This window comes from Micromonospora sp. NPDC048830 (assembly GCF_043198215.1).
Classification (GTDB): Bacteria; Actinomycetota; Actinomycetes; order Mycobacteriales; family Micromonosporaceae; genus Micromonospora.
Genome location: NZ_JBICUP010000005.1, coordinates 95,668 through 148,754, shown reverse-complemented (window position 1 = coordinate 148,754; position 53,087 = coordinate 95,668). Strand labels below are relative to the sequence as shown.

Here is a 53,087-nt window from a genome sequence, read left to right as displayed (position 1 = left end):
GGTGCCGCGCGCCCGGCGGTGCCGCGCGCCCGGCGGTGCCGCGCGCCCGGCGGTGCCGCGCGCCCGGCGCGGCCTGTCACGGGTGCGGCCAGCGGGGCGGGTGAGAGGGGAATCCTTCTCTTCCGAAAACGTCAAGAAGGCGCGCTTCCTCCCCCGGGGTTGCCGCGGCGGGGGGCGGCAGCGGTAGCGTGTTCACCCGTGACCCTCGCCTCGTCGATCCCCCAGGCGGCCCTGCCCAGCCCCACCACCGCCGTCTGGCAGCTCGGACCGCTGCCGGTCCGGGCGTACGCGCTCTGCATCATCGTCGGCATCGTGGTGGCCTGCGTGGTCACCGAACGCCGGCTGCGCCGGCGTGGGGTCGCCCCCGGCGCGGTGCTCGACATCGCGGTCTGGGCCGTGCCGGCCGGCATCGTCGGCGCCCGGCTCTACCACGTGATCACCTCCCCGGAGAAATACTTCGGCGCTGGTGGCGAGCCGCTCAAGGCGTTCGCCGTCTGGGAGGGCGGTCTCGGCATCTGGGGCGCGGTGGCCGGGGGCGCGCTCGGCGCGTGGTTCGCCGCCCGGCAGCTCGGCATCCCGTTCGCCGTGCTGGCCGACGCGGCCGCCCCCGGGCTGCCGCTGGCGCAGGCCGTCGGCCGGCTCGGCAACTGGTTCAACAACGAGCTGTACGGCGGCCGGACGAGCCTGCCGTGGGGGCTGGAGGTCCACGACATGGACCCGCGCAACCCCGGCCACGCCAAGGTCGTCGACGGGGAGCCGGTGCTGCTGACCGGGCTCTACCACCCGACGTTCCTGTACGAGGCGCTGTGGAACGTCGGCGTCGCCGTCCTCGTTCTCCTCCTCGACCGGCGGGTGCGCCTCGGCCGGGGCCGGGCGTTCGCCCTCTACGTGATGGGCTACACCGCCGGCCGGTTCTGGATCGAGCTGATGCGCGTCGACGAGGCCAACCACATTCTCGGCCTGCGGCTGAACGTCTGGACCGCCGCCCTGGTCTTCGCCGCCGCGCTGGTCTACTTCCTGCGGGTCCGCGGCCCCCGGGAGTACCTGGTTCCGATCGGCGGGGCCACCGCCGCCCCGGCCACCACCGGCGGCGGCGACGTCTCCCAGCTCGACCTCTCGCAGCGCGAGTCGGGGGCGAAGCAGGCCGCGCCCGAGGGCTACCGGGTGGTCGACGAGGAGCGGTTCCGCGCGTACCAGGAGACCGGCGCCCTGCCGGAGGAGTCGGCGGCCGACGACGGCGAGCCCGGTGCCGACGACGCGCCGGCCGGCGCCGAGCCGCCGGCCGACGAGCAGGCCGGCGCCGCCGGCACCCGCGCCGGCGACCGCGAGAGCTGAGCGGGGAGCCTTCGGCATGCGTACGGCGGTGGTGGTCGGCGCCGGGGTCGGCGGCCTCGCGGTCGCCGGTGCGCTGGCCCGGTCCGGCTGGCAGGTGACCCTCCTGGAGCGCGCCGACCGGGTCCGGCCGGACCCGACGGCGGTCGTGCTCTGGCCCAACGGGGTACGCGCGCTGCACGCCCTCGGCCTCGGCGCCGGGCTCGCCGCGATCGCCACCCCGCTGCCTGACGGCGGGGTGCGCCGCCCCGACGGGCACTGGCTGGTCCAGCCCCGCCCGACCCCCGCCGACCGGATGCCCGTGGTGGTGCACCGGGAGGATCTGCACGACGCGCTGATCGCCGGCCTCGGCGACCGGGTGGAGTTGCGCACGGGCGTGACGGTGCGCACGGCGAGCGCCGAGCCGGGGGAGCGGCCCTCGGTCTCCGACGGCCGGCAGCGCTTCGCGGCCGACCTGGTGGTCGCCGCCGACGGCACCGACAGCGAGATCCGGCGGCGGTTGGCCCCCGAGTCCCGGGTGGTCAGCTCCGGCTGCGCCGCCTGGCGGGCCGTGATCCCCTGGTACCGGGCGCCCCGACTCCCGGCCGACCGGTCCGTCGGTGGGGAGGTCCTGGGCGCCGGGTACCGGTTCGTGGCCGCCTCGCTGGGCGAGCGGGGCTCGTCCGGCGGGTCGAGCCGGGGCGGCATCTACTGGGTGGCCACCGCCGCCGGGGCGCCCCGGCCGGAGCCGCCGGAGACCCAGCTCGCCCTGCTGCGCCGCTGGTACGCCGACTGGCCCGCGCCGATCGGCGATCTGCTCGACGCCACCGACCCGGGCGACCTGGTCCAGCAGGAGATCCGCGAGCTGCGCCCGCTGCCCCGGTCGTACGGCTTCCCGGCCGGGCCGGGCGGGGTGGTGCTGCTCGGCGACGCCGCCCACGCCATGCCGCCGCACCTCGGCCAGGGCACCTGCCTCGCCTTCGAGGACGCGGCCACGCTGGCCTCGCTGCTGCGCGAGTCCCGGCTCCCGGACGCCGTCGTCGCGTACGACCGCCTGCGCCGGCCCCGGGCGGCCACCGTGGTCCGGCAGACCCGCCGGATGTCGGCGGTGCTCCAGGCCCGTGGCCGGCTCGCCCTGCGGGCCCGCGACGCGGCCCTCGGCACGATCAGCCCCCGCCTGCTGTCCACCGCCGCCGCCTCCGCCGCGGCCTGGCGCCCCCCGTCCTGACCGGCCTCGGCGCCCGGTGCTGCCCGGCCTCGGCGCCCGGTGCTGCCCGGCCTCGGCGCCCGGTGCTGCCCGGCCTCGGCGCCCGGTGCTGCCCGGCCTCGGCGCCCGGTGCTGCCCGGCCCCGGCGCCCGGTGCTGCCCGGCCCCGGCGCCCGGTGCTGCCCGGCCCAGCCAGCCCCTCCGGACTGGCCGGCTCTTCCGCGCGAGCGTTGGCAGTTCAGGTACTCGACACGCCGGAAGATGTGCCCGCCAGCCGTCAAGGATCGTGGCCGTGAGCGCGCCCGATCGGGTGGCGCGGCCCGATCGCGTGGTGGTGTCCGATCGGGTGGCGGTGTCCGATTGGGTGGCGGTGTCCTGTAGCCGTCCGTCCTCGGCGGCGGTCAGTTGACGAGGGCGGCCGGCTCGGCGATGCAGGCCGTGCCGACGCGGCGGAAGCCGACCCGCAGGTAGACGCGGGCGATCTCCTCGCTGCCGGCGGAGAGGAAGACCAGGTCGGTGCCGGCGGCCCGCAGCTCGTGCGCCAGTGTGGCGGTGACGGCCGCGCCCAGGCCGCGGCGGCGGGCGGACGGCAGGGTGGCCACCCCGGCGATCTCCGCGACGTCCCCGACCCGCATCGCCATCCCGCTGGCCAGCGCCCCCTCGGCGGCTGTCTCGGCCAGCACCGACAGCCGCCGGCCGTCGGCGATCCGGTCGCGCTCCTCGGCCAGCGCCGCCACGTCCAGTCCGGTGATCGCCGCGTCCCGCTGCGCCGGGCCGGCCTCGCCCCGCGCGGTCCCGGCGGCGGAGAAGCCGACCGCGGCGACGGCCCGCCGGACGGCCACGTCCGTGGCGAAGCCGGGCGCGGCCGCGTCCAGCAGCCGCACCGGCACGTCGGTGAAGTCCGCCGGATCGGCCAGCGCGTCCGGGTCGAGCACCATCAGCGGCGCCTCCAGCACGGCCAGCCCCGCCGCGCGGGCCACCGTGAGCAGTTCCGGGTTGCGCTCGTGCACCCACTCGAACGCCTCCGGCAGGCCCAGCTCCCGCTGCCGGGCCCGGACGGCGGCCACGTCCGCGACGGACGCCGTCCGGCCGTCGCCCGGCCGGGGCCGTGCGTAGAACGGCCAGCCGGCTCCCTCCCGGACGAACAGGACCAGGGGGCCGTGTTCCTCCGCGCGGGCACAGTCCCGGGGCAACCCGTCGTAGAAACGCTCCAACCGGTCGAACGTCTCACTCGTCTCAACGCGTACGTGATCCACGGCGCGAGACTATCGTTCCCAGGATCTGGAAGTGTGATCAATCTGAACTGGCCTTGCGGAGCAACCCCTAACGTAGACTCAATCAAACCCCCAAGGGCCGACGTCGTCCCGACCATGATCCAACCTGAGTGACGACAGGAGGCCCGGTGGCCTTTCCGTACCCTCACACCCAGCAGTCGGCCCCGCCCGCGACCGGCCTCTACGACCCGGCGAACGAGCACGACGCGTGCGGGGTGGCGTTCGTGGCGGACCTGTACGGCCGGCGCTCCCACGCCGTGGTCGCCAACGGGCTCGGCGCCCTGCTCCGGCTGGACCATCGGGGTGCCCGGGGCGCGGAGCACAACACCGGCGACGGCGCGGGGATCATGATCCAGGTGCCGGACGCGTACCTGCGCGCGGTGGTCGACTTCCCGCTGCCGCCCGCCGGCGCGTACGCCACCGGCCTGGTCTTCCTGCCCGACGACGACGCGGACGAGGCGCGGGCCCGGCGGGTGCTGGAGAAGTACGCCCTGGTCGAGGGCGCCGACATCCTCGGTTGGCGGGACGTGCCCACCGACCCGAGCGACCTCGGCGAGACCGCGCTCGCCGCGCTGCCCCGCATCCGGCAGCTCTTCCTCGCCGCGCACCGGCTCACCGACTCCCCGGCCGGCCCGGCCGGCTCGCCGCTGACCGGGATCGACCTGGACCGGGTGGCGTTCTGCGTGCGCAAGCAGGCCGAGCGGGAGAGCGCCGAGCGGGGCGTGCCGGCGTACTTCCCGTCGCTGTCGAGCCGGACCATGGTCTACAAGGGGATGCTCACCCCCGACCAGCTGCCGGCGTTCTTCCCGGACCTCACCGACGAGCGGGTGGTCAGCGCGATCGCGCTGGTGCACTCGCGGTTCTCCACGAACACGTTCCCGTCCTGGCCGCTGGCCCACCCGTACCGGTTCATCGCCCACAACGGCGAGATCAACACGATCCGCGGCAACCGGAACTGGATGCAGGCCCGCGAGGCGCTGCTGCGCTCCCCGGAGCTACCCGGCAACATCCGCCGGGTCTTCCCGGTCTGCACCCCGGCCGCCTCCGACTCGGCGAACTTCGACGAGGTCCTGGAGCTGCTGCACCTGGCCGGCCGGAGCCTGCCGCACGCGGTGCTGATGATGATCCCCGAGGCGTGGGAGAACGACCCGGACATGCGCGCCGACAAGCGCGCCTTCTACCGGTTCCACGCCAGCCTGATGGAGCCGTGGGACGGGCCGGCGTCCGTGGCCTTCACCGACGGCGAGGTCGTCGGCGCGGTGCTCGACCGCAACGGGCTGCGCCCGGGCCGCTGGTGGCGCACCGCCGACGGGCTCGTGGTGCTCGGCAGCGAGGCGGGCGTGCTCGACCTCGACCCGGCGACCGTGGTCGCCAAGGGCCGGCTCCAGCCGGGCCGGATGTTCCTCGTCGACACCGTCGCCGGCCGGATCGTCTCCGACGACGAGATCAAGACCGAGCTGGCCGCCGCCGAGCCGTACGAGGAGTGGCTGCACGCCGGGCTGATCGAGCTGACCGACCTGCCGGCCCGCGAGCACATCGTCTACACCCACGACTCGGTACGCCGCCGGCAGCAGACCTTCGGCTACACGGAGGAGGAGCTGAAGATCCTCCTCGCCCCCATGGCCCGCACCGGCGCCGAGCCGATCGGCTCGATGGGCACCGACACCCCGATCTCCCCGCTGTCCACCCGGCCGCGGCTGCTCTACGACTACTTCCACCAGCTGTTCGCCCAGGTCACCAACCCGCCGCTGGACGCCATCCGCGAGGAGCTGGTGACCAGCCTGGCGTCCACGATCGGCCCGGAGGGCAACCTGCTGGACCCGGGCCCGGCGAGCTGCCGGCAGATCGTGCTGCCGTACCCGGTGATCGACAACGACGAGCTGGCCAAGATCCTCTCCATCGACGAGGACGGCGACCTGCCCGACTTCAAGGCCGTGCGGGTGTCCGGGCTCTACCGCATCCGCGAGGGCGCCGCCGGCATCAAGGCCCGGCTCACCGAGATCTGCCGGCACGTCTCCGAGGCGATCGAGGACGGCGTGCGCATCCTGGTGCTGTCCGACCGGGACTCCAACGCCGACCTCGCCCCGATCCCGTCGCTGCTGCTCACCGCCGCCGTGCACCAGCACCTCGTGCGGGAGCAGACCCGCACCCAGGTGGCGCTGGTCGTGGAGTCGGGGGACTGCCGTGAGGTGCACCACGCGGCGGTGCTCATCGGGTACGGCGCCGCGGCCGTCAACCCCTACCTCGCGTTCGAGTCGGTCGAGGACATGATCGCCACGGGCGCGCTGGTCGGGGTGGAGCGGGACAAGGCGGTGCGCAACTACGTCAAGGGCCTCGGCAAGGGCGTCCTGAAGATCATGTCCAAGATGGGCATCTCCACCGTGTCGTCGTACTGCGGGGCGCAGGTGTTCGAGGCCGTCGGCCTGGACGCCCGCCTCGTCGAGCGGTACTTCCGGGGCACCCCCAGCACCATCGGCGGCATCGGGCTCGACGGCGTCCACGCCGAGGTGGCCGCCCGCCACGCCCTGGCCTGGCCGGCGCCGGGCGCGCAGGCGTCCGACCGGCTGGAGGTCGGCGGCGAGTACCAGTGGCGCCGCGAGGGCGAGCTGCACCTGTTCAACCCGGAGACGGTCTTCCTGCTCCAGCACGCCACCCGCAGCCGGCAGTACGAGGTGTTCCGGCAGTACACCGCGAAGGTGGACGAGCTGGCCGCGCAGGCGGGCTCGCTGCGCGGGCTGTTCACCCTGCGCACCGGGGTCCGCCCGCCCGTCCCGCTGGACGAGGTCGAGCCGGCCGCCGAGATCGTCAAGCGGTTCGCCACCGGCGCCATGTCGTACGGGTCGATCTCCGCCGAGGCGCACGAGACCCTCGCCGTGGCGATGAACCGCCTCGGCGGCAAGTCGAACACCGGCGAGGGCGGCGAGGACGTCGAGCGGCTGCACGACCCCGAGCGCCGTTCCGCGGTGAAGCAGATCGCCAGCGGCCGGTTCGGCGTCACCAGCGAGTACCTGGTCAACGCCGACGACCTGCAGATCAAGATGGCCCAGGGCGCCAAGCCCGGCGAGGGCGGCCAGCTGCCCGGCAACAAGGTGTGGCCGTGGATCGCCCGTACCCGGCACGCCACCCCGGGCGTCGGCCTGATCTCGCCGCCGCCGCACCACGACATCTACTCGATCGAGGACCTCGCCCAGCTCGTGCACGACCTGAAGTGCGTCAACCCGTCCGCGCGGGTGCACGTCAAGCTCGTCAGCGAGGTCGGCGTCGGCACCGTGGCGGCCGGCGTGGCGAAGCTCAAGGCCGACGTCATCCTGATCTCCGGCCACGACGGCGGCACCGGGGCGTCCCCGCTGAACTCGCTCAAGCACGCCGGCACCCCGTGGGAGCTCGGCCTGGCCGAGGCCCAGCAGACGCTGCTGCTCAACAAGCTGCGCGACCGGGTCACGGTGCAGGTCGACGGCCAGCTCAAGACCGGCCGGGACGTGCTGATCGCGGCGCTGCTCGGCGGGGAGGAGTTCGGCTTCGCCACCGCCCCGCTGATCGTCTCGGGTTGCGTGATGATGCGGGTCTGCCACCTGGACACCTGCCCGGTCGGCATCGCCACCCAGAACCCGGTGCTGCGGGAACGCTTCACCGGCAGGCCGGAGTTCGTGGAGAACTTCTTCCTGTTCCTCGCCGAGGAGGTCCGCGGCTACCTGGCCGAGCTGGGCTTCCGCAGCCTCGACGAGGCGATCGGGCACACCGAGCTGCTCGACGTCGTACCGGCGGTCGAGCACTGGAAGGCCAACGGCCTCGACCTGGGGCGCGTGCTGCACCTGCCGGAGCTGCCGGCCGACGCCGCCCGGCGCGGCGTACGGGCCCAGGACCACGGCCTGGAGCTGGCCCTGGACAACGAGCTGATCGCCCTGGCCCGGCCGGCGCTCACCGACGGCGCGCCCGTGCGGGTCGAGCTGGCGGTGCGCAACGAGCACCGCAGCGTCGGCGCGATGCTCGGCGGCGAGGTGACCCGCCGCTTCGGCGGCGCCGGCCTGCCCGCCGACACGATCGAGATCCTGCTGCGCGGCACCGCCGGCCAGTCCTTCGGCGCGTTCCTGCCGCCGGGGGTCACCCTGCGGCTGCACGGCGACGCCAACGACTACGTCGGCAAGGGGCTGTCCGGGGGGCGGATCGTCGTGCGTCCGGACGCCGCCGCGCCGTTCGTCGCCGCCGGGGCCACCGGGGGGCAGCGGGCCGAGGACCAGATCATCGCCGGCAACACCATCCTGTACGGGGCCACCGCCGGCGAGGTCTTCCTGCGCGGCCGGGTCGGCGAGCGCTTCGCCGTCCGCAACTCCGGCGCGGTGGCCGTGGTCGAGGGCGTGGGCGACCACGGCTGCGAGTACATGACCGGCGGCACCGTGGTGGTGCTCGGCGAGACCGGGCGCAACTTCGCCGCCGGCATGTCCGGCGGCACGGCGTTCGTGTGGAAGCTGGACCGGCGGCGGGTCAATCCCGAGCTGGTCGACCTGTCCCCGCTGCGGGAGGAGGAGCGGGACCGGCTGCACGACCTCGTCCGGCGGCACGCCGCCGAGACCGGCTCGCCGGTCGCCGAGCAGTTGCTCGCGCGTTGGCCGGAGGCGGTGCGGGAGTTCACCGCCGTGGTGCCCCGGGACTACCGCCGGGTGCTGGAGATCATGCGGGCCGCCGAAGCCGCCGGCCGCGACGTCGACGACGCGGTGATGAGCGCCCTGGCGGTACCAACCGCCTCAGCGCCGCAGCCGGCGCCTTCCGACTCGTCCATGTCGGTGCTGCCCGCCCCGCGGGCGATGGCCCAGGAGGTGGCCCGTGCCTGACCCGAACGGTTTTCTGCGCTACGACCGGCGGCTGCCCGCGCGCCGCCCGGTGCCCGTGCGGATCATGGACTGGCGGGAGGTGTACCCGCCGGCCGGCGAGGAGCTGATCCGCGAGCAGGCCACCCGGTGCATGGACTGCGGCATCCCGTTCTGCCACGACGGCTGCCCGCTCGGTAACCGCATCCCCGACTGGAACGACCTGGTCCGTACCGGCGGCTGGGACGCGGCGGTGGATTCCCTGCACGCCACCAACAACTTCCCGGAGTTCACCGGCCGGCTCTGCCCGGCGCCGTGCGAGGCGGCCTGCGTCCTCGGCCTCGGCGGCCAGCAGCCGGTGACGATCAAGCAGGTCGAGGTGGAGATCGCCGACGCGGCGGTGGCGCGCGGCGGGCTGGCGCCCCGCCCCGCGTCGGCGCCCACCGGCCGGTCCGTCGCCGTGGTCGGCTCCGGGCCCGCCGGCCTGGCCGCCGCGCAGCAGCTCGCCCGCGCCGGGCACGCCGTGACCGTGTACGAGCGCGACGACGCGATCGGCGGCCTGCTCCGGTACGGCATCCCCGACTTCAAGCTGGAGAAGCGGCACATCGACCGGCGGCTGGCCCAGCTCTCCGCCGAGGGCGTGCGGTTCCGCACGGGGGTGAACGTCGGCGTCGACGTCACCGCCGAGCAGTTGCGCGCCGAGCACGACGCCGTGCTGCTCGCCTGCGGCGCGCTGGAGGGCCGGGACACCCCGGACACGCCGGGGCGCGGGCTGCGCGGCGTGCACCAGGCGATGACGCACCTGGTCGCGGCCAACCGCGCGGTCGCCGGCCAGCCCGACGGCGCGGCGGAGGGGCTGGGCCGCCCGGCCCCGGCCGTGCTGCCCGACGGCACCCCGATCGACGCCGCCGGCCGGCACGTCGTGATCATCGGTGGCGGGGACACCGCCGCGGACTGCCTCGGAGTGGCGCACCGCCAGGGCGCCGCCGGGGTGTACCAGCTCGACCTGTACCCCGAGCCGCCGCGCTCCCGCGACGACGCGCGCGACCCGTGGCCGACCTGGCCGTGGATCCTGCGCGACTACGCGGCGCACGAGGAGGGCGGCGAGCGGGTCTTCGCCGTCGCCGTGCAGGAGTTCGTCGACGACGGCACCGGCCAGGTCCGGGCTGTCCGGATCGCCGAGGTGACCGTCGAGAAGCGCGACGGCCGACGGATCGTCACCCCGCTGCCCGGCTCGGAGCGGGAACTGCCGGCGGACCTGGTGCTGCTGGCGATCGGCTTCGAGGGCACCGAGCGGCAGCCGCTGCTGGAGCAGTTCGGGCTCGCCCGCAACGCCCGGGGCGCCGTCGACGCCCGTCCGAACTGGCAGACCGCCACCGACGGAGTGTTCGTCGCCGGGGACATGCACCGCGGCGCCTCGCTGATCGTCTGGGCGATCGCCGAGGGGCGGGCCGCCGCGGCGGCCATCCACGCGTACCTCGGTGGGGCGGGCGGGCTACCGGCTCCGGTGGACCCGGCCCGGCAGCCGCTGGCGGCGCGCTGATCCGTCCCGGTCGGGCCAGTGTCGGCGACATGGGGGTGTCCGAGCGCTTCGGATGCCGCCATGTCGCCGACATCGAGTCGATCAAGACGCGGGCGCGACCCTGCTGCTCGGCGTCTGGGGTGGGGCGCTGGCCGACCGGCTGCCCGCCAAGCCGCTGCCGATCGTCGCCGGGCTGGCCCCCGGCACGCTGAGCTTCGCCGCGGTGATCCTGCCCGTGGCGACGGCGGCCGTCGTCATCGACACCTCGGTCGGCGCCCGTGTCCAGCTCGACACCGACTTCGCCATGCGGGGCCGGGTGCTGGCCGCCCTGGGCGTCACCGGCTCGCTCTCCGCGGCCGTCGGCGCGCCCCTGCTCGGCTGGCTCGCGGAGCACACCGGGCCCCGGCAGGCCCTGTTGTGCTGGCCGGCGCGCTCACCACCGTCGCCACCCTCGCGGCCGGCGTGGCCCTCGACCGGCTCCGGCAGCGGCGGCTGCGGCACCGGCTGGCCCTGGTGCTCGCCGCGCCCGCCGTGCGCCGCCCGGTACGCCGGGTCGCCGCCGTTGCCCGCGTCGTCCACCCGGCCCGCGTCGCGGCCGGCGTCACCCGCCCGGCGTCGACGCCCGGTCGGCGCGGCAGCCGGCACCTCGTCCGGCCGCGCACGCCGGCGCCGCAGGATCGCGCTCGATCCGGGAGTTGGTGGCCTCCCGTGCCCGGGGAGGCCACCAACTCCACGCCCGACCGCGATCTTCGCCACGACGACCGCCGCGGCGGAGGCCGACCGGCGTCAGGCCACGTCGGCGTTGCTCGGCCGCCCCCAGGGGCCCGTGATCGCGAGGACGTAGCCCGGGGACTGGATGCCGACGAACAGCACCTTGCCGTCCAGGCTGAACGCCGGGCCGGCGAACTCGCTCTCGTTGAGCTCGTTGCGGGCCAGCGGGTACGCCTTGCCCTGCTCGGTCACCCCGAACAGGTGCGACAGCCCGTCGCCGTCCTCGGCCAGGATCACCCCGCCGTACGGGGAGACGGTGATGGTGTCCGGCCCGTCGAAGTTGCCCTCGACCGACGCGTCCGGGTTGACCCCGAAGATGGTCTTCAGCGTGACCGTCTCCGTCTTCGGGTCGTAGAACCAGACCTGGCCGTCGTGCTCGTTGACGCTGCCGTCGGCGTGCCGGGCGAAGCTCGCCACGAAGTACGCCCCGCCGTCGGCCCACCAGGCGCCCTCCAGCTTGCGGCTGCGGGTCACCTCGCCGGCGGCGAACTGCTTGCGCACCGACACGGTCCGGGCGTCCCGGTCCGGCACGTCCACCCACTCCACCTTGTACCGGGTGCCCGGGAGGGTGGCCTCGGCCAGGTCGGCGACGTACTGGCTGCCGAGCAGGCAGCGCATCGCCTGGAGCGTGCCGGCCGTGTCGCCGTCCGGCCGCTGCGCCAGCGCGCGCAGCGCGCCCTTGCCGCCCCGGAAGCCCTCCGGCGGGGTCCACCGGAAGTACAGCCCGTTCGGGTTGCCGGCGTCCTCGGTCAGGTAGATCGCGTGGGTGTACGGGTCGACCGCGACGGCCTCGTGGGCGTACCGGCCCAGGAACTTCAGCGGCACCGGGTCGAGGTTCTGCTGCCGGTCGTGCGGGTCCACCTCGAAGACGTACCCGTGGTCCTTCAGGTACTTCCCACCGGCCCGCTGCTCGGTCTCCTCGCAGGTGAGCCAGGTGCCCCACGGGGTGATACCGCCGGCGCAGTTGTTGTGCGTGCCCGCGAGGCTGACGTACTCGCCGAGGCGCCGGCCCTCGCCGTCCACCTCGATGGTGGTGGTGCCGCCGCGGGCGCCCGGGTCGTAGACGAGGCCGGGCAGCGCCGGCACCGGGTACGGCTCGCTGCCGCCGATCTCGTGGTTGTTGACGAGCACCGAGCCGGTGGTCGACCGGAAGCAGCCGGTGCCGTCGGTGTCGCTCGGGGTGGGCTGGCCCGACTCCAGCAGGCTGACGCCCGCCTGCGCCACGATCGTGTACGAGAAGCCGGGCGGCAGGGACAGCAGGCCGGCGGGGTCCGGCACCAGCTCGCCGTAGCCGACCGCAGGACGGAAGGCGGCCTGGGCGGCGGCGGGGCCGGCGATCGCCTCGATACTGCCGGCGAGCGCGATGCCGAGGCCACCGGCCGCACCGGCGCGCAGCACGTCCCGGCGGGAGAGGGGGGAGGAGTTCACCGGAGCACCGCCAGGATGCCGTCCTTCAGAGCGGGGAGGAATGGCGGGGGCGTTGTCAGTCATGATTGTCCTTTCTGGTTTGATGTGTCCTGTGCGGACGGCGTACAGGTGTCGGGCGTATCCGACGCCGGAGCAGGCGGTGGTGTTGAACCGCACTTTCGGCTGCATCCGGGTGGTGTGGAACCGCACTCTTGCCGCCCGTCACGCCCGCTGGCACACCGAACGGAGGCCCACCTCCTACGCGGAGTCGGATCGGGCGCTGACGGAGATGAAGAAGCAGCCCGATCTGGCGTTCCTGGGTGAGGTGTCGTCGGTGCCGTTGCAGCAGACCCTGCGGCACCAGCACACCGCCATGACGGCGTTCTTCGCCAAGCGGGCCCGGTATCCGCGCTACAAGTCCCGGCACGGCCGGCAGTCCGCTTCCTACACCCGGTCGGCGTTCCGGATGCGCGGCGGAAACCTGTCGTTGGGAAAGACGCCGGGTGTGTTGCGGTTCGTGTGGTCGTGGCCAGCCGTGGACGTGACGGCACTGGATCCGACGATGGTGACGGTGTCGCGGGACCCGGACGGCCGCTGGTTCGTGACCTTCGCCGTCGACATCGACGCACCCGCCGCACCCGAACCGGCGGGCGGGGTGGTGGGCGTGGACCTCGGCCTGAGCGACTTCGCGGTGCTGTCCACCGGCGAACGCATCCCCCATCCCAGGCACATGGAGCGCCGGGAGCGCCGACTCAAGCGGTATCAGCGGATGATGGCCCGCCGACAGAAGGGCTCCGCCAACCGCGCCAAGGCCAAGCGGAGAGTGGCGCGGGCGCATTCGCGGGTCCGCGACGCGCGCCGGGACTTCCTGCACCAGCAGTCCACCACCCTGGTACGCCGGTTCGCCGCCATCGCGGTGGAGGGTCTGGTGGTGGCGAACATGGTCCGCAACCGGTCCCTGGCCAAGGCGATCTCCCGCACCGGCTGGGGCGAGTTCCGCACCCTGCTCACCTACAAGGCGCACCGCGACGGCCGCACCCTCGCCGTGGTGGACCGCTGGTACCCGTCGTCGAAGACCTGCTCCGCGTGCGGGCACCTGCTCGCCACGCTTTCTCTCGGCACACGCCACTGGACGTGTCCGAGTTGCGGCACCCGGCATGACCGGGACGTCAACGCCGCCAAGAACATCGCCGTCGCGGCCGGGCTGGTCGAGACGCAAAACGCCTGCGGAGCGGACGTCAGACACGAAGGATCTCCTTCCGTGCGGTCTGCGGTGAACCAGGAACCCCAACCCGTGAGGGTGGGAATCCCCCGCCTCTAGGCGGGGGAGGATGTCAAGTCGTTGCCTTTCCTGTCGCAGGTGTCACCTGGTGAAGGCAAGCCGGGCCGGTCGAACGGCGACACCGGCACCGGTGACGGCCGGGCGAACACTGGGCCAACCGTGCGCGCCGTGCTGGCGCTGACCTGCGCGAGTGTCCGCCGCTGCCCGGTTCCGTTAGGGTTCGCTGGACCGCACGCGGCGTAGGGAGGGCAGAGCGTGGGCAGGCTCGCGGCGGCGTACGGCCAGGCGGTCACGGCCCACCGGCACGCCCGCGAGCGGCTGGACCTGGCCCGGCGGCTCCTCACCGCCCTCGGGCCGACCGCCCCGAGCGCCGCCGACCTGGTCGCCCGGCTGGCCCGGCTCGCCGGACGGCTGGCCGCCCCCGCCCCCGGCACGACCCCGGCGACCGACGCGCCCGTCGCCGTCCGGATCGGCGAGGCGACCACCCTGGACGGTGGCTTCCCGGTGCTCGTCCCGCTGGGCGGCGGCTGCCACCTCACCGTCGACGCGGACGCCCGCGACCCGCGGGTCGGCGAGCTGCTGCGCGCGGTGGTGCTGCGGCTGCTCGCCGCCGCCCCGGCCGGCACGGTCCGGGTCGCCGGGATCGACACGGTGGCCTTCGGGGCCACGTTCCTGCCGCTGCGCCCCCTGCTCGACGCGCGTGTGCTGCGCCCGACCGCCACGACCGCCGCCGAGGTCTCCGCCCTGCTCGACGAGGCCGAGCGCCACGCCCGCGCCGCGCAGCAGGCCGCCCCCGCCGACCGGGAACTGCTCGTGCTGGTCGCCGCCTCCGCGCCCCCGCCCCGGGAGGCCGCCCGGCTGGCCGCGCTCACCCACGCCGGCGCGTCCGCCGCCGTCTGCGTCCTGCTCGCCGGCCACCCGCCCGCCGGCCACCCGCCCGCCGGCCACCCGCCCGCCGGCCACCCGCCCGCCGGCCACCCGCCCGCCGGCCACCCGCCCAGCGGCCCGGGCGACGCGCCGCCGTTGGGCGCGGCCACCGCCGTACGGCTGCTGCAGCGCTACGCCCGCGTCGGCGACCCGCCCGGGTACCCGTTCAGCGCGGACGGCACCGGGCTGGCCGCGCCCGTCGTCCTCGACGGCGACCTGCCGCCGGACACCGCCGCCGCGCTCGCCGCGCGGCTCGGGTCGGCCACCCGCCACGACGAGCCGCCGGCCTTCGCCGACCTGCTGCCCGCCGCGCGCTGGACGGAGTCGAGCGCGGCCGGGCTGTCCACCGTGGTCGGTCGGGCCGACCGGAGGGCGGTCACCGTCGCCTTCGACGACGCCACCCCGCACTGGCTCGTCGCCGGGCGCACCGGCGCCGGGAAGACGGTGTTCCTGCTGGACGTCCTCTACGGGCTCGCCGCCCGCTACGCCCCGGCCGAGCTGGAGCTGTGGCTGCTGGACTTCAAGGAGGGGGTCAGCTTCACCGAGTTCGTCCCCACCGAGCGGGACCCGTCGTGGCTGCCGCACGCCCGCGCCGTCGGCATCGAGTCCGACCGGGAGTACGGCCTCGCCGTGCTGCGGGAGCTGCGCGGCGAGCTGGACCGGCGGGCGGGCGTCCTCAAGCGGCACGGCGTCACCAAGCTCGCCGACCTGCCCGCCGACGCCCGGATGCCCCGCACCGTGGCCGTCGTCGACGAGTTCCAGGTGCTGCTCGCCGGCGCGGACGCCCTCGCCCGGAAGGCGGTCGACCTGCTGGAGGAGTTGGCCCGCAAGGGCCGCTCGTACGGCATGCACCTCGTGCTGGCCAGCCAGGCCACCACCGGCATCGAGTCCCTGTACGGCCGGGCCGAGGCGATCTTCGGGCAGTTCCCGTTACGGGTGGCGCTGCCCGGCGGCGGGGGAGTGCTCGACCCGCGCGACGACACGGCGTCGGCCCTGCCGATCGGCGCGGCCGTGCTCAACACCGCCGCCGGGGCGCTCGGCGCCGGCACCGTCGTCCGCTTCCCCGACGCGTACGCCGCCGGGGACGAGCTGACCGGGCTGCGCCACGAGCTGTGGCGTGCCCGCCCGGCCGACAACCGTCCGCCCGCCGTGTTCCGCGGGTACGCCGCCGCGCACCTGGAGGACGACCCCGCCTTCGCCGCGCTGCGCCCCGGCGGCGGGCACCCGGTGGCCCTGGTGGGCCGGACGGTCGACGTGGCGGGCAGCGCGGCGTCGTTCACCCTGGACGCCACCCCGGGCCGGCACCTGGCCGTCGTCGGCGCGTCCCCGGCCGGCGCCGACGTGTTGCGCGCCGCCGCGCTGAGCCTCGCCCGGCAGCACGTCCCCGGCGACGCCCGGTTCCTGCTCGCCCCGCTGGCCGACGCGGGCGCCGGGGCGGCGGAGTCCACCGGCGCGGCCCTGGCCGCCGCCGGCCATCCCGTCGAGCGGGTCGACGCCGCCGCCCTGCGGGAGCGCATCGCCGACCTGGCCGCCGCCGGGCCGCCCGGCAAGCGCGCGTACCTGCTGCTCTTCGGGGCCGACGCCGCCTCCGCGGTCCTCGCCCGCCCCGACCCGGCCACGTTCCGCTCCGGCCACGACGACCTGCGTGCCCTGCTCCGTGACGGCCCCGGTCGGGGCGTGCACCTGCTCGGCTGGTGGCGGGGACTGCCCCGGCTCGCCGAGGACCTCGGCGGGGCGCACCACCGCGACGACGTCGCCTGCCTCGTCGCGTTGAACGTTCCCGGAGCGGAGCTCGGGCTGCACCTGGGCGCGCACGACCTGGCGTACCAGCCGCGCGCCGACCGCGCGCTGCTCGTCGACCGGCACGACCAGCGGACCCGGCTGATCGTCCCGTTCGCCGGGGACGAGGAGGGCTGAGGCGTGTCCACCTTCGACGAGTACGCCGCGCTGGCCCGCCGGCTCGCCGCCCACCGCCGCGAGAACGACCGGGACACCGCGAGCGAGGCCGCCCGCCGCCGCACCCTGCACGCCACGCTCGACCAACTGGGCCACCGGCTCGCCGCGCAGGGGCACCGGCTCGACCAGCTCGGCCGCGCCATCGGCGTCCCCCCGCCCGCCGCGTCGTCCGCTGCGACCGCGCCCGGCTCACCGGCTGCCGGCGTATCCGGCTCGCCGGCTGCGGCCGCGCCCGGCCCCTCCGCTGCCACCGTATCCGGTCTGCCCGCTGCCGGCGGTCCGTCCGCTGGCACCGCATCGGGTCCGCCCGCTGCCGGCGTGTCCGGCTCGGTGGCCGCCGTCGGCGCGGCCGTGCCCGGCCCGCCGGCCGGTCCTTCCGGCCCGGGCCCGACCGGTGGGCCGGCGTCCGGCGGCGACCCGGCCGTGGCGCTGGCCGAGACGCAGCGGCTCGCCGAGGAGGCCGACCGGTTCCTGGCGCACACCGAGGCCGTCGCGCACCGGCCGCCGCTGCTGCCGACCTGGTCCCCGCCGGCGCGGGCACTGGTCGTGTACGTCGGCTGCGCGCTGGCCGGGGTCGTCCTGATGCTGGCCATGGTGGTCGCCTCCGATTTGGCGGTCGTCGGCCTCGGCGCCCTGTACGCCGCGACGTGCGCCGGGTTGCCCGTGCTGTCCTTCCTCGCCGGGTACCTGGTGCTCGGCCGGTGGGGGCGCCCGGCGCTGGGCAGCGAGGCGCCGCCCCGGTTCGCCCCGCTCGGTTTCGTGGTCTGCGCGCTGCTGGTTCCCCTCGCCTACTGCGCGTACCTGCTGGCGTTCCGCCTGCTGCCCTGACACCGCCGCCCCAACCCGCCGAGGCCCTGTCTCCCCGGAATCCGCCCGTGCCCTGTTTCTCCGAAGTAGTGGCCATTCCCGCGCGAATGGCCACCAATTTGGGGATTCTGCACGCCCGTGGGTGGGCGGTGCCCGCGCGGCCCGGCTCAGCCGCCCAGGGCGAGGTCGGCCACCTCGGCCGCGCAGCCCCAGGAGAGGGTGACCCCCGCGCCGCCGTGGCCGTACGCGTGCACCAGCCGGCTTCCGGGCGGGCCCGCCGGGTCCGGGTCCACCTCGACCCGGGGGCCGCCGTGCCGTGCCGGCCGCAGCCCGATCCGCTCGCCGAGCACGGGGGCGTCGGCCAACTCCGGCACCAGCGCCACGCACCGGCGCCGGATCGCCGCCGCCGTCGCCGGGTCGGGCCCGGTGTGCGCCACCCCCGGCTGGAAGGTGCCGCCGAGCACCACGTCGTGCCGGCGCGGATGCACGTACGTGATCCCCGCCGGGTCGTCCTCGTCGCGCACCGAGGTGGTCAGGCCCGGGTTCGCCACCAGCACCAGGTGTCCCCGTACGGGATGCACGGCCGGGTCGGCGGCGAGCCGCCCGGCGGCCAGCCCGGTCGCGTTGACCACCGTCGGCGCGGTGTCGAGCGCGTCGGCGAGGCGCTCCACCCGGCGGCGCAGCACCCGCCCGCCGCCGTCCTCCAGCCGCTGCCGCAGCCAGGCCAGGTACGGCGTCATCTCCACTGTCGGCGCGGTGAACCGCAGCACCGTCGTGTACGGCGGCGGCGCCGGCTCGGCCACCAGGTCGCCGCACGCCTCGGCCCACCACGGCGGGCCCGCGTAGCGGTGGCGCAGCAGCATCCGGGTCGGCCGGGCGACCACCCCCGGCACGCCGTCGACCGCCTGGCGGCTCAGCTCCGCGTGCGTCCAACGCGCCCAGCGCAGCACCCGCGGGTCCTGGTCGGTGTGGCTCGGGTACCAGACCGCGGCGGCCACCGTGGACACCGTGTCCGCCGGGTCGTCGGCGGCCAGCACGGTCACCCGCGCGCCGCGCTCCTGAAGGGCGACCGCCGCCGTCATCCCGACGATCCCCCCGCCGACCACCGTCACGTCCCTCGTCCGCGCCATCGTCCCCTCCCGTCGCTCGCGCCGTCGGCCCGGCATGGGGCCGGCGGCCTCCTCGTGCCGTCGCCGCCTGGCATGCGGTCGGCGGCTTCCTCGTCTCGTCGGCCCGCCATGTGGCCGCCGGTTCCGTCCGCCGTCAGCCCGCCGTGTGGCCGCCGGCTCGGTTGTGCCGTTGGCCTCGGATCGTCGCCCCCGGCGCGGGGCGCCGTCCAAGACGGATCGGGCAGCCGGCGATAAGTGCCGCTTATGATCGGTCCCATGCCCGACTCGCCGACCCGGGACGCCTGGTGGGACCTGCGGCGGCTGCGCTACTTCGCGGTGCTCGCCGAGGAGCTGCACTTCACCCGTGCCGCCGCCCGGCTGCGCATCGCCCAGCCCGCGCTCAGCCAACAGATCCGGGCGCTGGAACGCCAGCTCGGGGTGCCGCTGGTGCACCGGACCAGCCGCGGCTGCACGCTGACCGAGGTGGGCGCGCGGGTGGCCGACGAGGCCGGCCGGCTGCTCGCCGAGGTGGACGCGGGGACGGCCCGCATCCGCGACCTGGTGCGTGGTCGGGGCGGCCGGCTGCGGCTGGCGTACACCCGCTCGGCGCGCGGCGGGCGGGTCGATGCGCTGGTCGCCCGGTTCCGGGCCGCCCACCCGGACGTCGAGGTGGTCTCGGAGACCGCCTGGACGGCGCCGAACGTCGCCGGCCTGCTCGCCGGCCGGCTCGACGCCGCCTTCGTCCGCCCGCCGGTCGACGAGGCGGCGCTGGTCTGCCGGACCGTCGACACCGAGGAGCTGCTGCTGGCGCTGCCGGCGGGTCACCCCCTGGCCACCGGCCGCCGCCGGATCAGCCGGGCCGAGGTGGTCGACCTGCCGGCGGTGATGTGGCCGCGCGAGAACGGGCCCGGCATGTTCGACCGGACGATCGCCCAGGTCTGGCCGGGCGGCGGCTTCCGCCTCGTCCGGCAGGAACCGGACGACGAGCAGCTGCTGCGGGCGGTGGCCCAGGGCGACGTGGTGGCGGCCGTCCCGGCCGGCCGGGCCCGCGCGCTGCGGCTCCCCGGGGTACGGCTGCGCCGGTTCACCGCCCCCACCCCCACCGTCGACATCGGCCTCGCCTGGCCGCGGGACAGCACGAATCCGGCCCTGCGCAGGCTCCTCGCGCTGCTCGACCTCGATTGAGGCCGGGCTGGGACGTCGGGCCGAGGCCGGGCTGGGACGTCGGGCCGAGGCCGGGCTGGGACGTCGGGCCGAGGCCGGGCCGCGATGTCGGCGACATGGCGGTGTCGGGGGCGCGCGGATACCGCCACGCCGCCGAGCGTCCTGGACGGCTCGTCTGATGTGGACGATGGTGGTCGGACTGGGGCGAGCGACGGGAGGGTGTCGGTGAGCGACGAGTTGGACGGGTTCGTGGTCGGGTACGTGCCGGCGGGAATCGGCACCGAGGTGTCGGACTTCGCCAGCGAGTGGGACGACGTGCGGTTCCACACCCGGGTGTGGGAACGGCAGGTCGAGGAGGGCTACCGGGTCGACCTGCGGGTGCACGTCCTGCGCGCCGCGCGGTTGACCACGCTCGACGAGCTGCGCGACTTCCTCGCCGGATACCACGAGCGGGACGCCGAGACCTGGGCGCCGGCCGACCTCGACGTCGGCGGCGCGCGGGGCCTGATCGGCGAGGGCGAGGCGTTCTGGTTGGTCGAGCCCGGCGTCGCGATCGACGTGCTGGCCGACCCGGAGCAGGTGCCCGAGGCGGAGCTGCGCGCGGTGGCGGCGGCGGTCCAGCCCGCCTGAGCCAAGCCCGGCGAGGCCGCCATGTCGGCGACGTGGCGGCAATCCCGGCCGCCGGACACCGCCATGTCGGCGATGTGGCGGCAATCCCGGCCGCCGGACACCGCCATGTCGCCGACATGCGGTGTCCGGGGGCTCGGTCCCAGGGAGAGGGCGCCGGCCGGGGCGTGAGGCGGTGGCCCGATGCGCCGGAATGTGCGTCCTGCGCGACAACGTGTTACTCGTCCGTAACTTGTTATTGACGTTTCTGGATCGCGAAGGTCATTCTCTCTGCACGATCGATCGGACCGCCCACTCGCCTCCTCCCGGCCACCCCGGGACACCCCACCAGGAGGTGCAGCCCATGCTGCTCCGAAAGATCCTCGCCGCCCTCACGGTGTCGGCCGCCGCCGCGCTGGCCGTTCCGTCCCCGGCCGCCGCCGCGGCGCCCGCGCCGCTCACCACGACCGCCGCCGCGCACCCGGTCGTCGTCGTCGGCGGGCTCAGCGGCGTCGCCCTCGCGTACGAGCCCCTGGCTGCCCGGCTACGGGCCGACGGCTACCGGGTGTCCATCTACGAGCTGCCCGGCCTCGGCTTCGGCGACATCACCGCCTCGGCCCGCGCGTTCGCCGGGTACGTCGACCAGGTGCGCGCCGCCACCGGCGCGGCCCGGGTCGACGTGGTCGGCCACTCCGAGGGTGGGCTGGTCTCCCGCTACTACATCAAGTACCTCGGCGGCGCGACCAAAATCGGCCGCTACATCAGCCTCGGCTCCCCGCAGTACGGCACGTACGTCGCCAACATCGCCGCGTTTCTCGGTGTCGGCAACTGCCTCGGCATCGTCGCCTGCCAGCAGATGACCATCGGGTCGAGCTTCCTCGCCACGCTCAACTCCGGCGACGACACCCCGGGCGACGTGCGCTGGACGGCCGTGCGCACCCTCCAGGACGAGCTGGTCCAGCCGGTCGGTAACGCCAGCCTCGCCGACGGGGCGACCAACGTGCTGATCCAGGACTGGTGCCTGCTGCGGGTCGTCGGGCACGTCGGCCTCGTCCTCGACGGCACCACGTACACGGTGATCCGGGGCGCGCTCACCGACTCGCCGGTGCGGCCCGACTGCTTCGCGCTGTGAGGCCTGGCCGGGCGGACGGGAGGTCCCGTCCGCCCGGCGCCGGCTCATGCCGGGCGCGGCGCCGGACCCCGGGGAAGCGTCAGGCGCGTTCCACCACGACCACCGGGATCTCCCGGTCGGTGTTGCGCTGGTAGCGGGCGTACCGGGGAAAGACCCTCGTCATGAACTCCCACAGCCGGGGCCGCTCCCGCGTGGAGGCCGTCCGGGCCCGGCCCCGGAAGCGCTCCGCGCCGATCTGGATCTCCACCTCCGGTTCGGCGCTGAGGTTGAGGTACCAGTTCGGGTGCCTGGCCGCACCGCCGTTGGACGCCACCAGCACGATCCGGTCGTCGTCGCGGCCGTAGATCAGCGCCGTGCGTCGCAGCTTGCCCGACCGGCGGCCCCGTGTAGTGATCAACAAAGCGTCGTAGCCGTGGAAGCTCCCCTCGGCGCCGTCGGTCTCCACGTACCGGCGGACGTGGCTGGCGACCCAGTCGACCGGGCTCTCTTCGATCTTCTCGTCGTGCTCCGGCACGGCCATTCCGTCCCCTCCCGTCGGCGTCGGCCCCGCATCGGGGCGCAGCACCCGTTCTACCCCTCGCTCCGGCCGGGCGTCGCCCCCGACCGCTCGCCGGGCCTCCCGCCGGGACCGGGCGATGACCGGAAGCCGACAGCGGCGATGTCCCGGTCGTCCGGGATCCTCCCGAAGTGGGGCGCCGGACGTGGGGGAGCGGCACCCGCGGTGCATGACGACGAGCGGTACGATTCCGGGCGCGCGGTCGCCGATGCCCGCCGACACGACGATCCCGGACGGCGATTCCCGTGCGGTTCCGCCCGCCGCCTGCGGGGGCGTGGCGCGTCGTTGGACAATTGTTCCGCAGTCCGCAAAGGGGTCGGCCCGCAGTCCGACCCGAAGGAGAGACTAGCCTGATGGGCGTGACACGCCGCGCGAAGATCGTCTGCACTATGGGCCCCGCCACCTCGTCCCCGGAGCGGATCCGGGGCCTCGTCGAGGCGGGCATGAACGTGGCGAGGCTCAACTTCAGCCACGGCAGCCACGCCGACCACGAGGCCGTCTACCGCCTCGTCCGGGAGGCCGCCGACGCGACCGGCCGTCCGGTGGCCGTCCTCGCCGACCTGCAGGGCCCGAAGATCCGGCTCGGCCGGTTCGCCGACGGCCCGCACGAGTGGCGCACCGGCGACTCGGTGGTGATCACCAGCGACGACGTCATCGGCACCCGGGACCGGGTCTCCTGCACCTACAGGAAGCTGCCGCGCGAGGTCAAGGCCGGCGACCGGCTGCTGATCGACGACGGCCGGGTGGCCGTCGAGGTCAGCGAGGTGGTCGGCAACGACATCCGCTGCCTGGTCACCGAGGGTGGCCCGGTCTCCAACAACAAGGGCGTCTCGCTGCCCAACGTGGCGGTCAGCGTCCCGGCCCTGTCCGACAAGGACGCCGAGGACCTGCGCTTCGCCCTCGGCCTCGGCGTCGACCTGATCGCGCTGTCGTTCGTCCGCTCGGCGGAGGACATCAAGCTGGTGCACGCGATCATGTCGGAGGTCGGGGTGCACCGGCCGGTCCTGGCGAAGGTGGAGAAGCCGGAGGCGGTCGACCACCTGGAGGCGATCGTCCTGGCGTTCGACGGCGTCATGGTCGCCCGCGGCGACCTCGGCGTCGAGCTCCCGCTGGACCAGGTTCCCCTGGTGCAGAAGCGCGCCGTGCAGCTGTGCCGGGAGAACGCCAAGCCGGTCATCGTCGCCACCCAGATGCTCGACTCGATGATCGAGAACTCGCGGCCCACCCGCGCCGAGACCTCCGACGTGGCCAACGCGGTGCTCGACGGCGCGGACGCGGTGATGCTCTCCGGCGAGACCAGCGTCGGCAAGTACCCGGTGCTCACCGTCAGCACCATGGCCAAGATCGTCCACACCACCGAGTCCGGCTCGTTCGCCGTGCCCCGGCTCCAGCACGACCCGCGTACGCACGGCGGCGCGCTCACCGTCGCCGCCTCGTCGATCGCCCGGGCCATCGGCGCCAAGGCCATGGTGGCGTTCTCGCAGACCGGCGACACCGTCCGGCGGCTCAGCCGCCTGCACTGCGACCTGCCGCTGCTGGCGTTCACCCCGGTGCCCGAGGTGCGCAACCAGCTCGCCCTCTGCTGGGGCGTGGAGACGTTCCTGATGCCGTTCGTCGAGCACACCGACGACATGTTCCGCCAGGTCGACCAGGCGCTGCTCGGCCTCAACCGGGCCAACCCCGGCGACTACGTGGTGATCGTCGCCGGCAGCCCGCCCGGCACCCCCGGTTCCACCAACACCCTGCGGGTGCACCAGCTCGGCTCGCTGGTCGACGCGGCGTCCGCCCGGGCGCTGCAGTGACCGACGGCCCCACAGCCGGCCAGGCCGCCGTCGACCAGTTGCTGGAGGTCCTCGACCTCGAGCACACCGGTGAGATGGTCTTCCGGGGGGTGAGCCCCCCGGTCGGCCCGCAGCGGGTGTACGGCGGCCAGGTCGCCGGCCAGGCCCTCGTCGCAGCCGGGCGCACCGTCGACCCGGACCGCTTCGTGCACTCCCTGCACGGCTACTTCGTCCGGCCCGGCGACCCGTCCGAGCCGATCGAGTACCAGGTGGAGAACGTCCGGGACGGCCACTCGTTCTCGGTGCGCCGCTCCGTGGCGCTGCAGCACGACCGGCCGATCTTCTTCATGTCGGCGTCGTTCCACCGCCGGGAGGAGGGGTTGGACCACCACGCCCCGACCCCGCCGGACGTGCCCGCCCCGGACGAGGTCCCCACCATGACCGACCGCCTCTCCCGCTACCCGGAGCGGCTCGGCAGCTGGGCGCAGATCCCGCGCCCCATCGACGTGCGCTACGTCGGCGAACCCGGCTGGGTACGCCCCGGCGACCGTCCCGCCGACCCGCACCAGCGGGTCTGGATGCGCATCGACGGCAAGCTGCCGGACGACCCGCTGCTGCACGCCTGCGCCCTCACGTACGCCTCCGACCTGACCCTGCTCGACTCGGTGCTGTCGGTGCACGGCGAGGTGTGGGGGCCCGGCGGCGTGATCGGCGCGAGCCTCGACCACGCGCTGTGGTTCCACCGGCCCTTCCGGGCCGACGAGTGGTTCCTCTACGACTGCTGGAGCCCGTCGGCCTCCGGGGGCCGGGGCCTGGCCACCGGCCGGATGTTCACCACCGACGGCCGGCACATCGCCACCGCCGTACAGGAGGGCCTGCTCCGCCGCGTCGGCGGCTGACAGCCCGCCAACGGCGGCCGGGGTGGCGCCGGCTGGCGGCTGCGATCCGCGGTCCCGGCGGCGCCCGTGCCGGTCGCTCGACCGTTCGGCCGAGGGGCGGCGGACCTGCTGGCTGACCAGGCGACTAGTCTGGCCGGCATGCGTCTCTCCGCCCGGGTCGACTACGCCCTGCGTGCAGCCGCCGAACTCGCGGCGGTCGCCGAGCGTGGGAGCGCCGGGCGCTCTCGCCCGGTGACCGCCGAGCAGATCGCCAGGGCACAGGAGATTCCGCCGAAGTTCCTGGAGAGCATCCTGCTGCAACTGCGCCGGGGCGGCATCGTGCACGCCCAGCGCGGCCCCGAGGGCGGCTACTGGCTGGCCCGGCCGGCCGCGGAGATCTCCCTCGCGGAGGTGATCCGGGTGATCGACGGGCCGCTGGCGCACGTGCGGGGGCAGCGCCCGGAACAGCTCGGGTACCACGGCGCGGCCCGCGCCCTGCAGGACGTGTGGATCGCGCTGCGGGCCAGCGAGCGGGAGATCCTCGAACTGGTCACCGTCGCGGACGTGGCCAGGGGCAGCCTTCCCGGCCGGGTCAACGAGTTGGCCGCCGACCCGCGCGCCTGGAACTGACGAGCCTCCGGCGGCCTGCGCCGGATCTCCCCGTCCCGGCGACGGCGTGCACCTCGGCGCGTCCCAGCAATCGATAGGGGCTTGACCTGGAGCGCACTCGTGCCGCATTGTCGACCAAGTCGATAGGACATGCCGAAAAGTCAGGGGGCGCCCGTGCGCAAGCTGCTGGTTCTCGCTCTGGTCGGGCTCCTCGCGCAGTTGGTCGACGGCGCGCTCGGCATGGCCTACGGCCTGACCTCGTCCACCCTGCTGCTGGTCGCCGGGGTCGCCCCCGCCGCCGCGTCCGCCTCCGTCCACCTGGCCGAGATCGGCACCACCCTCGCCGCCGGGGTGGCCCACTGGCGGTTCGGCAACGTCGACTGGCGCGTGGTGACCCGCATCGCCGTCCCAGGGGCGTTCGGCGCGTTCGCCGGAGCCACGTTCCTCAGCGCGATCTCCACCAAGGCCGCCGCCCCGTGGATGGCCGCCATCCTGTTCACGCTCGGCGCGTACCTGCTGGTGCGCTTCAGTCGGCCCCTGCGCGCCAACCCCGGCGCCGGGCGGCTGCGCGGCCGGTTCCTCAGCCCGCTCGGCCTGGTCGCCGGCTTCGTCGACGCCACCGGTGGCGGCGGATGGGGCCCGGTCGCCACCCCGGCGCTGCTGGTCTCCGGCCGGATGGAGCCGCGCAAGGTGATCGGCTCGGTCGACACCGCCGAGTTCGTGGTGGCGGGCGCGGCCAGCGCCGGCTTCCTGATCGGCCTCGGCAGCGAGGGCTTCCTGCTGCCGACCGTCGCCGCCCTGTTGATCGGCGGGCTGATCGCCGCCCCGATCGCCGCCTGGCTGGTCCGGATCGTCCCCGCCCAACTGCTCGGTGCCGTCGTCGGCGGCGTGATCGTGCTGACCAACGCCCGCACCCTCGTCCGCGCCGGCGAACTGCCCGGCGGCGTCCAGTGGCTCGTCTACGGGCTGCTCGCCGCGGGCTGGGTCGCCGCGTTCGCCCTGGCCCTCCGCGCCCTGCTGCGCACCCGCCGCGCCCGGGCCACCGTCGCGGCGACCCGCGCCGGGGACACGACCCGGGCGCAGACCCTTCCGCTCGCCGCCGTCGAGAACTGAACGGCGGGCCGCCGCGCCTCCCGAGCCTCGGGCAGACGGGGCGGGCGGTGAAACCGCGCCGCGCCGGGACCGGGGCCGGCCCGCGCCGGCCCGTGCGTCGGCCTGCAACCCGGGCGCCAGCGCGTGTCGGTCCGGGTGTCAGCGCGTGTCGGTCCGGGTGTCAGCGCGTGTCGGCCCCGGCGTCAGCGCGCGTCGGGCAACACCTTGTCGGCCGCCTCGCTGATCAGCGCCCACGCCTCGTCCACGTGCGCCTGCGTGGTCAGCGGCGAGCCGACCGTGAGGCGCAGCGTGTACCGGCCGTTGACCCGCGTGTGGGTCAGGAACACCCGGCCGGTGGCGTTGACCCGGGACAGCAGCTCCGCGCTGGCCTCGTCCCCGGCGGCCAGCCGGAAGCAGACCAGCGAGAACGGGTGCGGCGCGGCGAGGGCGAACCGCCCGTCGGCCCGCACCCGGTCGGCGAAGCGGGCGGCGAGGGCCACCCCGGAGCGGATGTGCGCCCGCAGCCCCTCCACCCCGTACCAGCGCAGCACGAACCACAGCTTCAGGGCGCGGAACCGGCGGCCCAGCGGCACCTGCCAGTCCCGGTAGTCGATCACCGCACCGGACTCCGTGGCCGCGTTGCGCAGGTACTCCGGCAGCACCGTCAGCGCCTCGATCAGCTCGCCCCGGTCCGCCACCCAGAACGCGTCGCAGTCGAACCCGGTGAGCAGCCACTTGTGCGGGTCGAAGCAGTACGAGTCGGCGTACTCCAGCCCGGCGTGCGACCAGCGCAGCTCCGGGCAGACCGCCGCCGCCCCCGCGTACGCGGCGTCGACGTGCAGCCAGACCCCGTACTCCGCGCAGATCGCGCCGATCTCCGGCACCGGGTCCACGGCGGTGGTGGACGTGGTGCCGATCGTGGCCACCACGATCGCCGGGACGTCCCCGGCCGCCAGGTCCGCCCGGATCGCCTCCCGCAGCGCCTCCGGGCGCATCGCCAGCGTCTCCGGGTCCACCTCGACCACCCGTACGGCGTCGCCGCCGAGACCGGCGATCCGGGCCGCCTTCTCGATCGACGAGTGCCCCTGGGTGGAGGTGTAGACGCGGTACCGGCGGTCGATCCCCGCCTCGCGCCACCGGCCCCCGCCGGCCCGGTGCAGCGCGCCGAGGGTGGCCACCAGGGTCGCCGAGGACGCCGAGTCCTGGATCACCCCGCCGCCCCGGCCCGTCGAGCGGAACCGCTCCGGCAGGTCGAGCAGGCCGGCCAGCCAGTCCAGCATCACCGTCTCCAGCTCGGTGCAGGCCGGACCGGTCGCCCACAGCATGCCTTGCACGCCGATCCCCGCGCTGACCAGGTCGCCCAGCACGCTCGGCCCGGAGGTGTTGGCGGGGAAGTACCCGAAGAACCCGGGATGCTGCCAGTGCGTCAGCCGGGGCGCGACCAGGGCGTCCAGGTCGGCCAGCACGGCCTCCACCGGCTCGCCGTCGACGCTGGGCCCGGCCGGCAGGGCGGCGGCCACCGCCCCCGGCGGGTCCTGCGAGGTGACCGGGCGCTGTCCCAGCGTCGCCCAGTAGTCCGCGATCCAGTCGACGACCGCGTGCCCGGCCCGGCGGAACTCCTCGGGGCTCATGTGCTCAGCCATTCGCCGAGTCGACCAAACCGGGCCGTCGGAGGCAAGGGTCGGGCCGGCGGGACCGGGTGGCAGGCACCGGGCCGCAGCCGCGGAATCCGCACAGCTCCGGCCCGGTGCACCACACCGCAGCACCCCCCGACCCGTCCCGACCGGGAAATGCCGTACCACCACCGGCACCAACGTTAGGCGGCCTCCGCGAAGCGGGGGTGACGCCGGTATGAAGATCGTGTTTCGGGCGTTTCGAGCCGGTGTCCGACCCGTCGTCCGGACGCGGGCCGCCCGGCGCCTGCACAGCTCAGCGGCGCAGGCCGCCCGCCACCTTCTCCGCGATCAGCTCGTACGAGCGCACCCGGTCGGCCACGTCGTACACCGGAGCGGTCAGCATCAACTCGTCCGCCCCGGTCCGCGCCAACAGCCCCGCCAGCTCCCGGCGCACCGTCTCCGGCGACCCCAGCGCCTGCCCCTCGCGCCACTGCGCCACGAACTCCCGCTCCAACTCCGTGTACGGGTACGCCGCCGCCTCGTCCGGCGTGGCCAGCGCCTCCGGCCGCCCCATGCGCAGCCGCAGGAACGACAGCTCCGCCGGCCCCACCAGCCACCGCGCCCGCTCGTCCGTCTCCGCGCAGACCGCGTGGACCGCCACCATCGCGTACGGCTCCGCCAGGAACCGCGACGGCCGGAAGTGCTGCCGGTACAGCGTCAACGCGGGCAGCGTGTTCGCCGGGCTGAAGTGGTGCGCGAACGAGAACGGCAACCCGAGCAGCCCGGCCAGCTGCGCGCTGAACCCGCTCGATCCCAGCAGCCAGATCGCCGGCTGCTCGCCCCGCCCCGGCGTGGCCATGATCGGCCCCGGCCGCTCGCCCGTGAAGTAGTTCATCAGGTCCGCCAGCTCCCGGGGGAAGCCCTCCGCCGACAGCCCCTCCATCGTCCGGCGCAGCGCCAGCGCGGTCATCTGGTCCGTCCCCGGCGCCCGGCCGATGCCCAGGTCGATCCGGCCCGGGTGCAGCGCCTCGAGGGTGCCGAACTGCTCGGCCACCACCAGCGGGGCGTGGTTCGGCAGCATCACCCCGCCCGAACCCAGCCGGATCGTCGAGGTCGCCGCCGCCAGGTGCGCGATCAACACCGCCGGCGCCGAACTGGCGATGGCCGGCATGTTGTGGTGCTCCGCCACCCAGAACCGGTGGTAGCCCAGCTCCTCGGTGCGCCGGGCCAGCTCGGTCGTGTGCCGCAGGGCCTCGCCGGCGCCCGCGCCGGCGGCGACCGGTGCAAGATCAAGAACAGACAACGGTACGTCGATCATGCGACACCCCAACCCGCAGCGCGCCCGAAATGTTCCCGGCCGGGCACGGGTGGCTCACCCCATTCCACGTGCCTGCTCGAAAATCAAACCTGGCCGTGCCGCAGCGCGTGACGCGTCGGGTCAGGACTTCGGGCCGACGTGCCGGTCCAGGGCGGCCACCGCGTCCCGGCGCGCCACCGACAGCGAGTTGCGCCGGTTCATCTTCCAGGCGACGCCGAGCAGGCTCAGCGCCCACTGGCACAGCCCCAGGATGTCGGCGGACTCGTTGGTGAACAGGTAGCGCGGATAGACGTATGCCTTGCCGCGAACCGTGACCCGGTTGCTGACCCGGCAGCCGTCGGAGTGGAACAGGCCGCGCACGAAGTCCCCGGGATGGGCGGTGACGATCTCCCGCTGCCAGTCGGCGAGGATGATGGGGCGCTCGTGCTTCCTGCCGGGCCCGTGCTGCGGCAGCAGACACGGCCAGTGCGTGCCGTAGCTCTGCACACTGATGCAGCCCTGTTGCTGGACGCGCTGCACCTCCATTCCGAGAACCCTCTTCATAGCGTCCGCACAGGCGTCGATCAGGTCGGGCCACGTATCGGCGCAGGAGATGCGCAGCACCGGAACCCGGGCGGTGGTAACCAGGTAGCCGTCACCGAGGTAGAGGCCGAGCAGGTAGGCGTACTGCCCGAGGTCTGTCGGATTGCCAACGTCGGTGCGGCAGCGGAAGCAGCGCAGTGCTGTGCCCTGTGGCTTCGGCTCCGGTCGGATTTTGCACCAGTGCCGGACAGTGGGGTAGGAGACTCCGACGGCGCGGGCGGCCTCCGCGACGGTGGCGCCGGCTAGGTAGAGGCGTCTTGCTCGGGCGCGAATCTCAGGTGGGTGCACGTGCCCAGTTTCGAACGCACGTATGACAGTTTGTGCCCCCGGTGGGATTCGAACCCACACTGTCGGAGGTTTGAGCTCCGTCTCTCTCCCGGTTGGAGTACAGGGGCTTCCGTGATTCGGCACTGACAGAGTACCCACTAGGCTAGGGGCCGCGACACCCGGTACGGCGGTGTCAGTTTGAACTGGTAGGAGAGGCTCGTGGCCGAGATGCAGACGGATGCCGAGCGTAGGCGGGTGTTGATCGCCGAGGACGAGGCGCTCATCCGGCTGGACCTCGCCGAGATGCTCGTCGAGGAGGGCTACGAGGTCGTCGGCGAGGCCGGCGACGGCGAGACGGCCGTCCGGCTCGCTGAGGAGCTGAAGCCTGACCTGGTGATTCTCGACATCAAGATGCCGATCATGGACGGGCTGGCCGCCGCCGAGCGGATCGCCGGCGCCCGGATCGCCCCGGTGATCATCCTGACGGCGTTCAGCCAGCGGGACCTGGTGGAGCGGGCGCGGGCGGCCGGCGCGATGGCGTACCTGGTGAAGCCGTTCCAGAAGAGCGACCTGGTGCCGGCGGTGGAGATCGCGCTGTCCCGGTACGCGGAGATCTCCGCGCTGGAGGCGGAGGTCGCGGGCCTGACCGACCGGCTGGAGATCCGCAAGACGGTCGAGCGCGCGAAGGGCGCGCTGATGACGACGTACGGGATGAGCGAGCCGCAGGCGTTCAAGTGGATCCAGCGCACGGCGATGGACCACCGGATGACCATGAAGGAGGTCGCCGAGCGGATCCTCGCCGAGACCGCCGGCGGCGAGGTGGCCCAGCCGGCGTCCTGACGGCGGAGCCGCGCGGGCCCTCCGGAGGCGCATCCGATCGATACGATCGGATGCGTGCTTCCTCGGTGGCCGCGGGCGGCGCTCGGCGTGCTGGCCGGGTGCGCCGTGCTGCTGGCCGGCTGCCGGTCGGCGGAGCGTCCGGCGCCCTCGGCTGAGCCGGTGCGGCCGGACTGGCGGGCGGTGAACCTGCCGGTGCCGCCGGGCGGGTCGGGGCGGCTGGTGCTGCGCGACGCGGTGGCGTGCGGGGGTCGCTGGTTCGCGGTGGGCGCGGTGGCCGACCCGGCGGGCGGGACGCGGCCGGCGGCGTGGTCGAGCGGGGACGGGGTGTCCTGGTCGGCGCTGCCGGTGCGGGGGGAGACGTTCTACGGCCGGCAGCACGTGCTGTACGTCGCGGCGTGCCGGGACGGCCGGGTGGCGGCGCTGGGCGCGCAGGTCGGCGGGGTGCACGGCAATCCGCGTACGGGCACGTGGTCGCAGGGGCCGGACGGGGCGCTGCGGGAGGTGCCGGCGGCGTTCGAGTTGTTCGGGGGGCCGCGGGCGGTGAGTGCGTCGCGGTTGGCGGCGGGGCCGGGCGGCTGGTTGATCGCGGGGGCGCGGGTCGACGGGGCGGCGGTGTGGGCGTCGCCGGACGCGTCGGGGTTCACGCTGCGCGCGGGGGTCCCGGAGTTGGCGGGCGACGCGCGGGGGCGCACGACGGCGTACGGCGTGGTGGCGGTGGGGTCGGGGTGGCTGGTGGTGGGATCGGTGCTGCCGGCCGGCGGCGCGGCGCTGGCCCCGCTGGCGTGGCGTTCGGCGGACGGGCGGTCGTGGCGGCGGGCGGTGTTGCCGGCGCCGGACGGCGGCGGGCGGGCGGAGCGGGTGGTGCTGTTCGACGGCACGCCGGTGGCGGTGGGGCCGGTGCGGGAGGGCTTCGCGGTGTGGCGGGCGGGGTCGGTGGAGTCGACCTCGGCGGGCCCGGGGGAGCGGGCCGCGGCGGGCCCGGGGGAGCGGGCCGTGAACGGTACGACGCCGGGAGCGGGGGCGGCGTCGGGCGGGACGGTGGAGGGCTGGCGGCGGGTCGGCGGGTTCGGGTCGGTGGGGCCGGGGGTGCTGTCGGTGTCGGGTCTGGTGGCCGCCGGGCGGGGGTTGGTGGCGGTGACGGGTGATGGTGGCGGTCGGCGGGTGTGGCGGTCGGTGGACGGTGGCGGGTCGTGGCGGCCGGTGACGGCGCCGGTGGCCGTGGCGGGGGAGGGTGACGTCGCGGTCGTGGTGCCGGGGGGTGGCGACACGGCGGTGGCGGTGGCGGCGCAGGGGAATCGACTGGTGCTGGTGGCGGACGACGGCCGGGGGGCCCGTGCCTGGTGGGCGGCGTTGGCGGGCGTCGATCGGTAGGGGGTGGACAGGGAAGGCGTCCGTTACCGACGAATGAAAGGCGAAGCTCTCTCGGAACCCGAAGGTTCTTACAGCGATCGTTTCCAGTCCGCCACGGCGTGTAACGGTTCGGTCAACCCCTCTTCGCAGGGCTTTTGTCACGGCTTCCGGGTGGGATAACGTCCCGCCCCAGACCGGCGACGACGGTCTGGTTCGTCCGCCCTGCAAGAGCCAATGAGCGGCGGGTGGTTCGGGCCATGGGATGGAGGAGGGTTCGGGCCTTGAGGCAGAAGCTCGCACGCGTGATCGGCGGGGTCGCCATGCTGGCGCTCGTCGCCGGCGGCACCGCTTGCTCCAGCAGCAGCGACGAGGCGTCTGGCGGCGACGGCTGCGGCAGCAAGATCGGGTTCTTCGGCGCGCTCACCGGCAGCTCCGCCGCGCTGGGCATCAACGAGAAGAACGGCGTCAAGCTCGCGATCGACAAGTACAACAAGGAGAACGCGGACTGCAAGGTCGAGCTCGTCGAGCTGGACTCGCAGGGCAGCCCGGACCAGGCGCCGGGTCTGGCGCAGAAGGCCATCGACGACGCCAAGATCCTGGGCATCGTGGGCCCGGCCTACTCGGGTGAGTCCGAGGCTGCCGGCCCGCTGTTCAACGAGGCCGGCCTCGTCACCATCACCCCCTCCGCGACCAACCCGACCCTGGCCACGAAGGGCTGGAAGACCTTCTTCCGGGCCGTGGGCAACGACCTGAGCCAGGGCCCGGCCGCCGGTGTCTACATCAAGAACGTGATAAAGGCCGACCGGGTGTACGTCATCGACGACCAGTCGGCGTACGGTCAGGGCCTGGCCGACGAGGTCAAGAAGGTGCTCGGCGCGGCGGTCGTCGGCTCGGACAAGGTCCAGGGCGAGGGCAAGCAGACCGAGTTCTCCGCCGTGGTAACCAAGGTCAAGGCGGCCAACGTCAAGGCCGTCTTCTACGGCGGCTACTACCAGGAGGCCGGCCTGATCCGCAAGCAGCTCACCGCTGCCGGGGTCACCGCGCCGCTGGTCGCCGGCGACGGCGTCAACGACGGGGCGTACATCACCTCCGCCGGCCAGGCGGCGGCCGAGGGCACGATCCTCACCTGCCCGTGCCAGCCGGCGGCCGAGGCCCGGGGCACCTTCACCGCGGACTACAAGGCGCTCAACGGTGTCGACCCGGGCACCTACAGCGACACCGCCTACGACGCGGCGAACATCCTGCTGGCGGGCATCAAGGCCGGCAAGACCGACCGCGCGGGCCTGCTGGAGTTTGTGAAGGGCTACAGCGGCGAGGGCGTCGCGGCCAGCTACAAGTTCGTCGAGGGCGGCGAGCTGGACCCGGCGCAGGTCAAGGTCTGGGCGTTCAAGGTCACGGGCGGCAAGGTCGTCCCGGACCAGGAGATCCCCAAGGCCTGACGCCGGTCGCTGCCACAAGCGATTGAGTCGTGATCGCGGGTGCGGCCGGGAGCTCGCTCCCGGCCGCACCTTCTTTTTCTCCAGAGCTGACGGAGCGTCCCTCCCTTGAACTTCGACGACCTGTTCTCCAATTTCGGGGAATACACGACGACCGGCCTGACGCAGGGCGCCATCTACGCCCTGGTCGCGCTCGGGTACACGCTGGTCTACGGCGTGCTCAGACTCATCAACTTCGCCCACTCCGAGGTCTTCATCGCCGGCGCGTTCGCCGCGATCTGGACCTGGAACGGATTCGGCCTCGACCAGGACTCGACGGTGAGCGGGGTCGGCTCGATCCTGTTCTACCTGCTGGTGGCGATGATCGTCGCGGCGATCGCCTCGGCGGGCACCGCCACGGTCATCGAGCGGGTGGCGTACCGGCCGCTGCGTAAGCGCAACGCGCCGCCGCTGGCGTTCCTGATCACCGCGATCGGCGCCTCGATCGCGATCTCCGAGGCGTTCGGCATCTGGACCCGCCGACTGCCGGAGGGCGCGCCGAACCTGGTCAGCACCGAGCCGCTGTTCCACGTCGCCGGTGTGCCGATCGACGCGGTGCAGTTGCTCACGATCGGCGCGGCGCTGGTGATGATGATCGCGCTGGACCTGTTCATCAACCGCAGCCGGGTCGGCCGGGGCATCCGGGCGGTGGCCCAGGACGCCAACACCGCGGCGCTGATGGGCGTGAACAAGGACCGGATCATCCTGATGGTCTTCATCGCCGGCGGCGCGATGGCGGGCGTCGCCGGCCTGCTCTACGACGTGCGGATCCAGACCCTCACCTACAGCGTGGGCTTCCTGCTGGGCCTCAAGGCGTTCACCGCGGCGGTGCTCGGCGGCATCGGCAACCTGCGCGGCGCGCTGCTGGGCGGCCTGTTGCTGGGCGTGATCGAGAACTACGCCTCCGGCCTGTTCGGCAGCCAGTGGAAGGACTTGGCCGCCTTCGCGTTGTTGGTGGTGCTGCTGATGTTCCGGCCGACCGGTCTGCTGGGCGAGTCGCTGGGGAGGGCGCGGGCATGACGACGGTCCTGGAGAAGGTGCGCTCGGGCCGCGAGGCCGTCGGGCAGCGCTGGCACGGCGCGCCGCGCTGGGTGCGCTGGGTGCTGCTGGCGGCGGTGATCGCGTTCTTCTACGCGCTGCCGAACAGGGAGTTCTACCAGTACCTGGGGCCGATCCCGACCCCGGGCGCGAACTTCACGCAGGTGCTGTTCACGGTCTCGATCTACGTGTTGCTGGCGGTCGGGCTGAACATCGTGGTCGGCTTCGCCGGCCTGCTCGACCTGGGCTACTTCGGCTTCTTCGCCGTCGGCGCGTACACGGTGGCGGTGCTGACCTCGCCGAGCAGCGACATCAAGACGCTGTGGCCGTGGCTGGTGGTGGTGCCCATCGCGATCGGCATGACCATGATCTCCGGGGTCGCGCTGGGCACGCCGACCCTGCGCCTGCGCGGCGACTACCTGGCGCTGGTGACCCTCGGCTTCGCCGAGATGATCCGGATCGCGGCGGTCAGCTCGCCGTTCCTGAAGGGGCAGCGGGGCTTCAGCCAGATCCCGCACCCGCCGGGCAAGTACGCCGACGGCAAGCCGTTCTTCGGGGTGCTGGACGCCCGCCCGTACTACTGGCTGGTGCTGACGCTGATCATCCTGGTGGTGATCGGGGTGCGGAACCTGACCCACAGCCGGGTGGGCCGGGCGTGGATCTCCATCCGGGAGGACGAGGACGCGGCGCAGCTGATGGGCGTGCCGACGTTCAAGTTCAAGCTGTGGGCGTTCGCGGCGGGCGCGGCGATCGCGGGCCTGGCGGGCGCGCTGTTCGCGGGCAAGCAGAACTTCGTGAACTCGCAGAACTTCGAGCTGCTCAACTCGATCATCATCCTGGCCGCGGTGATCTTCGGCGGCTCGGGCAACATCGTCGGCGCGATCGTCGGCGGCGGCCTGGTGGCGTACATGATCGAGCGGTTCCGCGGCATCGAGCTGCTCGGCATCGAGCTGTACGAGTGGCGGTTCCTGTTCTTCGGCCTGGTCCTCGTGCTGATGATGATCGTCCGGCCGCAGGGCCTGATTCCGAACCGGCGACGGGCGGCGGAGTTCAAGGACCGCCGCAAGGAGGTGATCGTCGGTGAGTGACACCGAGCAGACCAGGGCCGTTCCGGCCCAGGCGGGCGCGCCCGCCGTCGAGACGGTGCCGCAGCGGGAGCCGCTGGTGGAGGTCGACCACGTCACGCTGCGCTTCGGCGGCGTGGTGGCGCTCAACGACGTCGACTTCACCCTGTACAAGGGGGAGATCCTGGGGCTGATCGGCCCCAACGGCGCCGGCAAGACCACCTGCTTCAACGCGATGACCGGCATCTACCAGCCCACCGAGGGGCAGATCCGGTTCCGCGGCGAGAAGATCAGCGGCAAGCGGCGCCACCAGATCACCCGGATGGGCATGGCGCGGACGTTCCAGAACATCCGCCTGTTCCCGGAGATGACGGCGCTGGAGAACGTCCAGGTGGGCGCGGACGCGCACCACAGGACGAGCGTCATCTCCGCGCTGTTCCGGCTGCCGCGGCACCGTCGGGAGGAGCGCGAGGGCCGGGAGAAGGCCGAGCGCCTGCTGGAGTTCGTCGGCATCCGCAACCGGATGCACGAGTTCGCCCGCAACCTGTCGTACGGCGAGCAGCGGCGGCTGGAGATCGCCCGGGCGCTGGCCACCGACCCGGTGCTGCTGTGCCTGGACGAGCCGGCGGCCGGCTTCAACCCGGCGGAGAAGGAGGAACTGCTCCAGCTCATCCGGCAGATCCGCGACACCGGTGTGACCGTGCTGCTGATCGAGCACGACATGCGCCTGGTGATGGGGGTGACCGACCGGATCGTGGTGCTGGAGTTCGGGAAGAAGATCGCCGAGGGGCTGCCCGCCGAGGTGCGGGACAACCCGAAGGTGATCGCGGCGTACCTGGGGGTACCGGACGATGCTGCTTGAGATCGACGACGTGAGCCTGCTGTACGGGCGGATCCAGGCGCTGCACGGCATCAGCCTGACGGTGGACGAGGGCGAGATCGTGGCCCTGATCGGCGCCAACGGCGCCGGCAAGTCGACCACCATGCGGGCCATCTCCGGGATCCGGCCGATCGCCTCGGGCCGCATCCGGTTCAACGGTGAGGACATCTCCAAGCTCAGGGCGGACCTGCGGGTGCAGCGGGGGCTGTGCCAGGCGCCGGAGGGCCGGGGCATCTTCCCCGGCATGACGGTGCTGGAGAACCTGGACATGGGCGCCTACACCCGGCGCGACCGCGCGGGCATCGCGCAGGACCTGAACCGGGTGCTGGAGCTGTTCCCCCGGCTGGCCGAGCGGCGCAAGCAGCCCGGCGGCACGCTGTCCGGCGGCGAGCAGCAGATGCTGGCGGTGGGCCGGGCGCTGATGAGCCGGCCGAAGCTGCTCCTGCTCGACGAGCCCTCGATGGGGCTGGCGCCGATGCTGATCCAGCAGATCTTCAGCATCATCACCGAGATCAACCAGCAGGGCACCACGATCCTGCTGGTGGAGCAGAACGCCCAGCAGGCCCTGGCCCGGGCGCACCGGGCCTACGTGCTGGAGACCGGCCGGATCGTCAAGTCCGGCACGGGCGCGGAGCTGCTGCACGACCCCTCCGTCAAAGAGGCGTACCTCGGCGTAGCCTGACCGGCCATTCCCCTCAGTTAGGAGTTCCCCTCATGTTCCAGCTCAACGGTGGCCGGCGGGCGGCGCTCGGCGCCGCGGGCGCGGCCGCGCTGCTGCTCTCCCTCGCCGCCTGCGGCGAGGAGGAGGGCACCGAGCAGCCCGGCGCGGGTCCCGCCGTCAGCGCGTCGGCGGACACGTCCCTGGCCGACAAGGTGCCGGCCGCGATCAAGGCCGACGGCAAGATCATCGTGGGCAGCGACACGACGTACGCCCCGGCGGAGTTCCTCGATCAGGACGGCAAGACGGCGATCGGCTTCGACGTGGAGCTGTTCACCGCGGTCGCCCAGAAGCTCGGCCTGAAGGCCGAGTTCGTCTCGGCGCCGTTCGGCGACATCATCACCGGCGTCAACACCAGCAAGTACGAGGTCGGCGTCTCGTCGTTCACGATCAACGACGAACGCAAGGGCCAGGCCAACATGGTCAGCTACTTCCAGGTCGGCACCCAGTGGGTGACCAAGAAGGGCAACCCGGCCGGCGTCACCCTCGACAACGCCTGCGGCAAGAAGATCGCCGTGCAGAAGGACACCGTCCAGGTCGAGGACATCCAGAAGCGGTCCAAGGCGTGCACCGACGCCGGCAAGCCGGCGATCAGCATCGACCAGTTCCCGGGTCAGGACGCCGCGACCGCCGCGGTGGTCTCCGGCAAGGACGACGCGATGCTCGCCGACTACCCGGTCGGCGTGTACGCGGTGACCCAGTCCAACGACGCCCTCGAGCTGCTCGACAAGCAGTACGAGGCCGCGCCGTACGGCTACGTCGTGGCCAAGGACCAGGCGGCGTTCGCCGAGGCCGTCCGGGACGCGACGAAGGCGCTGATCGCCGACGGGTCGTACAAGACGGTGCTGGACAAGTGGAAGGTGGCCGACGGCGCGATCACGGACCCCGCGGTCAACCCGTAACCCGACATGAAGTCCGAGGAAGCGACTACCGTACGGGCGCGGCCGGAGCCGATCCGCGCCGTGCCCGTACGGCACCCGGGGCGCTGGGTCGCGGTGGCCGTGCTGGGCGTGCTGACCGCGATGTTCGTCCACGTGCTGGTCACCAACCAGGCGTTCAACTGGTCGTTCATGGTGGACAAGATGTTCCGCCCGCCGATCATCGAGGGCCTGCTGCGCGGCACCGTGCTGATGACGGTGAGCGCGATGCTGATCGGCGTCACGCTCGGCGTGGTGGTCGCGGTGATGCGGCTGTCCGACAACCCGATCCTGCGCGGGGTGGCCTGGCTCTACACCTGGTTCTTCCGGGCCGTGCCCCGGCTGGTGCTGCTGGCCGTCTTCGGCAACATCGGCATCCTGTGGAGCCGGATCGAGTTCGGGGTGCCGTTCGACACCCAGCTCGGCCAGCTGTTCGGCATCGACAACCTCCAGCTGCGGCTGTTCGGGTTCTCCTCCCGGGACATCCTCACCGGGTTCATGGCCGGCCTGCTGGGGCTCGCGCTGTCCGAGGCCGCCTACATGGCCGAGATCGTCCGGGCCGGCATCCAGTCGGTGGACCCCGGGCAGACCGAGGCCGCGCAGGCGCTCGGCATGAGCCGGGGCCAGCTGCTGCGCCGGGTGGTGCTGCCGCAGGCCATGCGGGTGATCATCCCGCCGACCGGCAACGAGACCATCGCCATGCTCAAGGACACCTCGCTGCTGCTGTACGTGCCGGTGAGCGTCGAGCTGTTCTTCCAGCTCGACGCGGTCGGGAAGCGGACCTTCCAGATCTTCCCGATGTACGTCGCCGCCTGCCTGTGGTACCTGGCGCTGACCAGCGTCCTGCTGGTCGGGCAGTACTTCCTGGAGCGGCACTTCGGCCGCGGATACGGCGCGACCGGCCAGGCGCGGGCGCGGCTGCGTGCCCTCGGCGGGGGTGCGGCCCGATGAGCGAACTGAAGGTTCCCGCGCAGGCGGGCGCCCCGGCCGCCGAGTCGGGCGTGATGGTCCGCGCCGAGCAGGTGCACAAGGCGTTCGGGCCCCTGGAGGTGCTCAGGGGCATCGACCTGGAGGTCCGCGCGGGCGAGGTGTGCTGCCTGCTGGGCCCCTCCGGGTCGGGCAAGTCGACGTTCCTGCGCTGCATCAACCACCTGGAGAAGATCAACGCCGGCCGGATCTGGGTGGACGGCGAGCTGATCGGCTACCAGCAGCGCGGCGGGAAGCTGCACGAGCTGCGGGAGAAGGAGGTGGCCGCGCAGCGCCGGGCGATCGGCATGGTGTTCCAGCGGTTCAACCTGTTCCCGCACATGACGGTGCTGCAGAACGTCATCGAGGCGCCGGTCCTGCTGGGGCGGGAGAAGAAGGCCGCCGCCCGGGAGCGGGCCGCGGCCCTGCTGGACCGGGTGGGGCTCGGCGACAAGCTCGGGGCGTACCCCGGTCAGCTCTCCGGCGGGCAGCAGCAGCGGGTGGCGATCGCCCGGGCGCTGGCGATGCAGCCGAAGCTGATGCTGTTCGACGAGCCGACCAGCGCGCTCGACCCGGAGCTGGTGGGCGAGGTCCTGGACGTGATGAAGGACCTGGCCCGCGACGGCATGACGATGATCGTGGTGACCCACGAGATCGGCTTCGCCCGGGAGGTCGGCGACTCGCTGGTCTTCATGGACGGCGGCGTGGTGGTCGAGTCGGGCAACCCGCGCGAGGTGATCGCCGACCCGAAGCACGAGCGGACCAAGGCGTTCCTGGCCAAGGTTCTGTAGGCCGGGTCCCGGCGCGGGCACGCCCGCGCCGGGACGTGCCGCTGTGCGGGACTGTCAGAGCGGCGGGCTAGAGTCGCTGCGTGACAGCTACGACGCCGCGCCTGCTCCTCGTCGACGGACACTCCCTGGCATACCGGGCGTTCTTCGCCCTGCCGGTGGAGAACTTCTCGACCACGACAGGGCAGCCGACGAACGCCGTCTACGGCTTCACCTCGATGCTGATCAACGTGCTGCGCGACGAGCAGCCGACGCACATCGTCGTCGCCTTCGACGTGTCCCGCCGCTCCTTCCGCACCGAGAAGTACGCGGAGTACAAGGCGGGCCGCAGCGAGACCCCGACGGACTTCAAGGGCCAGGTCAGCCTGGTCAAGGAGGTCCTGGCCGCGCTGCGCATCCCGTTCGTGGAGCAGGAGGGCTACGAGGCCGACGACCTCATCGCCACCCTCGCCTGCCAGGCCCGTGACCAGGGCATGTCGGTGCTCATCACCACCGGCGACCGGGACGCGTTCCAGCTCGTCGACGACTCGATCACCGTGCTCTACCCGCGTAAGGGCGTCTCCGACCTGGCCCGGATGGACGCCGCCGCCGTCGAGGCGAAGTACGGCGTCGGCCCGCAGCGCTACCGCGACCTCGCCGCCCTGGTCGGCGAGACCAGCGACAACCTGCCCGGCGTCCCCGGCGTCGGGCCGAAGACCGCCGCCAAGTGGATCAACATGTACGGCGGGGTCGAGGGCGTCGTGGCGCGCGCCGACGAGATCAAGGGCAAGGCCGGCGACAACCTGCGCGAGCGGCTGGCCGACGTGATCCGCAACTACGAGATCAACTGCCTGGTCTCCGACCTGGAGCTGCCGATCCGCCCGGAGGACGCCCGCTGGGCCGGGTGGGACCGGGAGGCCGTGCACCAGGTCTTCGACACGCTGGAGTTCCGCATCCTGCGCGACCGCCTCTACCAGTACCTGGAGGCCGTGGAGCCGGAGGCCGAGGCCGGGTTCGACCTGACCGGCGAGGTGCTCACCGAGCCCGGCGCGCTGGCCGGCTGGCTGGCGGCGCACGCCCCGGCCGGCACCCCCGTCGGGGTGGCGGTCAAGCTCGACACCGGCCCCAACCGGCGGCACACCGCCTCGGTGCTCGGCCTGGCGCTCGCCACCGCCGGGGGCGCCGCGGTCTGGTTCGACCCGGCCCGCCTCGACCCGGCCGACGAGTCGGCCCTGGCCGCCTGGCTGGCCGACGCCGGGCGCCCCAAGGTGCTGCACGACAGCAAGCCCGCCGTGCTCGCGTTCGCCACGCACGGCTGGTCGCTGGACGGGATCGCCCGCGACACCCAGATCGCCGCGTACCTGGCCCGTCCCGACCAGCGCTCGTACGACCTGACCGACCTCGCGCTGCGCTACCTGCACCGCGAGCTGCGGGTCGATACCCCGGACACCGGCCAGCTCACCTTCGAGGGGCTGGGCAACGACGGCGAGGTCGAGCAGAACCTGATGCTCCAGGCCCGGGCCACCCTCGACCTGGCCGACGCGATCGACGCCGAGCTGTCCCGCGACGGTGAGCAGTCCGCGCGGCTGATGGCCGGGGTGGAGCTGCCCCTGATGCGGGTCATCGCCGGCATGGAGGGCATCGGCATCGCCGCCGACACGCAGTACCTGTCGGAGCTGGAGGCGCACTTCGCCGCCGAGGTGAAGGCCGCCGCGCAGGGCGCGTACGCCGCCGTGGGGCGCGAGTTCAACCTGGGCTCACCCAAGCAGCTCCAGGAGATCCTCTTCGGCGAGCTGGGCCTGCCCAAGACCAAGAAGATCAAGACCGGCTACACCACCGACGCGGACGCGTTGCAGTGGCTGTACGCGCAGAACCCGCACCCGGTCCTGGAGCACCTGCTGCGGCACCGGGACGTGGCCAAGCTCAAGTCGACCGTCGACGGCCTGCTCAAGTCGGTCTCCGAGGACGGGCGCATCCACACCACGTTCAACCAGACCGTGGCGGCCACCGGGCGGCTCTCCTCGACGGAGCCGAACCTGCAGAACATCCCGATCCGCACCGAGGAGGGCCGGCGCATCCGGCGCGCCTTCGTGGTGGGGGAGGGCTACGACTGCCTGCTCACCGCCGACTACAGCCAGATCGAGATGCGGCTCATGGCGCACCTGTCGTCGGACGACGCGCTGATCGAGGCGTTCAACTCCGGCGCCGACTTCCACGCCGCGACCGCCTCGTCGGTCTTCGGGGTGCCGGTCGGGGAGGTAACCGCCGACCAGCGACGCAAGATCAAGGCGATGAACTACGGCCTGGCGTACGGGCTGAGCGCGTTCGGCCTGTCCCAGCAGCTCGGCATCAGCGCCGAGGAGGCGCGCGGGCTGATGGACAACTACTTCGCCGGCTTCGGTGGGGTCCGCGACTACCTGCACGAGGTGGTCGCCCGGGCCCGCCACGACGGCTACACCTCGACCATCCTGGGCCGCCGGCGATACCTTCCCGACCTGGTCAGCGACAACCGGCAGCGCCGGGAGATGGCCGAGCGGATGGCGCTCAACGCCCCGATCCAGGGCTCCGCGGCCGACATCATCAAGGTCGCCATGCTGCGCGTCGACGCCGCGCTGCGCGAGGCCGGGCTGCGCTCCCGGATGCTGCTGCAGGTGCACGACGAACTGGTCTTCGAGGTCGCCCCGGGCGAGCGGGAGCCCCTGGAGGCGCTCGTGCGCCGGGAGATGGGCGGGGCGTACCCGCTGTCGGTGCCGCTGGAGGTCTCCGTCGGCGAGGGCCGCGACTGGAACAGCGCCGGCCACTGACCCGCCCGCCGCCGGTCCCGCCCGCTCTCCATGTCGGCGACATGGCGGTATCCGGGTCGCCCGGACCCCGCCATGTCGCCGACATGGCGCTCGATCTACCGGCCCGGTCCCCGGCGCTCCTTCGGCGGGGCGCCGTGCCGCTCCAGGGCCCGGCGGGACGGGCCGCCCGGCGGCGGCAGCGGGGCCTTGAGTGGGTCGTGGCCCCAGTTCATCAGCGACCACCGCCACTTCGTGGCGCGTACGTCGCCCGAGGGGCGCTGTGCCATGTGCCGGCGGACGTACCCGATGACCTTGCGCATGTGCTTGAAGTCCGCCTCCGACAGCTCGGAGCGCCTGCGGCGCAACAGGCCCACGATCCGCCGGCCCGACTCGTGTCCGACCGACTCCCCGCTCGCCTTGCCCTTCCTGCGCCAGCCGACGTGCTGGGACTCCTCGGTCTCCAGCCACCTCGACAGCTCGCCGGGCCTCATGTTCACCGCCTCGGTGAACTCGCGGTACGTGTCCCGGCCCTGGTCACCCTTCCTCACGGCGCAGCACCTCCGGCCTGTGCGCGACGTCCCGGCCCGAGTCGTCGTTGCGGATGCGGTACTGCGGGTGCTCCGGGGACGCGTTGACCGTGTGCCCCCGCACGTGCGTCCGGTCGATCAGCTTCTCCTTGACCACGCCGTGCGCCCGGCCGCTGTGGCTGGCCCAGGAGACGTGGTCGCCCTCGCGGAACTCCTTCTCGGCCATGCCCGCCGGGTACCCGGCGTCGCTGCCCGGAAACTGCCCGCTCGGTCAGGAGGTGATCTCGGCAGCCTGAGGCCGAGCGGCGCGTCGACCAGCCCGAGGCCGAACGGCCGGGTCGACGGCGTGCGGCCCACGCCGCGGGTGCGATCGGGTCAGGCCGCCGGCTTCTCGGCGACGAAGATCGCGGTGCCGGGGAAGAGGCGTCCGCGCAGCGGGCTCCGCTGTCGCACCTACTCGACCCAACGGACCGAGAACCCTCCGATCGCGCGGATGACCGGGATCGCCGACAGCAGGTAAACGCCTCATGCGTCTGTCGGCCCTACCTGGTCACCCGGTCGCGCGGCACGCCTGATCGTCGCGGGTTCCTGGAGGACCACATCGCCGTCGTTGGCAGGAAGGGGTATCCACCCCTTGTCAGGGTCGGCCAGGAGCAGTGTGGCCGCCGGCTGGGATCGAACCCACGACAGGATCTCCTCCCGCGTTCCCTCCCGAGTTTCGATACCGGCGACCTCCCCATTCTCCCCGGGTGGGTCGAAGGGGTCTTCCCACGTAGCGGTCCAGACCGTGCGGCGTACCCGTTCACCGGTCCCACTCAGGTAAACGTAGATGGTCCCGTGCCCGGGGCGGGGCGTGCCGATGCGTTGCTCAGGTGCCGCCTCCGTCAGTTCGGGTGCCCAGCGACGTTGTACGTTGCGGGATTCAGCCATGTCTCTCATGGTGGCACGCCCTATGGACGGCAAGTCACGAATCAGCGGAGGCTGGCGGCCGACGAGGAAGGAGCGCGGCGGGGGCTAACTGCATGGATGCGTACGGGGGCTACAGCAGTCCTGCGGGTCAACTCTGCCGGCATCCTCGCCAAGGTAGGAGCGGCCGAGCTGGGCGATGCCGCAATCTCCGCCATCCGCAGCGATCAAGACGCCCGCCATCTCTACGTCACCGCCGTCGCCAGCCGAGTCTTGGAACTGCCATGGGAGCGAGCAGCGCACCTATCCGGCGCGACAACTCAAGCAGCCGGGCGGACGTTTGGCGAGAGTAACGACACAAGAGGATGGGCATCGCAACGGCTCGCCGCCGAGCTTGCGAATGGCCGCGACGCTGCCGCCCGATGGTGCAGCGCTGTACTGCTCGCCAACTGCATAGATGTCGAGGATGCTCGGACCCGATCCGCTCTCATGTCCGCCGTGCAGCACGAAAAGTGCCGTGAGAACCTGCGAGCATATGCGGCTGTGCTGGCAGGCGTCACCCCTCTAGCGATTGGATAGGCAAATGAAGCTGTTGCGCGTCAAGCCCGGTGAAGAGGTAATCGAGACGCTCACTCGACGGGCTGCAGAAGAGGGGATAACGAATGGCGCTATCGTCTCTCTCATCGGCGCCGTCGATGAGTGCGCAATCAGCAACATGCTCGCGGACGACGCAGGTGCAGATATCGTCAACGAGTATCGTCAGCCGCTTGAACTGAGCGGCACGGGAGAAATTCGGGACGGCAAAGTCCATGTGCATGTAGTCCTCGGCCGAGAGGGCGACAACGCACTTGCCGGCCACCTGCACCGGGCGCGGGTCGAAACCTTCTTCGTGCACGCATACACCATCGCGTTGCAGGAGGGGTAACCAGCGAGCCCCAGCCGTGATGGGACGACGGCACGCCGGGACCGTCGGCCCACAGCAGCGCCCAGCCGTCGCCCCGTCGCCAACTCACCGCTCCCGGTACAGCTTCACAAGAGCCGCGTGGATGGCCGGCACTGCTTCGGCCGGGTGATGGTCGGGAGGCAGATTCTTGATAGCCGCGTAGACCGCCTCATCGATGTCTTTCACGGTTAGGCCGTCGGGTAGACGCTGGAACCAGCGGTAGCCGGTCGGCCGCTCCGGCAATCCAAGGTCATGCAAATACGAGTTCGCAGCCTCGTCGATGATCGCTTGATCCTCCGACGTGCGTGGAGTGCGAAACGTGCGCTCTCCGGTGCTGTCGCTGACGGTCACCTCGACTTGGTGTTGCCGGCTCTCTGCGTACCGAGCCAGGGTGGAGGGGTCGGCGAGGTAGCCCAGCATGGCATCCCAGCCCGACTCGCTCAGTTCCCAATATCGCCCATGCGGGGTGTCGATGACGTCGCGGCGGTCGGAGGAGTCCGGCGGTGAACCGGGCAGCGGCTGAGCCGTGTTCCAAGCGTTCGGTACGGCGCTGGTGTCGTCCATGCTGTTCCTCGGAGGCGTAGCTATTGCATGGTCCCGGCCTCACCGGGAGAGGTCGGGACCATGGTCACACATCTGTATTCACCTGTGATGGTATGACTTCGGATCGGGTGGGATCAGAACTTGCAGGGGTCGGACCCGTAGCACTTGAAGCGCGCCGTCTCCAACGCGGGCGCGGTGCGGGCGGAGTAGCCGGCGGGGGTGAAGTCGGTGTTGAAGGCCGCGTAGTACGCGGCGGAGTTGACCAGGTTGTTGCCGTAGATGGTGGGGCTGTTCCAGCGCCATGCGCCGCTGGAGATGCGACCGGGGTAGAGGGCGTGGTCACCGCAGTCGGCGTCGGGCCACAGATCGATGACCTGGTAGCAGTTGATCCAGGAGTCGCTGAATGTCAGCGACGGGCCGAGGTCCCAAATCAGCGAGACGGTCCACCGGCCGCGCCGCCCCTGGAGACTGTTGCGAATGATCACATCGAAGCTGCCGATGACGCCGCTGCTGTTGCCGTAGACGGCATTGCCCTTCGTCTCACCAATGTAGCGCGAGGCGTCGATGACGCGGTGACAGGTGCCGCTGCTCTCGCACCAGGTGTCGTAGTCGTCCGCGAGGGCGAACGTCGGGGCCGGTGCCGGGGCGGTGGTGGCGGCGACGGGCGTGAAGGTGGTGGTGGGAGTGCCGTGGGCGTCGCGGCGAGTGCTGCTCAGGCCGGCGCTCGTGCAGCTCCACTCCGCTGCCTTCTGCTGCATGGCCAGCGCGATGCACGGCGCGAGCACCGTCTGAGCGCCGTCGTAGGTGTTCTTACCGTCCGGACTCGCCAGCGCCGGAGCTTCCATCGCCGTCACGCCGAGTACGACGACGAGAAGGCCGGCGACGATTGCGCCGCCCCTTCTGAGACTACGGATGTTCACGCTTTCTCCTCTCACACAACTACCGATGAATGCGATTGCGAGAATCCTTGCGACATGCCGAACATTGAATCAATGCTTTGTCGCCTTGCTGACATATATCAACGAACCTCCATTGACGCAAAACGGAATTGCCGCGCGGGCGCAATCGAATCCCGGCGGCGAAATAGCCTTCAGTCCAATTAGACGGCCTAGCCTCTCTCCCCCTGTCGCAACTTCGGCCACCCCAAGCTTTGCGTCCCCATACGGCCATGGATGGCCGCAGGCAGAGCACGACACAGCCAAATCGGCCGGATCGGCGTATGCGGCCGACGCGTCACGACCACCACCCCGACTCCGCCAACAGGCGGTGCAACTCCCGACAGACGCACCCGGCGGCCGGCTCGGCAAGGAGCTGCCGAATCCGCGCCTCCTTCTTTTGCTCTCTCAGCCGACGCGCCAACGCATCCGTACGGCCCCACGCAGCCAGCAATGCCCCCTGGCACCCCAACGCCACATCGCAGGCCGCCCAGAACTCACGCGACGCGACCTGGCGCCCTACCTCCACATTGGCGATCGAGCTACGCGACCACTCCACCAAGACCGCTAACCGCTCCTGAGTCACACACACCGACCGCCGCGACTCCGCCAGCGCACGCCCCAATGCCCGGCGAGACTCAGCAACCAGCTCAGGCGTTACCGCATCGACTCTGCTGGGAGCCGCGAGCGCGGCCATGAAGGAAACCGTCACTTGCGGCCACCACTCGCCTCCGAGAAGCGAACCCGCGGCCAAGCCTGCGCGCACTCCGCAGCGGTATGCGCTTGGTATGACGGCATAACGGCAGCCATCGCTACTGCGCCCGTCGCTCGGCCAGCGAGTACACCCGCGCCCCCTTGCCCGCTGTATCCGCATCGGCCACAGCCGGAGCAGCGTCGACCGGACCAGCGCCAACGCTCAATACGTCGATCAGCACCCGGAGTGGACCGGCCACCAACGTGATGCAGCCCGGCGAGTCCTCGTGCCACGTAACCGAGGCCGCGCCCGAGCCAACGCTGACCCGCACCGCCACCGCGCCGGCCGACGCCACCGGTAACCCGCCGGGAGCGGTGGCACTCTGACCGGTAGCCACTGCCGGCGAACTCGCCGGGCAAATGTCGGCCGCTGCGTCAGGCCGCCCGGTGGCCGAACCCTGCCCCACCATGCTCTTGCCGGGATCTTTGGCATGCCCCTGGATGACGAAGAAACCAAGCTCAGCGTCGGTGGCCTTGTCCAACACAGCACACAGCGCCGTGCGGTAATGCGCCGAGGGCCACCGAGTCTCACCACGTTCAAGACGGCCGATGTAGCGGGAAGCGATATAGGTCCGGTGACCCGCGTGCTCGTACAACCAGGCGTTGACCGCCTCGGCCAACTCCTGCCGCGACATCGGCCGACCCGACCCAGAAGGCGACCGCAACGACAGCCGCGCCGCGCGCAGCAGATCATTCGGTCCGGGTTGATACACCACGAGGAAAGTCCGTCCATGATCGATTCTTGTCCTGCTGCACCGGTGCGGCGATCCGATACGCGCACTCCGCACCAGTGCGCGAACGTCACGCTTCCGCCCTACTCGTACGGGAACCTGCCGACGTGTCGGCCGTAGTCCGGCTATCGATCGCGCTGCCGAATCAGCCTTCACGCGCTCCGCAGCGGCGCGTGTGGGCATCACGGCAGCAGCAGTGGTCGCCATGGCGGCGGCCTACCGAACCGGAAGCAGCGCAGGGATGCCCACGCGACGGGCGTTGATTAGCTCCGGACGGGAAGCTCCCGGTCGTCGGCTCGGCAACCGCAGTGTCCGCGAGAACACGACCACTGCTGTCTCCCGCATGTAACACGGACCCGGAATGCCGCATGTTAGGCCTCGACCGCTCGCGCTGGATGTCGTATGCACGTCGAGGGTCCGTTGCGCCTCGGTCAGTTGCTCCTCGGCGGAAGTCCGGTAATAGGTCGTGGCGCTCATCCCGTCCCCCTCAGATGAGCCGGTGCGCTGATCGCCCAAGGAAGGCGGTCCGGCCTCGTCAGCAGCCGGGCACTCCATCCGCGCGCCTACTCATGATCGACAAAGGTCGCTACTCTGAGGTCGCGGCGGTTGGGGCGTCTCAGGTTCACCAACCGCCGCGACTGGACACAGCGTTGCGGGGCGAACACGCTTGTTGAAGTACCTCGCCGTCTACAAGCGTCGACAGTTGGGGCGTTCCTGTGGTCGATACCTTCGGAGAAGTGCTGAGATCGATGCGTGAGGCAGCGGGCCTCAGTCTCTCGGCTCTGGCGACGAGAACCCGATATCACAAATCAGAGATTGGCCACGTCGAGACTGGCCGCAGGCAAGCAAGTTCTGACTTCGCCGCCGCTTGTGACCGGGAACTAGGAACCACCCCGCTGCTCTCCGTCCTTCTGGAACTCGGCGATGGACAGGGAGACAACGTGAAGCGACGAGCGATGTTGGCGAACATCGGCGCGGCAGCGACGATGGGCGGCCTCGGGCTGACTGTCCTTGCCGATCTCGTACGAGATGGACTGCTGGATACCGCCGACAGCGGCGAGGACTGGGACGACACCATCGAGGCGTACAACCGGCGCTTTGTCACGGAGCCCTCCGCCGAGTTCGGCCGCTCTCTGCTCAGTCAGCTCATGATCGCGCGGCACCAGATCGCAGACCGAGGGAAGACGCCGGAGCGATTGAGAGCTGTTGCCGAACTCGGACAGTTGTACGGGCTGTGGCTCGGCAATCAGGGTGATGTGTCATCGGCGCGCAACTGGTACCGCACGGCCGCCCTTCTCGCGGACCGGAGCGAGCACACGCCCACCCGGGTCTACGTCCGAGGCCGCGCGCTGTCGCGTGGCATTTACGAGGGCTACACGGTCCGAGAGACTATTGACGGCGTTGATGAAACGCTGAGCCTGTCGAAGTGGCCTACTCTCGGCGCTCTGGAGGCGTACTCAGCCCTGGTGCACGTTCACGCCCTCACGGGCAACCTGACCGACGGCCGCAGCGCGGTCACGGGCATGCGCCGCGTGGCTGATGGCCTATTTGACTCAGGCCTGTCAAAGGTCGCCGGCCCGATCCAGCGCACGGCATCCTTCCACAGCTACCTTGAGTGCCGCATCGGATCGATGAAGGCTGCCGAACGAGCCTTCACCGAAGCCGAGCCCGTGTTGCGCCCGGTGCCGGTCTGGTTGGCAGACGCCAGGATCTACTACGGGCGAGCCATGGTGACCCACGGCGACACGGCCGGCGGGATCGCCTTCGCGCTGGACGCGATCAAGCAACTACGCCACGAGGTGCGCGTGGTCGGACTCGGTGTCAGTGACCTATTGTCTGCCGTCCCGGCCGCCCACCGTTCCGACGAGCTTGATGAGCTGCGTACCTACGCCGCCGCCGGTTCGGGTCCATGGGAGAACCTGGCCTGAACCCGCACGCGCTGCGAACCGGGACGGACTCGATTGAGCCGTCCCGGGCTTCGTTGGCGGACCCGCCACCGCCGAAGCCGCCCTGATCCGTACCGTTACCAGGATGACCACGCGCCCGCCGTCCACTGAACCAGTCATCACGCGCCGACCCGCCGTCCGGCCGTGGTTTGAACCAGACCTAGACGGCACAAAGTCGGCTTGAGCGGGACTTTTCGATATTGCAAGGTCATATCCACTTGATCGGGTGGGTCACCGAGAACACCCACCGGCCGCCGGGCGCAGCACCCGGAACACCTCCCGCATCACCGCCGCCGAGTCGGCCACGAACGGGATCGCCCCGAACGCCGTGCAGGCGGTGTCGAACGCCGCGTCGGGGAAGGGCAGGGCCAGCGCGTCGGCCTGCACCAGCGGGACGCGTACCCCCGTGCGGTCGGCCGCGGCGGCGGCGTGCCGCAGCATCCCGGCGGAGAGGTCCAGCGCGACCGGCCGGGCCCCGCGGGTGGCCAGCCAGCGGGCGGCGGCGGCCGCCCCGCAGCCCAGCTCCAGCACCCGCCGCCCGGTGACGTCGCCGAGCAGCCCGGCGTCGGCCTCCCGCAGCCCCTCCGGGCACCACACGAAGTCCACGTCGCCCAGGAAGGCCCTGTGCTCGGCCTGGTAGTCGTCGGCATCGGCGTCCCACCAGCCGCGGTTGGCCCGACGGGCCTCCGCGTCGCCCACCCGGCGCCGGGTCACCCGGCTGTCGTCGTCCACGCCCGTCACGCTAGGTCCCGGGCGGCGGCCACCCGCCACCGGCGTGACACCTGTGACCTAAGAGACAGCGGGGACTCCTTACAGCCGAAATCTCCGCTTTCGCAGCTGACGCGCCAGCGAGAGGGCGGGAGGGCTTGCACGCTGTGGTAATGCAGCGGGTAGGCTAGACGATGCGCTCGCGGATCGTGTGCCTCGGCAGGGAGCAGGTGCGCGGTCAACGGAGCCACATCACATGATCCCACTGAGCGATCGTTCGGTGTGCCCGGCGACGGATCCGCTGGCGCGAACAGGTCACCGCGACACCAGCCTGCTGTGACAAAACATCCGACCGGAGCAACCGCCCACATGACGAGCAGCATCGAGGCCCCCTCGAGCGCCACCCGGGTCACCCACGACGATCTCGGTTCCGAGGAGGCTTTCCTCGCCGCGATCGACGAGACCATCAAGTACTTCAACGACGGCGACATTGTCGAAGGCACCGTCGTCAAGGTCGATCGGGACGAGGTCCTGCTCGACATCGGCTACAAGACCGAGGGCGTCATCCCCTCGCGGGAGTTGTCGATCAAGCACGACGTGGACCCTGCCGAGGTCGTTTCGGTCGGTGACCACATCGAGGCCCTCGTCCTCCAGAAGGAGGACAAGGAGGGTCGCCTGATCCTCTCGAAGAAGCGGGCGCAGTACGAGCGGGCCTGGGGCACGATCGAGAAGATCAAGGACGAGGACGGTGTCGTCCGCGGCTCGGTCATCGAGGTCGTCAAGGGTGGTCTCATCCTCGACATCGGGCTGCGGGGCTTCCTGCCCGCCTCCCTGGTCGAGATGCGGCGGGTGCGCGACCTGCAGCCGTACGTCGGCCGCGAGCTCGAGGCCAAGATCATCGAGCTGGACAAGAACCGCAACAACGTGGTCCTGTCCCGCCGGGCCTGGCTGGAGCAGACGCAGTCCGAGGTGCGCACCGAGTTCCTCAACAAGCTGCAGAAGGGCCAGGTCCGCAAGGGCGTCGTGTCCTCGATCGTCAACTTCGGCGCGTTCGTCGACCTGGGCGGCGTGGACGGCCTGGTGCACGTCTCCGAGCTGTCCTGGAAGCACATCGACCACCCGTCCGAGGTCGTCGAGGTGGGCCAGGAGGTCGAGGTCGAGGTCCTGGACGTCGACCTGGACCGCGAGCGGGTCTCGCTGTCGCTGAAGGCGACCCAGGAGGACCCGTGGCGGCAGTTCGCCCGTACCCACGCGATCCAGCAGATCGTGCCGGGTAAGGTCACCAAGCTGGTGCCGTTCGGCGCCTTCGTCCGGGTGGACGACGGCATCGAGGGCCTGGTCCACATCTCCGAGCTGGCCGAGCGCCACGTCGAGATCCCGGAGCAGGTCGTCCAGGTCGGCTCCGAGGTCATGGTCAAGGTCATCGACATCGACCTGGAGCGCCGCCGGATCTCGCTGTCGCTGAAGCAGGCCAACGAGGGCTTCGTCGAGGGCGAGGAGCACTTCGACCCGACCCTCTACGGCATGGCCGCGACCTACGACGCCGAGGGCAACTACATCTACCCGGAGGGCTTCGACCCGGAGACGGGCGAGTGGCTCGAGGGGTACGAGAAGCAGCGCGAGGCGTGGGAGCAGCAGTACGCCGAGGCGCGCCAGCGCTGGGAGGCCCACACCAAGCAGGTGCAGAACTCCCGTGCCGCCGAGGCCGAGGCCGCTGCCAACCCGGCTCCGGCCGTGTCCGGCGGTGCCGCTGCGGCCCCGAGCCGGCAGGCCGAGGAGCCGGCGGGCACCCTGGCCACCGACGAGGCGCTCGCCGCTCTGCGGGAGAAGCTCGCCGGCGGCAAGTGACCCTGGTGACGACTCCGGCTCGGCGCGGCTGACGCGCGGGGCGAGTCGCCACTGACGACGATGGGCCCCGTCCCCACGATTCGGTACCACCGGGTCGTCGGGGGCGGGGCCTTCGCCGTTCCGCCCCGCGTCTCCCGGGCGGCCGGGAGCGGCACCGCCGCCACGTCCCCGCGATCTTGCACTTTGTGCCCCTGCTATGTGCTGTTGTGGCTGTCTTGTCGGGGCCGTAAGTGCAAAATCGCGGGGACGGGCAGGGCGGGGGCGGAACGGGGAGCGGGGCGGGGCAGGGCGGGGGCGGGTTGGCGGGGGTTGCCGGGATCCGGTTGACTGGTCCGGTGCTGAGGGTGGGACTGACCGGCGGGATCGGGTCCGGCAAGAGCGCCGTGGCGGCCCGGCTGGCCGCGCTGGGCGCGGTGGTGATCGACTCGGACCGGATCGCCCGCGAGGTGGTCGTCCCGGGCAGCGACGGGC

Annotated in this window: 43 protein-coding genes, 1 tRNA gene and 1 pseudogene (1 of these 45 running past the window's edge); 30 read left to right on the top strand and 15 right to left on the bottom strand. The window is 72.6% G+C overall.

Annotated elements, in window-relative coordinates; all coding sequences use genetic code 11:
- Positions 1-198 precede the first annotated feature (198 nt).
- Both lgt and ACGFIZ_RS07180 read left to right on the top strand, forming a co-directional pair.
- Positions 199-1,335, top strand: coding sequence for a prolipoprotein diacylglyceryl transferase (lgt, locus tag ACGFIZ_RS07185; RefSeq protein WP_393416695.1), 1,137 nt, complete (start codon positions 199-201; stop codon positions 1,333-1,335).
- 16 nt (positions 1,336-1,351) lie between these two features.
- Positions 1,352-2,539, top strand: coding sequence for an FAD-dependent monooxygenase (locus ACGFIZ_RS07180; RefSeq protein ID WP_347669512.1), 1,188 nt, complete (start codon positions 1,352-1,354; stop codon positions 2,537-2,539).
- Positions 2,540-2,918: 379 nt separating this feature from the next.
- On the opposite strand, the gene ACGFIZ_RS07175 is transcribed toward ACGFIZ_RS07180, so the two are convergent.
- On the bottom strand, positions 2,919-3,773 hold the full coding sequence (locus ACGFIZ_RS07175; RefSeq protein WP_393416693.1) for a GNAT family N-acetyltransferase: 855 nt from the start codon (positions 3,771-3,773) through the stop codon (positions 2,919-2,921).
- Positions 3,774-3,919: 146 nt separating this feature from the next.
- Here ACGFIZ_RS07175 and gltB point away from each other — a divergent pair, with 146 nt between their 5' ends.
- The 3 genes from gltB to ACGFIZ_RS07160 are packed head-to-tail and all read left to right on the top strand — an operon-like array spanning position 3,920 to position 10,962.
- A complete protein-coding gene (gene gltB, locus ACGFIZ_RS07170) occupies positions 3,920-8,620 on the top strand; it encodes a glutamate synthase large subunit (protein ID WP_393416691.1) in 4,701 nt (1,566 codons plus the stop codon).
- Positions 8,613-10,139, top strand: a complete 1,527-nt coding sequence (locus ACGFIZ_RS07165; RefSeq protein WP_393416689.1) for a glutamate synthase subunit beta — start codon at positions 8,613-8,615, stop codon at positions 10,137-10,139. The genes gltB and ACGFIZ_RS07165 overlap by 8 nt, the downstream gene beginning before the upstream one ends.
- Before the next feature lie 52 nt (positions 10,140-10,191).
- Positions 10,192-10,962 carry a hypothetical protein gene (locus tag ACGFIZ_RS07160; RefSeq protein ID WP_393416687.1) on the top strand — a complete coding sequence of 257 codons (771 nt, stop codon included), beginning with the start codon at positions 10,192-10,194 and terminating at the stop codon, positions 10,960-10,962.
- Here ACGFIZ_RS07160 and ACGFIZ_RS07155 read toward each other — a convergent pair.
- The gene (locus tag ACGFIZ_RS07155; protein WP_393416685.1) at positions 10,905-12,317 is read right to left on the bottom strand and encodes an alkaline phosphatase PhoX; all 1,413 of its coding nucleotides are present in this window, start codon (positions 12,315-12,317) and stop codon (positions 10,905-10,907) included. The two genes, ACGFIZ_RS07160 and ACGFIZ_RS07155, sit on opposite strands and share 58 nt — an antisense overlap.
- On the opposite strand from ACGFIZ_RS07155, the gene ACGFIZ_RS07150 reads away from it, so the two are divergent.
- The 3 genes from ACGFIZ_RS07150 (at position 12,253) to ACGFIZ_RS07140 (ending at position 17,289) form a co-directional block, all read left to right on the top strand.
- Positions 12,253-13,617: an RNA-guided endonuclease InsQ/TnpB family protein gene (locus ACGFIZ_RS07150; RefSeq protein ID WP_393416683.1), complete on the top strand. Its 1,365-nt coding sequence runs from the start codon at positions 12,253-12,255 to the stop codon at positions 13,615-13,617. The two genes, ACGFIZ_RS07155 and ACGFIZ_RS07150, sit on opposite strands and share 65 nt — an antisense overlap.
- A gap of 216 nt (positions 13,618-13,833) precedes the next feature.
- On the top strand, positions 13,834-16,422 hold the full coding sequence (locus tag ACGFIZ_RS07145) for an FtsK/SpoIIIE domain-containing protein (protein WP_393416681.1): 2,589 nt from the start codon (positions 13,834-13,836) through the stop codon (positions 16,420-16,422).
- Positions 16,423-16,425: 3 nt separating this feature from the next.
- Positions 16,426-17,289, top strand: a complete 864-nt coding sequence (locus ACGFIZ_RS07140) for a hypothetical protein (protein ID WP_393416679.1) — start codon at positions 16,426-16,428, stop codon at positions 17,287-17,289.
- 146 nt (positions 17,290-17,435) lie between these two features.
- Here the strand turns inward: ACGFIZ_RS07140 and ACGFIZ_RS07135 are convergent, their stop codons facing one another.
- The gene (locus tag ACGFIZ_RS07135; RefSeq protein ID WP_393416677.1) at positions 17,436-18,398 is read right to left on the bottom strand and encodes an FAD-dependent oxidoreductase; all 963 of its coding nucleotides are present in this window, start codon (positions 18,396-18,398) and stop codon (positions 17,436-17,438) included.
- A gap of 255 nt (positions 18,399-18,653) precedes the next feature.
- Here ACGFIZ_RS07135 and ACGFIZ_RS07130 point away from each other — a divergent pair, with 255 nt between their 5' ends.
- From ACGFIZ_RS07130 to ACGFIZ_RS07120, 3 genes are all read left to right on the top strand, one after another.
- Complete coding sequence (locus ACGFIZ_RS07130) at positions 18,654-19,562, top strand: LysR family transcriptional regulator (protein ID WP_393416675.1); 909 nt, start codon at positions 18,654-18,656, stop codon at positions 19,560-19,562.
- A 204-nt stretch (positions 19,563-19,766) separates the two neighbouring features.
- Positions 19,767-20,171 carry a hypothetical protein gene (locus ACGFIZ_RS07125; RefSeq protein WP_393416673.1) on the top strand — a complete coding sequence of 135 codons (405 nt, stop codon included), beginning with the start codon at positions 19,767-19,769 and terminating at the stop codon, positions 20,169-20,171.
- A gap of 340 nt (positions 20,172-20,511) precedes the next feature.
- Entirely contained in the window at positions 20,512-21,279 is a 768-nt protein-coding gene (locus ACGFIZ_RS07120; RefSeq protein WP_393416671.1) for a lipase family alpha/beta hydrolase, read from the top strand.
- A gap of 79 nt (positions 21,280-21,358) precedes the next feature.
- Here the strand turns inward: ACGFIZ_RS07120 and ACGFIZ_RS07115 are convergent, their stop codons facing one another.
- Positions 21,359-21,793 (bottom strand): nitroreductase family deazaflavin-dependent oxidoreductase, encoded by a 435-nt coding sequence (locus ACGFIZ_RS07115; RefSeq protein ID WP_393416669.1) that lies wholly within the window; start codon positions 21,791-21,793, stop codon positions 21,359-21,361.
- Between the two features lie 395 nt (positions 21,794-22,188).
- Here ACGFIZ_RS07115 and pyk point away from each other — a divergent pair, with 395 nt between their 5' ends.
- From pyk to ACGFIZ_RS07095, 4 genes are all read left to right on the top strand, one after another.
- Positions 22,189-23,637, top strand: a complete 1,449-nt coding sequence (pyk, locus tag ACGFIZ_RS07110; RefSeq protein WP_393416667.1) for a pyruvate kinase — start codon at positions 22,189-22,191, stop codon at positions 23,635-23,637.
- Complete coding sequence (locus ACGFIZ_RS07105; RefSeq protein WP_393416665.1) at positions 23,634-24,515, top strand: acyl-CoA thioesterase; 882 nt, start codon at positions 23,634-23,636, stop codon at positions 24,513-24,515. The genes pyk and ACGFIZ_RS07105 overlap by 4 nt, the downstream gene beginning before the upstream one ends.
- Before the next feature lie 138 nt (positions 24,516-24,653).
- Entirely contained in the window at positions 24,654-25,124 is a 471-nt protein-coding gene (locus tag ACGFIZ_RS07100) for an RrF2 family transcriptional regulator (protein ID WP_393416663.1), read from the top strand.
- A gap of 153 nt (positions 25,125-25,277) precedes the next feature.
- Positions 25,278-26,216 carry a sulfite exporter TauE/SafE family protein gene (locus tag ACGFIZ_RS07095; RefSeq protein WP_393416661.1) on the top strand — a complete coding sequence of 313 codons (939 nt, stop codon included), beginning with the start codon at positions 25,278-25,280 and terminating at the stop codon, positions 26,214-26,216.
- A 182-nt stretch (positions 26,217-26,398) separates the two neighbouring features.
- Here the strand turns inward: ACGFIZ_RS07095 and ACGFIZ_RS07090 are convergent, their stop codons facing one another.
- From ACGFIZ_RS07090 to ACGFIZ_RS07075, 4 genes are all read right to left on the bottom strand, one after another.
- Positions 26,399-27,838 carry a pyridoxal-dependent decarboxylase gene (locus ACGFIZ_RS07090; protein ID WP_393416659.1) on the bottom strand — a complete coding sequence of 480 codons (1,440 nt, stop codon included), beginning with the start codon at positions 27,836-27,838 and terminating at the stop codon, positions 26,399-26,401.
- A 286-nt stretch (positions 27,839-28,124) separates the two neighbouring features.
- Positions 28,125-29,129, bottom strand: coding sequence for an LLM class flavin-dependent oxidoreductase (locus ACGFIZ_RS07085; protein WP_393416657.1), 1,005 nt, complete (start codon positions 29,127-29,129; stop codon positions 28,125-28,127).
- A gap of 120 nt (positions 29,130-29,249) precedes the next feature.
- Positions 29,250-29,999 (bottom strand): helix-turn-helix domain-containing protein, encoded by a 750-nt coding sequence (locus ACGFIZ_RS07080; RefSeq protein ID WP_393416655.1) that lies wholly within the window; start codon positions 29,997-29,999, stop codon positions 29,250-29,252.
- A 33-nt stretch (positions 30,000-30,032) separates the two neighbouring features.
- Positions 30,033-30,106: transfer RNA gene (locus ACGFIZ_RS07075), tRNA-Leu, on the bottom strand.
- Between the two features lie 91 nt (positions 30,107-30,197).
- Between ACGFIZ_RS07075 and ACGFIZ_RS07070 the strand changes: the two genes are divergently transcribed.
- The 11 genes from ACGFIZ_RS07070 to polA all read left to right on the top strand — a co-directional run bounded on the left by ACGFIZ_RS07070 (position 30,198) and on the right by polA (position 42,797).
- A complete protein-coding gene (locus ACGFIZ_RS07070; RefSeq protein WP_393416653.1) occupies positions 30,198-30,818 on the top strand; it encodes an ANTAR domain-containing response regulator in 621 nt (206 codons plus the stop codon).
- 54 nt (positions 30,819-30,872) lie between these two features.
- Positions 30,873-32,189, top strand: coding sequence for a hypothetical protein (locus ACGFIZ_RS07065; RefSeq protein WP_393416651.1), 1,317 nt, complete (start codon positions 30,873-30,875; stop codon positions 32,187-32,189).
- Positions 32,190-32,449: 260 nt separating this feature from the next.
- A complete protein-coding gene (locus ACGFIZ_RS07060; protein WP_393416649.1) occupies positions 32,450-33,607 on the top strand; it encodes a branched-chain amino acid ABC transporter substrate-binding protein in 1,158 nt (385 codons plus the stop codon).
- Positions 33,608-33,712: 105 nt separating this feature from the next.
- Positions 33,713-34,663, top strand: a complete 951-nt coding sequence (locus tag ACGFIZ_RS07055) for a branched-chain amino acid ABC transporter permease (RefSeq protein WP_393416647.1) — start codon at positions 33,713-33,715, stop codon at positions 34,661-34,663.
- The gene (locus ACGFIZ_RS07050; protein WP_393416645.1) at positions 34,660-35,769 is read left to right on the top strand and encodes a branched-chain amino acid ABC transporter permease; all 1,110 of its coding nucleotides are present in this window, start codon (positions 34,660-34,662) and stop codon (positions 35,767-35,769) included. The genes ACGFIZ_RS07055 and ACGFIZ_RS07050 overlap by 4 nt, the downstream gene beginning before the upstream one ends.
- Entirely contained in the window at positions 35,762-36,607 is an 846-nt protein-coding gene (locus ACGFIZ_RS07045; RefSeq protein ID WP_393416643.1) for an ABC transporter ATP-binding protein, read from the top strand. The genes ACGFIZ_RS07050 and ACGFIZ_RS07045 overlap by 8 nt, the downstream gene beginning before the upstream one ends.
- Positions 36,597-37,307, top strand: a complete 711-nt coding sequence (locus ACGFIZ_RS07040) for an ABC transporter ATP-binding protein (RefSeq protein WP_393416641.1) — start codon at positions 36,597-36,599, stop codon at positions 37,305-37,307. The genes ACGFIZ_RS07045 and ACGFIZ_RS07040 overlap by 11 nt, the downstream gene beginning before the upstream one ends.
- A 32-nt stretch (positions 37,308-37,339) precedes the next feature.
- Complete coding sequence (locus ACGFIZ_RS07035) at positions 37,340-38,245, top strand: ABC transporter substrate-binding protein (RefSeq protein ID WP_393416639.1); 906 nt, start codon at positions 37,340-37,342, stop codon at positions 38,243-38,245.
- Between the two features lie 6 nt (positions 38,246-38,251).
- Positions 38,252-39,211: an amino acid ABC transporter permease gene (locus ACGFIZ_RS07030; protein WP_393416637.1), complete on the top strand. Its 960-nt coding sequence runs from the start codon at positions 38,252-38,254 to the stop codon at positions 39,209-39,211.
- Positions 39,212-39,264: 53 nt separating this feature from the next.
- The gene (locus tag ACGFIZ_RS07025) at positions 39,265-40,017 is read left to right on the top strand and encodes an amino acid ABC transporter ATP-binding protein (protein WP_393416857.1); all 753 of its coding nucleotides are present in this window, start codon (positions 39,265-39,267) and stop codon (positions 40,015-40,017) included.
- A gap of 80 nt (positions 40,018-40,097) precedes the next feature.
- A complete protein-coding gene (polA, locus tag ACGFIZ_RS07020; RefSeq protein WP_393416635.1) occupies positions 40,098-42,797 on the top strand; it encodes a DNA polymerase I in 2,700 nt (899 codons plus the stop codon).
- A 95-nt stretch (positions 42,798-42,892) separates the two neighbouring features.
- Here polA and ACGFIZ_RS07015 read toward each other — a convergent pair whose 3' ends face one another.
- The gene (locus tag ACGFIZ_RS07015; RefSeq protein ID WP_393416633.1) at positions 42,893-43,324 is read right to left on the bottom strand and encodes a DUF3140 domain-containing protein; all 432 of its coding nucleotides are present in this window, start codon (positions 43,322-43,324) and stop codon (positions 42,893-42,895) included.
- Positions 43,311-43,529, bottom strand: a complete 219-nt coding sequence (locus ACGFIZ_RS07010) for a DUF2945 domain-containing protein (protein ID WP_347669543.1) — start codon at positions 43,527-43,529, stop codon at positions 43,311-43,313. Before ACGFIZ_RS07010 ends, ACGFIZ_RS07015 begins: the two co-directional genes overlap by 14 nt.
- Before the next feature lie 1,263 nt (positions 43,530-44,792).
- Between ACGFIZ_RS07010 and ACGFIZ_RS07005 the strand changes: the two genes are divergently transcribed.
- Positions 44,793-45,134 carry a PPC domain-containing DNA-binding protein gene (locus tag ACGFIZ_RS07005; protein WP_393416631.1) on the top strand — a complete coding sequence of 114 codons (342 nt, stop codon included), beginning with the start codon at positions 44,793-44,795 and terminating at the stop codon, positions 45,132-45,134.
- A gap of 84 nt (positions 45,135-45,218) precedes the next feature.
- Here the strand turns inward: ACGFIZ_RS07005 and ACGFIZ_RS07000 are convergent, their stop codons facing one another.
- From ACGFIZ_RS07000 to ACGFIZ_RS06985, 4 genes are all read right to left on the bottom strand, one after another.
- Entirely contained in the window at positions 45,219-45,716 is a 498-nt protein-coding gene (locus ACGFIZ_RS07000) for a DUF5956 family protein (RefSeq protein WP_393416629.1), read from the bottom strand.
- 113 nt (positions 45,717-45,829) lie between these two features.
- Complete coding sequence (locus ACGFIZ_RS06995; RefSeq protein ID WP_393416627.1) at positions 45,830-46,615, bottom strand: hypothetical protein; 786 nt, start codon at positions 46,613-46,615, stop codon at positions 45,830-45,832.
- A 313-nt stretch (positions 46,616-46,928) separates the two neighbouring features.
- Positions 46,929-47,327, bottom strand: a complete 399-nt coding sequence (locus ACGFIZ_RS06990; RefSeq protein ID WP_393416855.1) for a helix-turn-helix domain-containing protein — start codon at positions 47,325-47,327, stop codon at positions 46,929-46,931.
- A gap of 115 nt (positions 47,328-47,442) precedes the next feature.
- Entirely contained in the window at positions 47,443-48,018 is a 576-nt protein-coding gene (locus ACGFIZ_RS06985; RefSeq protein ID WP_393416625.1) for a hypothetical protein, read from the bottom strand.
- Positions 48,019-48,830: 812 nt separating this feature from the next.
- Between ACGFIZ_RS06985 and ACGFIZ_RS06980 the strand changes: the two genes are divergently transcribed.
- The gene (locus ACGFIZ_RS06980; RefSeq protein ID WP_393416623.1) at positions 48,831-50,042 is read left to right on the top strand and encodes a multiprotein-bridging factor 1 family protein; all 1,212 of its coding nucleotides are present in this window, start codon (positions 48,831-48,833) and stop codon (positions 50,040-50,042) included.
- Positions 50,043-50,271: 229 nt separating this feature from the next.
- Here ACGFIZ_RS06980 and ACGFIZ_RS06975 read toward each other — a convergent pair.
- Positions 50,272-50,831 (bottom strand): annotated as a pseudogene (locus ACGFIZ_RS06975) (class I SAM-dependent methyltransferase); the annotation flags it as partial.
- Positions 50,832-51,137: 306 nt separating this feature from the next.
- Here ACGFIZ_RS06975 and rpsA point away from each other — a divergent pair.
- Positions 51,138-52,616, top strand: a complete 1,479-nt coding sequence (gene rpsA, locus ACGFIZ_RS06970) for a 30S ribosomal protein S1 (RefSeq protein ID WP_347669546.1) — start codon at positions 51,138-51,140, stop codon at positions 52,614-52,616.
- Positions 52,617-52,951: 335 nt separating this feature from the next.
- Positions 52,952-53,087: the start of a dephospho-CoA kinase gene (coaE, locus tag ACGFIZ_RS06965; RefSeq protein WP_393416621.1), read on the top strand. 1,097 nt of this gene lie beyond the right edge of the window; only the first 136 of its 1,233 coding nucleotides appear in the window; the start codon lies at positions 52,952-52,954; its stop codon lies beyond the right edge, outside the window.

What these genes read in the sequence shown, in the direction of transcription:
- ACGFIZ_RS07180 (WP_347669512.1), top strand. Translation starts at nt 1,352, where the DNA reads ATGCGTACGGCGGTGGTGGTCGGCGCCGGGGTCGGCGGCCTCGCGGTC.
- ACGFIZ_RS07160 (WP_393416687.1), top strand. Translation starts at nt 10,192, where the DNA reads ATGCCGCCATGTCGCCGACATCGAGTCGATCAAGACGCGGGCGCGACC.
- ACGFIZ_RS07150 (WP_393416683.1), top strand. Translation starts at nt 12,253, where the DNA reads ATGCCGAGGCCACCGGCCGCACCGGCGCGCAGCACGTCCCGGCGGGAG.
- ACGFIZ_RS07135 (WP_393416677.1), bottom strand. Translation starts at nt 18,398, where the DNA reads ATGGCGCGGACGAGGGACGTGACGGTGGTCGGCGGGGGGATCGTCGGG.
- ACGFIZ_RS07130 (WP_393416675.1), top strand. Translation starts at nt 18,654, where the DNA reads ATGCCCGACTCGCCGACCCGGGACGCCTGGTGGGACCTGCGGCGGCTG.
- ACGFIZ_RS07120 (WP_393416671.1), top strand. Translation starts at nt 20,512, where the DNA reads ATGCTGCTCCGAAAGATCCTCGCCGCCCTCACGGTGTCGGCCGCCGCC.
- pyk (WP_393416667.1), top strand. Translation starts at nt 22,189, where the DNA reads ATGGGCGTGACACGCCGCGCGAAGATCGTCTGCACTATGGGCCCCGCC.
- ACGFIZ_RS07100 (WP_393416663.1), top strand. Translation starts at nt 24,654, where the DNA reads ATGCGTCTCTCCGCCCGGGTCGACTACGCCCTGCGTGCAGCCGCCGAA.
- ACGFIZ_RS07090 (WP_393416659.1), bottom strand. Translation starts at nt 27,838, where the DNA reads ATGGCTGAGCACATGAGCCCCGAGGAGTTCCGCCGGGCCGGGCACGCG.
- ACGFIZ_RS07085 (WP_393416657.1), bottom strand. Translation starts at nt 29,129, where the DNA reads ATGATCGACGTACCGTTGTCTGTTCTTGATCTTGCACCGGTCGCCGCC.
- ACGFIZ_RS07050 (WP_393416645.1), top strand. Translation starts at nt 34,660, where the DNA reads ATGACGACGGTCCTGGAGAAGGTGCGCTCGGGCCGCGAGGCCGTCGGG.
- ACGFIZ_RS07040 (WP_393416641.1), top strand. Translation starts at nt 36,597, where the DNA reads ATGCTGCTTGAGATCGACGACGTGAGCCTGCTGTACGGGCGGATCCAG.
- ACGFIZ_RS07035 (WP_393416639.1), top strand. Translation starts at nt 37,340, where the DNA reads ATGTTCCAGCTCAACGGTGGCCGGCGGGCGGCGCTCGGCGCCGCGGGC.
- ACGFIZ_RS07030 (WP_393416637.1), top strand. Translation starts at nt 38,252, where the DNA reads ATGAAGTCCGAGGAAGCGACTACCGTACGGGCGCGGCCGGAGCCGATC.
- ACGFIZ_RS07025 (WP_393416857.1), top strand. Translation starts at nt 39,265, where the DNA reads ATGGTCCGCGCCGAGCAGGTGCACAAGGCGTTCGGGCCCCTGGAGGTG.
- ACGFIZ_RS07010 (WP_347669543.1), bottom strand. Translation starts at nt 43,529, where the DNA reads ATGGCCGAGAAGGAGTTCCGCGAGGGCGACCACGTCTCCTGGGCCAGC.
- ACGFIZ_RS07005 (WP_393416631.1), top strand. Translation starts at nt 44,793, where the DNA reads ATGAAGCTGTTGCGCGTCAAGCCCGGTGAAGAGGTAATCGAGACGCTC.
- ACGFIZ_RS07000 (WP_393416629.1), bottom strand. Translation starts at nt 45,716, where the DNA reads ATGGACGACACCAGCGCCGTACCGAACGCTTGGAACACGGCTCAGCCG.
- ACGFIZ_RS06990 (WP_393416855.1), bottom strand. Translation starts at nt 47,327, where the DNA reads ATGGCCGCGCTCGCGGCTCCCAGCAGAGTCGATGCGGTAACGCCTGAG.
- ACGFIZ_RS06985 (WP_393416625.1), bottom strand. Translation starts at nt 48,018, where the DNA reads ATGTCGCGGCAGGAGTTGGCCGAGGCGGTCAACGCCTGGTTGTACGAG.
- rpsA (WP_347669546.1), top strand. Translation starts at nt 51,138, where the DNA reads ATGACGAGCAGCATCGAGGCCCCCTCGAGCGCCACCCGGGTCACCCAC.